Origin of the sequence: Candidatus Pantoea persica, from assembly GCF_013753875.1 — a bacterium.
In the GTDB taxonomy this organism is placed as follows: Bacteria; Pseudomonadota; Gammaproteobacteria; order Enterobacterales; family Enterobacteriaceae; genus Pantoea; species Pantoea persica.
The window spans coordinates 1-57,671 of sequence record NZ_SMDS01000022.1 but is presented as its reverse complement, the minus strand read 5'-3'; the positions used below and the strand labels follow the sequence as shown (position 1 = coordinate 57,671).

Below are 57,671 nucleotides of genomic sequence, written 5' to 3'. Positions count from 1 at the left end.
GCAAAGGTCACCATCACCGCGACAGCCAGTCCTACCATCAGTCTGGAAACACCTGAACCGCCTTTGCTTTTCTTTCCGCGGCTGGTGCTCCTTTTTTTGCGACGCGTCCCTGTTGAACGCCCGCGGCCTACGTAATCTCTCTGTGCCACTCTCGTTCTGATAACCTTCAAAAAAAAATCGTGCCAACTGGGCGAAAACGCCTTAAAAGACCGCCCGGCAAGGAGTCCGCCATGTTATTCAAGGGTCGGAACTTTGACCAGCAATGTTCACCTAAAGAATCTACTGAAAATACCCGAAAAGACGCCTTATTTCTCGCGCTTATTGAGCGGGGCCGTGGTGCCACGCACGGTCAACTCGGCATCCAGCAGGCGCGAGCCGCTGCTGACGCGTTTGCCCTGCAGCTCATCCAGCAGCAGCATCGCTTCGCGGCCAATCTGATAGCGCGGCTGTGTCACCGTCGTCAGCGGCGGCTCGCAGTAGCGCGCCAGTTCAATATCGTCGAAGCCGACGATGGAGAGATCCTGCGGCACGTGAAGGCCGAGACGCCTGGCCTGATTCATGGCACCGAGCGCCAGCATATCGCTGTGGCAGAACAGCGTGCGCGGCGGCGGCGACATCAGCTGCGTCAACGCCTGCGCGCCCGCCTCGAAGCTGAACGCGCCGCGCACGATATAGGTGGGATCGACCGGCAGATTGCTGCGGCGCAGCGCCTGAATATAGCCCTGCGTCCGGTACTGGTACAGCGGCATCTCTTCCGGCCCGGCGATGCAGGTGATGCGGTGATGGCCCAGCTGTAGCAGATGGTTCACTGCCTCAAAGGCGGTGGTCAGGTTGTCGATATTCACCGTCGGCAGCGACATCTCCGGCGCAAACTCATTCGCCATCGCCATCGCCATCGCCATCGCCATCGCCATCGGCGGCAGGCTGCGCTGATCGTCCCGAGCGGGATCTGCGAGCCAAGCAGCAGCAGATCGAGAAAGGTTTTTTCCTGCTGGTTCTGGTGCGCGCAGTCGCCAATCAGCACCAGATAGCCTTCCTCCGCCGCGGTAACCTCGACGCCGCGGATGATTTCGCTGAAAAAGGGATCGCAGATGTCGGGCACAATCACCAGAATCGTCTGCGTTTCACTGCGGCGGCCGTTGCGCGTCAGACCGTGGGGAGCATAGCCGACGGCATCACCGCCTGCTCGACCTTTTGCCGCGTTGCCACCGACACTTTGTCGGGATTCATCAGCGCGCGCGACACGGTGGCGGTTGAAACGCCCGCTTTCTCAGCCACATCTTTCATCGTGGCGGTGGGCTTTTGAGGATTCAGCTCCAACACTTTACTCCTGGCGCGTTCGAAAAAGTTATGGCCCGAAAAAGCCACGCCGAGCACATTGTTAACGATTGCGCGGCTGGGTTGTTACTTAATTTGCATAAAAATTGTGACTTGTGCGACTTTTTTCGATCTGGCTCGCAGGCTCAGCTTTCGGTGGGATCTATATCCAGCGTCCATTTGACTTTGCGCGCGGCGGGCAGGGTGGCGACCAGCGGCAGCGAGCTGCTGAGCAGCTGCTGCAGGCGCTTGCGCGAGGCGTACTGCACCAGCAGCTGCCAGCGCCAGCGCCCGCCGCGCTTCGGCTGCAGGGCCGGCACGGGACCCATCAGCCACATCGTGGCATCTTTTAAGGGGCTGGCGTCCAGCAGGTTGCGCAGCTGCTGCAGAAATTCGGCCGCCTGCTGATTGTCATGATCTTCCGCGCGGAACAGCGCATGGCTGGTCCAGGGCGGCAGCATCACCGAATGACGCTCAAACAGCGCCTGCTGAGCGAAGGCAAAATAGCCCTGATGCAGCAGCGTCTGCAGCAGCGGATGCTCGGGGTGGTAAGTTTGCAGCAGCACTTCGCCCTGTTTGCCCGCGCGGCCGGCGAGCTGGGTATAGAGCTGCGCGAAGCGCTCGGCGGCGCGGAAGTCGGCAGAGAAAAGCACGCCGTCCACGTCCAGTAGCGACACCAGCGTCACGTCAGGAAAGTGGTGCCCTTTCGCCAGCATCTGCGTGCCCACCAGAATGCGCGCGCCGCCGCGATGCACATCGGCCAGATGCTGCTCCAGCGCGCCTTTGCGGCTGGTGGTGTCGCGGTCGATGCGCGACACCGGCACGCCGGGAAACAGCGTGCTGAGCTGCTGCTCCAGCTGCTCCGTACCGACCCCGACCGGCAGCAGGTGCGTCGAGCCGCACTGCGGGCACTGGTTAGGCAGTGGGCGCTGGCTGTCGCAGTGGTGGCAGCGCAGCTGGCGCTGCTGCTGGTGCAGGGTGTAGTAGCGTTCGCAGCGCTGGCATTCAGCGATCCAGCCGCAGTCGTGGCAGAGCAGGGCGGGCGAATAGCCGCGGCGGTTAAGAAACAGCAGCACCTGGTTGGGCGCCTGCAGATGCTGGCGCATCTTGCCGATCAGCGCGGGCGCCAGCCCGCCGATCAGCTGCTGCCCTTTGAGATCCACCAGCTGATGCAGCGCGGGTTTGGCGTTGCCGTCGCGGCGGGTCAGATCGAGCTGACGATACTTGCCGCTGCGCACGTTATGCAGCGTCTCCAGCGCCGGCGTCGCCGAGCCCATTACAATCGGAATATCCTCTTCGCGCGCGCGGAACACCGCCAGGTCACGCGCCTGATAGCGCCAGCCCTCCTGCTGCTTATAGGAGCTGTCGTGCTCTTTGTCGATAATAATGACGCCCGGCCGCGCCAGCGGCGTGAACAGCGCCGAACGCGTGCCGATGATAATGGCGTTTTCCCCCTGGCGCGCGCGCAGCCAGACGGCGAGCCGTTCGCTGTCGTTAAGCGCCGAGTGTAGCACGTCGACCGGCGCGTTGAAGCGCTCGCGGAAGCGGGCAATGGTCTGCGGCGTCAGGCCGATCTCCGGCACCAGCACCAGCGCCTGCTTGCCGCGCGCCAGCACGTTCTCCAGCACGCTGAGATAGACTTCGGTTTTGCCCGAGCCGGTGATCCCGGCCAGCAGCCAGGCGGCATAGTGCTCATCCTCGCTGCGGATAGCACTGACCGCCATCGCCTGGTCAGTATTGAGGCGCAGGCGTTCGCCCTTCATCGCGAAACTCTCCCGCCAGTCCAGCCGCTGCGGCTGATGCTGGCGCAATTCGCACAGCCCTTTGGCCCGCAGCGCCTGCAGTGCGGTCTCGGTGAGATCCTGTTCGGCGACCTGGTGGCGATAGAGCGGCTGCTGGCGCAGTGCCGCCAGCGCCTGCTGCTGCTTCGGCGCGCGCTTCAGGCTCTCCGGCGCGGTCGCCTGGCCCTGTTCGCTAATGATCCACTGCCACAGCGGGGTATCCTTTGCGGGTTTTCCCTGACGCAGCAACACCGGCAGCGCATGGCTCAGCACCTCACCAAGGGGAGAGTGGTAGTAGCCCGCAGCCCAGTTGAGCAGGCACCACAGCGAGGGCGGAAAAAGCGATTCGCTGTCCAGCACCTCGGCGACGCGTTTTAGCTGCGCCTCCGGCAGATCGCTCTGCTCGCGAAAGCCCACCACCACGCCGATCATTTTGCGGTTGCCGAACGGCACGCTGACGCGCCCGCCCGTCACCGGCTGCAGGCCGTGGGGCGGCAGATAGTCAAATAGACGCGGGAGCGGAACGGGCAGGGCGACCAGGACAACGGGCATGGCGATCAATTCCGGTTCGATAAGGGTGATGAGAAGCCGCCTAGTGTACACCATTTGCTGCGCAAGGCGGCTGGATTGCGCCGCAGCCCACAGCGGGCGTCACGGCAAACAGATTGCAGAAGATTTGCTAAAAGCGGTTATTTTCTGTATAATATGCCCCCTCTGGTGAGAAAGCTCTCGCTACAGCCTAAAAAAAATTAATGTTCAACCGCGTGTGGTGCTGCAGGTTTCAGCCTGGCACGGAGAGCGGTACTGCCTTTTATGAGGTTCCCCCATGAAACAAGGTATTCACCCGAAATACGAAGCTGTGACCATCACCTGCACCTGCGGCACCGTGATCCACACGCGCTCAACTATGGCTCACGACATGAACCTGGACGTGTGCGGCAAATGCCACCCGTTCTACACTGGTAAGCAGCGTGAAGTTGCCACCGGTGGCCGTGTTGACCGCTTCAACAAGCGTTTCGCCATCCCGGGCAGCAAAAAATAAGTTTTATGCAGACGAGTTTCTGATTCGGATGCAAGAAAAACCCAGCTTCGGCTGGGTTTTTTATGGCTGCGATTCAGTATTCCCAGGTGTAGGGATCGATGCCCTTATCGCGCATAATTTTCTTCGCTTCTTCCGGGATCTCATCGCTGCGCTCTTTGCGCAGATCGACGTCATCCGGCAGCGGCTGTCCGGTAAAGGCGTGTAAAAAGGCTTCGCACAGCAGTTCGCTGTTTGTAGCGTGACGCAGGTTGTTCACCTGACGACGGGTACGCTCATCCGTTAAAATCTTCAGCACACTCAGCGGGATAGAAACTGTGATCTTTTTAACCTGCTCACTCTTCTTACCGTGCTCAGCGTAAGGGCTGATATATTCGCCGTTCCATTCAGCCATAGGTTACCTTAATCAATATAAAAGTTAAAAGTGGGGAAATCAATGGATTATGCCCTATTTTACCGTGCCTGACCTCTTGAGCTGCGGGGTTTCTTCATCCTGGCCGATGAATACGGTCGCAAAACGCAGGCAGTGAGGGGTAATTTTAGCGGATTATAACATTCTGCTCAATCTATACGCAAAGACACTTAGATGTCCAGATGTATTGACGTCCAATTGTGGGATGTTATCCTGTTGCCTCTTTATTACTCTCTTCAGGAACAGTAAGCACCATGACGCGTAAACAGGCAACCATTGCAGTCCGCAGCGGTTTGAATGATGACGAGCAATATGGCTGCGTTGTCCCGCCGATTCACCTCTCCAGCACCTATAACTTCCTCGATTTCAACGAGCCGCGCGCGCATGACTATTCGCGCCGCGGCAACCCGACGCGCGATGTGGTGCAGCGCGCACTGGCGGAGCTGGAGGGCGGCGCGGACGCGGTACTGACCAATACCGGTATGTCGGCGATCCATCTGGTGACGACCGTGTTCCTGAAGCCGGGCGATCTGCTGGTCGCCCCGCACGACTGCTACGGCGGCAGCTATCGCCTGTTTGACAGCCTGAGCAAACGCGGTGCCTACCACGTAAAGTTCGTCGATCAAGGCGACCGCGCGGCGCTGGAGGCGGCGCTGGCGGAAAAACCGAAGCTAGTGCTGGTGGAAAGCCCGAGCAATCCGCTGCTGCGCGTGGTGGATATCGCCGCCATCTGCGAAGCGGCGCGTCACGCCGGCGCGGTCAGCGTGGTCGACAATACTTTCCTGAGCCCGGCGCTGCAAAATCCGCTGGCGCTGGGGGCGGATCTGGTGATCCACTCCTGTACTAAATATCTCAATGGCCATTCCGACGTGGTGGCGGGCGCGGTGATTGCCAAAGATCCGGCGCTGGTGACCGAACTGGCGTGGTGGGCGAACAATATCGGTGTCACCGGCGCAGCATTCGACAGCTATCTGCTGCTGCGCGGCCTGCGCACGCTGGCGCCGCGTATGGCGGCGGCGCAGCGCAACGCGCTGGCGATTGTGGAATATCTGCAACAGCAGCCGCTGGTGAAAAAGCTTTATCATCCCTCTCTGCCGGAAAACGCCGGACACCAGTTCGCGGCGCGTCAGCAGTGCGGCTTTGGTGCCATGCTGAGCTTTGAGCTGGACGGTGACGAAGTGCTGCTGCGCCGCTTCCTGAAGGCGCTGCAGCTGTTTACACTGGCGGAATCGCTGGGGGGCGTAGAGAGCCTGATTTCCCACACCGCGACCATGACGCATGCCGGCATGTCGGCAGAGGCGCGCGCGGCGGCGGGCATTTCCGACACCCTGCTGCGCGTATCCGTAGGCATTGAGGATCATGAAGATTTAATCTCTGACCTGGACGATGCATTCCGGACGGCAATCGACGGTTGAAAATGACGAGACAGCCGGCGCCACAACGCCGGATATCAAGCAGCTGCATAAATTTGGCGGCAGCAGTCTGGCGGATGCGCGCTGTTACCAGCGCTTCGCCGGCATTATGGCGGACTACAGCAAGCCGGGCGACCTGATGGTTGTGTCGGCGGCCGGTTCGACCACCAACCAGCTTATCAGCTGGCTGAAGCTCAGCAAGAGCAATCGCCTTGGCGCGCATCAGGTGCAACAGACGCTGCGGCGCTACCACAACGAGCTTATCGCCGCGCTGCTGCCGGCTGAATTCGCCGAGCCGCTCACGGCGGCCTTTATCCGCGACCTAGAAAAACTCGCCGCGCTGCTGGAAGTCGCCATTACCGACGCGGTCTACGCAGAAGTGGTGGGCCACGGCGAAGTCTGGTCTGCGCGGCTGATGGCGGCCGTGCTGAGCCAGCTCGACATCGCCGCCTGCTGGCTCGACGCGCACGATTTCCTGCGCGCCGAGCGCGCCGCGCAGCCGCAGGTGGACGAAGGGAAATCCTGGCCGCTGCTGCAGACCCTGCTGGCGCAGCATTCGCACCAGCGTATCATGGTGACCGGCTTTATCTGCCGCAACGGTACAGGCGAAACCGTGCTGCTGGGGCGCAACGGCTCTGACTACTCCGCCACGCAGATCGGCGCGCTGGCGGGCGTCAATCGCGTCACCATCTGGAGCGACGTCGCCGGCGTCTACAGCGCCGACCCGCGCAAAGTCTCCGACGCTTGTCTGCTGCCGCTGCTGCGCCTCGACGAAGCCAGCGAGCTGGCGCGCCTCGCCGCGCCGGTGCTGCACACCCGAACGCTGCAGCCGGTTTCCGGCAGCGATATCGATCTTCAGCTGCGCTGCAGCTATCAGCCGGAGCAGGGCTCGACGCGTATGGAGCGCGTGCTGGCCTCCGGCACCGGCGCGCGTATCGTTACCAGCCATGACGACGTCTGCCGGATTGAAGTGCAGGTGCCGGATCAGCATGACTTCGCGGCGCTGTACAAAGAGGTGAAGCGGCATCTCAAGCGGGCGCAGCTGCGTCCGCTGGCGACCGGCGTGCATCCGGATCGCCAGCTGCTGCAGCTCTGCTACACCGCCGAAGTGGTCAACAGCGTATTCCAGCTGCTGCAGGACGCGGGCCTGCCGGCGCACCTGCAGCTGCGCGAAGGGCTGGCGCTGGTGGCGCCGGTCGGCGCGGGCGTCACGCGCAATCCGCTGCACAGCCATCGCTTCTGGCAGGAGATTCAGGATCAGCTGGTGGAGTTTGTCTGGCAGTCGGAATATCATATCAGCCTGGTTGCGGTGCTGCGCGTCGGCCCGACGCAGTCGCTGGTTCAGGGACTGCACCAGTCGCTGTTCCGCGGGGAAAAACGCATCGGCCTGATTGCTGTTCGGCAAAGGCAATATCGGCTCACGCTGGCTGGAGCTGTTCGCGCGCGAGCAGGAAGCGCTGTCGGCGCGCACCGGCTTTGATATATACTGGCGGGCGTGGCGGACAGCCACGCGCTCGCCTTCTTTGACGACGAGGCGGAAGCGCGCGACGAGGAGTCGCTGTTTCTGTGGATGCGCGCGCATCCGTTCGACGAATCTAGTGGTGCTCGACGTCACCGCCAGCGCGCCGCTGGCGCATCACTATCTCGACTTCGCCAGCCACGGCTTTCACGTCATCAGCGCCAACAAGGTGGCGGGTGCCTCTGACAGCCAGAGCTGGCGGCAGCTCCGCGATGCCTTCACGAAAACCAGCCGCCACTGGCTCTATAACGCCACGGTGGGCGCGGGCCTGCCGATTAACTACACGGTGCGCGATTTGCGCGACAGCGGCGACACCATTTTAGCTATCAGCGGCATCTTCTCCGGCACGCTCTCTTGAATATTTTGCAGTTTGACGGCACGGTACCCTTTACCGAGCTGGTGGATCAGGCGTGGCAGCAGGGGATGACCGAGCCGGACCTGCGCGTCGATCTTTCAGGCCAGGATGTGATGCGCAAGCTAGTGATCCTGGCGCGCGAGGCGGGCTACAACATTGAGCCGGACCAGGTGCGGGTAGAATCGCTGGTGCCGGCGGGCTGCGAAGCGGGCTCTATCGATCACTTTTTCAAAAATGGCGAGGTGCTCAACGACCAGATGCTGCAACGCTTTGAGGCGGCACAGGATGGGGCTGGTGCTGCGCTACGTGGCGCGTTTCGACGCCAACGGTAAAGCGCGCGTCGGCGTAGAAGCTGTGCTTGCGGAGCACCTGCTGGCGTCGCTGCTGCCCTGCGATAACGTTTTCGCCATCGAAAGCCGCTGGTACCGCGACAATCCGCTGGTGATCCGCGGTCCCGGCGCAGGACGCGACGTTACCGCCGGCGCCATCCAGTTTGACATTTACCGCCTTGCCCAGCTGCTTTAGGCGCGCATTATCGCAGGCTAACGCCGCCTGACCTGAAAGGGTGCAGCGGACAACGCAGTCCGCCCGCCTTTTTCCGGCGCGCGGCGCTGTTGTTGTCTGGCGCCCTTCCATGGCGCGCTACTCTCCCTGAATACGTTTGATTTCAATAACCTGCGCAGCAGCGCGCCTCTCCGCCCGCCGGGCTGGATGAATTTTCCGCATTTTGTTTGAAAAATTGTCACGCCGCTTGATGACTTTTCAGTTGACGCCCTGCTGAGATTGGTTCATTTTGTAAATCTGGACGTCTAAATGTATGGATGTTCACAGGCAAAAAATTAACCCGATGTGTGTGACGAGGTAAGCAGGATGAGTTTCTTTCATGCCAACCAGCGCGAAGCGCTGAACCAGAGCCTGGCGGAGCTGAACGGGCAGATTAACGTGTCATTTGAATTTTTCCCGCCCCGTACCAGCGACATGGAAGAGACCCTGTGGCACTCCATCGACCGGCTCAGCAGCCTGAAGCCGAAATTCGTTTCCGTCACCTACGGCGCTAACTCTGGCGAGCGCGACCGCACCCACACCATTATCAAAGGCATTAAGGAGCGGACCGGGCTGGAAGCGGCGCCGCATCTGACCTGCGTCGACGCGTCGCGCGACGAGTTATGCGCCATTGCGCAGGATTACTGGAATAACGGCATTCGTCATATTGTGGCGCTTCGCGGCGATCTGCCGGCGAACGGCGGCAAACCAGAGATATACGCCTGCGATCTGGTTTCGCTGCTGAAAGAGGTGGGCGACTTTGATGTTTCCGTTGCCGCCTATCCGGAAGTGCATCCAGAAGCGAAAAGCGCACAGGCCGATCTGATAAACCTGAAGCGCAAAATCGACGCGGGTGCGAACCGAGCCATCACGCAGTTCTTCTTTGATGTAGAGAGCTATCTGCGTTTCCGCGACCGCTGTGTGGCGACCGGCATCGACGTGGAGATTGTTCCGGGCATCCTGCCGGTATCAAACTTTAAGCAGCTGACGCGCTTCGCCGCTCTGACCAACGTGCGCGTGCCGGGCTGGATGAACACCATGTTCGCCGGACTGGATGACGATGCGGAGACGCGCAAAATGGTCGGCGCCAATATTGCGATGGACATGGTGAAAATCCTGTCGCGCGAAGGGGTGAAAGATTTCCACTTCTATACGCTGAACCGCGCGGAGATGAGCTACGCCATCTGCCACACGCTGGGCGTGCGTCCGGTTATCGCCGCATAATCCCTGTGGCCGGGCAGCGTGGCGTCGCCCGGCTTATCACTAGAACACCACCGCCTGGCCATCCTTTCTGCTCTCCGTCGCCGCGATATAAAACCCCTGCGGGATCGCGCACAATCGCCTGCGCGCCGCCGAAGTTATAACCCTGCAGCGGATCTTCCAGCGTAATTTGATGGCCCAGCTGCCGCAGCGCCGCCAGCGTATTGCGCTCCAGCGCCGCTCTGAACACCACGTGTCGGCCCCCTGCTCGACGCGCCAGCACGGCGCGTCGATCGCCGCCTGCGGATCCTGCTTGTGCAGCATAACGCGCAGCGCCAGCTGCAGGTGGCCTTGCGCCTGCATCGGCCCGCCCATGACGCCGAACGCCATCAGCGGCGCGCCCTGCGTGTCGAGCGCAAATGCGGGGATAATGGTGTGAAAAGGGCGCTTGCCGCCCGCTACCACGTTGGGATGCGCGGCGTCGAGCGAAAAAAACGCGCCATAATTCTGCAGGCTGATGCCGGTTTCCAGCACCACCAAGCCGGAGCCGAAGCCTATATAGTTTGACTGAACAAAGGAAACCATCATGCCGCTGGCGTCTGCGGTTCTGAGGTAGACGGTGGCCACTCTGCTGCGGCTCGCCGAAGGTGAAGTCGCCGGCGCGGTCGGGATCGATCAGCGCCGCGCGCTGGCGCAGGTAGCCCTCGCTCAGCAGCAGCCGCGCCGGAAACTCCAGACGATCCTCATCGCTGACGTAGCGCTCCAGATCCACCAGCGCCAGCTTCATCGCCTCGATGGAGAGGTGCAGCCAGGGCACGGAGTCGGGCGGATAGCGGCCAATGTCGAGCTGCTCCAGAATGCCCAGCACGATCAGCGTGGCGATGCCTTGCCCGTTGGGCGGCAGTTCCTGTACCGAGCCGCCGGCAAACGGCTGCGACAGCAAGTCTACCCAGTCGGCGCGGTGGTTGTGTAAATCGTCGAGCGTCAGTGCGGCGTTATGCTGGCGGGCGAAGGCGACGATCTTTTCCGCCAGCTCGCCGCGGTAAAAGCTTTCGCCGTGGCTTTCGGCGATTTTTTGCAGCGTAACGGCCTGCGCCGGGTTGCGAAACAGCTCGCCGACGCGCGGCGGGCGGCCCTCGGGCGCAAAGCAGTCGCGGAAGCCGGGCTGATGCTGCAGCTTATCGAAGCCGCGCTGCCAGAGTTCGGCAATCAGCGGCGAAATCGGAAAGCCGTCGCGCGTGTAGTCGATGGCGGGCTGCGCTAGCGTGGTCAGCGGCAGCGTGCCAAAGCGCTCCGGATGCTAGGCGGCCGAAGCGCGGCCCGAGGCGTTGAGGCCGTGCAGCTGATGGCCGTCCCAGATAATGGCGAAGGCGTCGCTGCCGATGCCTTTGCCGGTCGGCTCCAGCACCGTCACGTGCCATGGCGCTGGCGATCGCCGCGTCCACCGCGTTGCCGCCCTGCTGCTGCATGCGCAGGCCCGCCTGCGCCGCTAGCGGCTGAGAGGTGGCGACGGCGTTGCGTCCCATCATCGGGACTCGATGGGAAGGTAGCTAGCATGAAAATCGAACGCTGAGTGCATAATGCCAATCCCTATCTCGGACGGCAGCTACTGGGCTAAAAAGAAGAAAAAAAGAGAACCTGCCGCCAGTGTGTTTTTTATTGCAGGCTGCTGTACTTGGCCGCCTGCCGGGCGAACCAGCTGTCCGGCACGTTGTAGGGTAGGGCGCCCAGCTGGGCGATGCCTTGCTCGATAATGGCGCTGGCCTGTCGCCACAGTTTGGCATCGCCCTATTAAAAAAATCGATCTGAATACGCTTTTCCACCAGATAGACTCTGGCGAAATAGGGATCGAAACGCACGATGGCGCGGGTATTGTCGATAATGTCGGCCAGCTTGATGGTTTTCGCTTCGGGTAACGCGGTGGCGGTGTGGCGAAAATAGGCTATCTTGCGCGCCACGCGGTTTTTGGCCTGCGGCTGCGCACTGTCGGTCAGCATCTCGACCAGCTCTGCCACGCGCGGGCCGAAGTGAGATTCGATATCGCCCAGCGTCGAGTCGGTATCTTCTACCGTATCGTGCAGCCAAGCCGCCGCCAGCAGCGCGTCGTCACTGCTGACGCTGCGCACCAGCTCCACGACGGCAGCGGGATGGACGATATAGGGCTCGTCAGTGTATTTTGACCGGCTTCAGAATGAGCGCGCGTCGCATAGCGTCGTGCCTGCTTTTCCAGAGATTCTAGCATGCAAAAACCCTCGTGATGAAAAGTTGCTTGCAATTATCTAGCGCGCTATTTATGTTCATTCCCATGAACAGTAACCAAAATGACGAAAAAGAGCAGACGACGCCACTGTTGGTCGACCAGCAGTTCTGCTTTGCGCTTTATTCCGCCAATCTGGCAATGAATAAGGTCTACCGGCAGTTGCTGTCGCAGCTTGAAATCACCTATCCGCAGTATCTGGTGATGTTGGTGCTCTGGGCGCAGGACGACCTCACCTTGTCCGAAATTGGCGAGCAGCTGTTTCTGGATTCCGCCACGCTGACTCCGCTGCTGAAGCGGCTGGAGAGTGCCGGGCTAATTAACCGGCAGCGTTCGCATCAGGATGAGCGCCAGGTGGTGGTGACGCTGACGGAGCAGGGCCACGCGCTGCAAAGCAAGGCGCGCGCTATCCCGGAGGCGATTCAATGCGCCACCGCCTGCGACGATGAGACGCTGCTGACGCTGAAGAATGAACTGGATGAACTGCGCGACAATCTGAACCGGTCGCGTTGAGGCAAGGCCGGACGCTCGCGCCCGCTGAAACATCGGCTATACTTATGATTGTCTTGCACGATTATCCTAATATTAGAGAGGAAGTTATGTCTTTAGAAAAAGTTGTTTATACCGCAAAAGCCAAAGCCACCGGCGGCCGTGACGGCCGTGTGACCTCTTCCGACAACGTGCTGGACGTGAAGCTGGGCGTGCCGAAAGAGATGGGCGGCGCAGGCGGCGAAGTGACCAACCCGGAGCAACTGTTTGCTGCGGGCTACTCCGCTTGCTTCCTAGGCGCGATTAAGTTCGTCGCGGACCGCGACAAAATCGCAATGCCGAAAGACGCATGGATTGAAGGCGAAGTCGGCATCGGTCCGATCCCGAACGGTTTCGGCATCGAAGCGAAGCTGAATATTCATCTGCCGGAGATGGACGAAGCGGAAGCGCAGAAGCTAGTTGACGCCGCACATATCGTTTGTCCGTACTCTAACTCGACGCGCAACAACATCGACGTGACGCTGAATATCATCCGCTAAGTCTGACGGCCCCCTGAGCGGGCCCGTTTTTTCCTCTCATTTAGCTGTCTGCGCGCAGATCGCACGTGCTTCGCTGGCCTGTCTGGTCAATTTATGTTCTACTGTCCGGCCTCGTGAAAGAGCCGTCCGATCTCGTACAGATTCTTCCTGTTCGTCAAGAAATTGTCATGTCTTTGCGCTGATAAAGCGAACTCTTCCGTGTTGCGATAGTCACAATAGCGTTCACCATTATGCTCCAGCCCCGGGAAAGCCCTTTAAGATGAATTACATAAAGACAATAACCCAGCAAAAGCTTTCACTGCTGCTGGCGTTACACATCGGTATACTGCTCAATTTGCCGATTTTTTTACCGTCTTTTTGACGGCTTTTTGGCGAAATCTACCGTGACGAACTGGTTAATGGCCGTCACGGAAATCATGGCGATTGTAGTGCTTACGTTCTTCCTGATTCGCCTGCTGTTGCTGGGTGGCAAACGTTTGTATCGCGTGCTCGCGACGCTGCTGGTACTAATCTCCGTCGCTGCCGCCTACTACAATGGCCTTTTTCAACGTGGTGATCGGCTACGGCATTGTGGCGTCGGTGATGACCATCGATGTGGATCTGTCGAAAGAGGTAGTCGGCCTGCACTTTGTGGCTTGGATGATCGCCGTGAGCGCGCTGCCGCTGCTGACGATCTGGCGCAACAATCTCAGCCAGACGCTGATCGAATAGCTGCGCACGCCGGGCCAGCGGCTGAAGCCAGCGTTGATGCTGCTGCTGTGCGTGGCACTGCTCTGGCTGCCTATCCGCTATTTCGACAAGCTGCAAAAGGACAACGAAGAGATCATCAAATCGATCTGCCGAGCTACGGCAGGTGTGGTGGCGCACTCTTATCTGCCGTCGAACTGGCTAGCGGCGGTAGGGCTTTTCGCCTGGACGCGCATTGATGAGACGCTGGACAGCCAGGAGCTGCTCGACCCGGCGAAGGCGAAGAAGTTTACCTATATCGCGCCGTCGGGCATCGACGATACCTATGTGGTGTTCGTGATCGGCGAAACGACGCGCTGGGACCATATGGGCATGCTGGGCTATAACCGCGATACTATGCCGAAGCTCTCGAAGAGAGGAATCTGGTGGCGTTCCGCGGCAAGTCGTGAGATTGAGATACTGCTACCAATCTGTAGCTACGTTGCATGTTAGTGTGCGAGAGCGGCACCGAGGATTCGCCGGGCCGCACGCTGAAAGAGAAGAATATTTTTGCCGTGATGAAGGAGCTGGGCTTCTCTTCCGAGCTGTTCGCGATGCAGAGCGAGGTCTGGTTTTAAGATAACGCGGAGGTGAATAACTTTAGCTTTCCGTGAGCAGATTGGTTCCGAGCCGCGCAACACAGGCAAGTCGGTCGACGATATGCTGCTGGTGCCGGAGCTGAAGGCGTCGCTGGATCGCTATCCGCACGGTAAGCACCTGGTGGTGCTGCACACCAAAGGCTCGCACTATCTCTATTCGCAGCGCTATCCGCGCAGCTTCGCCCGCTATCAGCCGGAGTGCATGGGCGCAGACGATACCTGCAGCAAGGCGCAGCTGATTAACGCCTATGACAACTCTATCCTCTACGTCGACACCATGCTGGACAGCGTGTTAGATCAGCTGCGCGACAAGAAGGCGCTGGTGTTTTACGCCGCCGACTACGGCGAATCGATTAGCGAGAATACCCATCTGCACGGTACGCCGCGCGAGCTGGCGCCGCCGGAGCAGTTCCGCGTGCCGATGATGGTGTGGGCATCCGATAAGTATCTGGCGGATGCGGACAACCGCGCCCGCTTTGAGCGTCTGCAGGCGCAGCAGCGCGTCGGCAAGACGCACCCGTCACATTGAGCTGTTCGACACCATTCTGGGCTGTCTAGGCTACAGCTCGCCGAACGGCGGCATCAAGGCGGCGAATAACTGGTGTCAGGCGCCGGTTTCGTCGTATAGCGACGCGCGGGATGTGACTGAGAAGCACCAGAATTTGGGCGAGCAGACTGCTTTCTAGGCGAACGCGACTAAACAAATAAAAAGCGGTTGACGCTGACAATTGGGCGCAGTAACATGCGCCCCCATCGGTGAGTGGCGCAGCCTGGTAGCGCGCTTCGTTCGGGACGAAGGGGTCGGAGGTTCGAATCCTCTCTCACCGACCAAATTAAGAAAACCTGCTTGTTAAAGCAGTTTTTTTCGTCTGTAGAAAAAGAGGGTGAAAACCTCCGCAATAGGTTTGAGGCAAGCGCTGACTGGCAACAACACCCTTGCTGCCTTGATTCCGAGCCAGCTTTATTTATCAGGCACCGCCTTTGCCAGAAACCGCGCGCAAATCCCGCAAGCCTGCAAGCCAAAACCCCTCACTGAAGCGCGCCGTTCGCATAAGTTTTTTATCAGGTGCACAAGGGCATCAAAAATAAAAAACAGCGCTCGATTTATCTCGCTCCCGCCATGCTGCCTGCTTAATAAAATTTAAAAACTGACAAAATTCGCGCTTGCCGACGCCAGCTTCCCGTAATACCAGGCAGGATTATCTGCTGCAGGCGAAACGCATTTAATTCCCCCTTTTGGGCTGCCAGCGCCCGCTCTCTCTGGCCCAAGCGCTTATTTTGCATCACGTTTTACTTATAACGATTTTTATCTTCACTCCGGTTTTTTATGCCTGATGCCTAGCATTTTCTACTGCCTGGACGCCATAACACACGGCGAATCGTTCAGTAATTCAACATTTACCGGGCTGGCGTCGCTGTTTTTTAGCTGTGAGAATCACTGTCACTTATTTAACCACTCAGTCAGATATATGGTCTTGCAGGCAAAAGCACTGTGTAATATATAGCTATTCTCGCTAGACGCTTTTTTTACCGTTGCTTGCTATTCCTCACACTCTGTGTAAATAACGTCTACCTGTATTGACGTTTATTGCAACTGTTGACAAATTGATGCGTCAATAAAGCTGCAGAAGTGGCATGATCCGACAGCTTCCACGGCGTCGGAAATCCATAACAAAAACGCTCCGCACTTTCGATCACGTCAGTGCGTCCGCCTGAACCGCATAAAAAAACAGAGGTCGGGCAATACACACAACATCACATCACAAAGATGGTTCAGGCTGACTGGGCGAAGATCGGCGTGAAAGCCAAAATTGTTACCTACGAGTGGGGCGAATACCTGAAGCGCGCCAAAGCAGGCGAGCACCAGTTGGTAATGATGGGCTGGACCGGCGACAACGGGGATCCGGATAACTTCTTCGCGACGCTGTTCAGCTGCACGGCGGCGAAAGATGGCTCCAACTACTCGCGCTGGTGCTAAAAGCCGTTTGAAGATCTGATCCAGCTAGCGCGTGCGGAAGCGGACCACAATAAACATATCGAGCTTTATAAGCAGGCGCAGGATCAGGAACCAGCGCTGATTATCGCGCACTCCACGGTCTTTGAGCCGGTGAGCAAGAAAGTCTCTGGCTACGTGGTCAATCCGTTAGGCAAACACCACTTCGAAAACGTCGATATTCAGGAATAACTCCTGCGGTTTGGACCGACCCGTTTGGCCCCCGGTCGGGTGCTGGCTCGCCTGGGATCCGCGCCTGTTCGGCTAACTTCTTTGAATCAAAACCAACATCTTCGCGCTGCAGGAAGGCGGCGATCCGACCAGTTTCCGGCGTTTACCTCGGTAAGCGGCGAGACCCGTCGACCGCGCCTGTAGCGTGAAAGATGACGGTGACACACTTTGCGTCGCGTCCGGCTGGCCTGGCGCGCATTGTGAGCAATAAATCCCGCACCCCGTCGCGGCGGGAAACGACTGAGAATCCGGCTTATGCTGCAGTTCATACTCCGACGTCTGGGACTCGTAATCCTGACATTTATCGGTATTACCCTGTTAACCTTTGCGTTCGTGCACATGATCCCGGGCGATCTCGTCCTGATCATGGCGAGCGAGCGAGGGATCTCCCCTGAACGACATGCCCAGCTGATGGCGGCCTTCGGCCTCGACCAGCCGCTGTGGATACAGTACGTTCACTACATTTACGGGTGCTGCACGGCGAGGGCATTTCGCTCAAAAGCCGCATCTCGGTATGGGAAGAGTTTGTGCCGCGCTTTCAGGCCACGCTTGAGCTGAGCATCTGCGCCATGATTTTTGCCGTTGCCGTTGGCATTCCGGTAGGCGTCCTCGCGGCGTTGAAGCGCGGCTCCATCTTCGACCATACGGCGGTTGGCATCTCCCTGACCGGCTATTCGATGCCGATTTTCTGGTGGGGCATCATGCTGGTTTCAGTGCAGCTTAACCTGATGCCGGTTTCCGGCCGTGTCAGCGACACCGTGTTCCTCGACGACAGCAACCCGCTCACCGGCTTTATACTGATTGACACCTTTATCTGGGGCGAGCCGGGCGACTTCAAAGATGCCGTGATGCATATGATCCTGCCCGCTATCGTGCTCGGCACCATTCCGCTGGCGGTGATCGTGCGCATGACTCGCTCGGCGATGCTGGAAGTGCTGGGCGAGGATTACATCCGCACCGCGCGCGCCAAAGGGCTGACGCGCATGCGCGTGATCCATGTGCTGCGCAACGCCATGCTGCCGGTGGTGACGGTTATCGGCCTACAGATCGGCACGCTGCTGGCGGGTGCCATTCTGACGGAAACCATCTTCTCCTGGCCGGGCCTCGGCCGCTGGCTGATCGAAGCGCTGTAGCGCCGTGACTATCCGGTGGTGCAGGGCGGCGTGCTGCTGACTGCGGTGCTGATTATCCTGGTCAACCTGCTGGTTGATCAGCTGTACGGCGTGGTCAATCCGCTCATACGACATAAGAAATAAAGGGGCATCATGTCTGTTGTCGATCCCGCAAGCGTTCCCGCTGCACCCAAGACGATGACCCCTTTTCAGGAGTTCTGGCACTACTTTAAACGTAACAAAGGCGCCGTGATTGGCCTGGTCTATGTGGTTCTGATGCTGCTGATCGCCATTTTCGCCGGCGCGCTGGCGCCCCATGCGCCCGCCGAGCAGTTCCGCGATGTGCTGCTGCATCCGCTGGTCTGGCAGGAAGGCGGTAGCTGGCGCTTTATCCTCGGCACCGACGACGTCGGCCGCGATATTCTATCGCGCCTGATGTACGGCACGCGCCTGTCGCTGCTGGTGGGCTGTATGGTGGTGGTGCTGTTGCTGATCCTCGGCGTCGTGTTCGGCCTGATGGCGGGCTATCTCTGCTGTGCGGTGGACGCCACCATTATGCGTCTGGTGGATATCATGCTAGCGCTACCGAACCTGCTGCTGGTGGCTATCTTCGGCCCGTCGATCGTCAACGCCCCAATCGCGCCGCGGTGCTGGTGGAGGTGAACCGCGACTACGTCACCGCCTCCAGCGTGGCGGGCGCGGGCACGCTGCGCCAGATGTTCGTCAATATTTTGCCTAACATCTGGCGCCGCTGATCGTGCAGGCGTCGCTGGGCTTCTCCAACACCATTCTCGACATGGCGGCGTTGGGCTTTCTCTGAATGGGCGCGCCGACGCCGGAGTGGGGCACCATGCTCTCCGACGTTCTGCAGTATGCGCAAAGCGCCTGGTGGGTGGTGACCTTCCCTGGACTGGTCATCCTGCTCACCGTTCTGGCCTTTAACCTGATGGGCGACGGTTTGCGCGACGCCCTCGACCCGAAACACAAGCAGTAAGAGGCACCGAGATGGCATTATTAAATGTAGATAAATTGTCGGTGCACTTCGTCGACGATAAGGCACCGTTCCGCAATTTTCCAGGATCCCATGACCAGCCTGAACCCGTGCTAGACCGTCGGCTACCAGATTATGGAAGCGATTAAGGTGCATCAGGACGGCAACCGCCGCACCCGACGCCAGCGCGCCATCGATCTGCTGACGCAGGTAGGCATCCCCGATCTGGCGTCGCGTCTCGATGTCTATCCGCACCAGCTGTCGGGCGGCATGAGCCAGCGCGTGATGATCGCCATGACGATCGCCTGTCGGCCAAAGCTTTTGATCGCCGACGAGCCGACCACCGCGCTAGACGTGACCATTCAGGCGCAGATTATCGAGCTGCTGCTGGAGCTGCAAAAGCAGGAGAACATGGCGCTGATCCTGATCACCCATGACTTGGCGCTGGTGGCGGAAGCCGCGTAGCGCATCATCGTGATGTATGCCGGTCAGGTGGTGGAGAGCGGCAAGGCGGGCGATATCTTCAAGGCGCCGCGCCATCCCTGTACGCAGGCGCTGCTGCGCGCGCTACCGGAGTTTGCGGCCGACAAGGCGCGACTGGTGGCGTCACTGCCGAGCGTGGTACCGGGCAAATATGACCGCCCGCTCGGCTGCCTGCTCAATCCGCGCTGTCCTTATGCCACCGAGCTCTGCCGTAAAGAAGAGCCTGCCCTACGCGACATACCGGGGCATCAGTCCAAACGTCACTACCCGCTGGATGATACCGGGAGACCGACCTATGAGTCTTGATAATACCAGGCAGGATTATCTGCTGCAGGCGATTGACCTGAAAAAAACTACCCGGTGAAGAAAGGCCTGTTCGGCCAGCAGCGCCTGGTGAAAGCGCTGGACGGCGTCTCTTTTAGTCTCGAGCGCGGCAAAACGCTGGTGGTGGGCGAGTCCGGCTGCGGCAAATCGACGCTGGGCTGCCTGCTGACCATGATTGAAACGCCGACCGAAGGCCAGCTTTTCTGGCACGGCCAGGATCTGATCAAGCACGACCAGCAGGCGCAGAAGCTGCGTCGCCAGAAGATTCAGATCGTTTTCCAGAACCCCTACGGTTCGCTCAATCCGCGCAAGAAAATCAGCCAGCTCCTCGAAGAGCCGCGGCTGATTAACACTGCGCTGAGCAAGGCGGAGCGCAAGGAGAAAACGCTGGAGATGATGGCGAAGGTCGGCCTGAAAAACGAGCACTACGACCGCTATCCGCATATGTTCTCCGGCGGCCAGCGCCAGCGTATCGCCATCGCGCGCGGGCTGATGCTGGAGTCTGACATGCTGATCGCCGACGAGCCGGTTTCCGCGCTCGACGTTTCGGTACGCGCGCAGGTGCTGAACCTGATGATGGATCTCAGCAGGATATGGGCCTCTCCTACGTCTTTATCTCGCACGATTTGTCGATGGTGGAGCATATCACCGACGAGGTTATGGTGATATACTTAGGACGCTGCGTCGAGAAGGGCAGCAAAGAGGAGATTTTCAACAATCCGCGCCATTCCTACACGCAGGCGCTGCTGTCGGCGATGCCGCACCTGAAGCCGCATCGCTGACGGGATCCCTGTCGTCTGCCGCCGCGCCGCTCGATTCTGGAAAGCCTGGCTGCCAGCTCGCCGCCTGTCAGTGCTGGCGCCGCTTCGCTGCCTGTGTCGCCGGCCTGCGCGCCGCAGCCGCAGAACGCCCTCGCGCAGCCTTCCGGGACGCTGATATCGCCAATCGCTCACCTGCCATCGCCGCAAAAGACAGCGCCTGCGCAGTAAGCGTCGGCGCAAACGCTGCCGTTTGCCGCGCCGGGCTGCTCTAGCGGCCTGTTCCATGCGCGCCACAGCGAGCCGGCCAGCCTGCCGAAAGAGAACCTACTGAAACCGTTACTGGAGAAGATTGCGCTATACCGTTAGTTTGTGTGTGCTCGCCGAAAGGGGAGGGGGGGAAGGTCGGGAAAACCACGCTGGCGGCCAATCTGGCCGGGACTGGCCGGGAGCCGGGCGGACAGCAAGGTGTTAGCGATCGACTTTGACGTGCAGAACGCGCTGCGTCTGCATTTGGGCGTGCCGCTGAACGACGGTCGCGGCTTTGTCGCACGCGCGGAGGAGCAGGCGGTGGAGCCAGTCGATCCTCACCACCGGCGGGAATATCTTCGTATTGCCCTATAGCGAGGTGACCGAAGCGCAGCGCGAGCGATTCGAAGAGAACCTGGCGAAAGATCCGCACTTTCTGCGTCGCGGGCTGTATACGCTGCTGAACTATCCCGGCCTAGTGATCGTCGCCGATTTCCCGCCCGGTCCCGGCCCGGCGTTGCAGGCGATGAGTGCGCTGGCGGAAATACATCTGGTGTTGATACTGGCCTATACCGCGTCGGTTTCGCTGCTGCTGCAAATCGAAAACAACCGCCTGATTGGCCAGCCGCTTAATAACAAGCTCGGGCAATACTTCGTGCTCAACCGGGCGATAACCGCCGTAATATCAGCCGCGACGTCACCGCCTTTATGCAGCAGCGCCTCGGCGAAGCTCTGCTGGGCGTCGTGCACCGCGATGAAAGCGTGGCGGAAGCCAACGCTTCACAGCAATCTGTTTACGATTTCAGCCCTGCGTCCGCCGCGGTGTTTGATATTGAACTGGTTAGCAAACGCGTGGCGAATATCCTGAATATTTCTGTCGGCAATGGTGAAGTTCAGGCGCCTATCCGCAGCGGTCACTATTAATTGCCTGGCATCGCCAGGCTTTAAAAAAAAACAGAGTTTCTCCAGGATGATTCATGAGTAAAATCGGGTTTTACCTGCTGCATGTCGGTGTCGGCTACATAACGCGCGACGACAACAGCCACGCCAAGGCGGGCAACCTCAACCACACCATGACGATCACCAAAGGCGACCTGATCTACGTATTCGACTGCGACCACGTCGCCACGCGCGCCTTTCTGTAGGCAACCGTCGGCCCGTTCCTCAACGATCCAAAGCTGGCGCTGCTGCTGGGCGTCGGCATCGTCGCTGGCGTGGTGCATGCAGTGATGGGCTTTGTTGAATAATAGATCTTATGCTGGCAGCCCAGTGAAACGACGGATACTCCCAACGCAAAATCATGTAGTTAGTCTTTATGAGAAAACTATATACCTGAGGGGACAATCATTTTCTACCAAAACTGGCTTGGCAAAACAGCATGATTCACTATTATTCAACAATAGCCGCGGTGATGCACAACTATTTCGGCGTCGATCCTTACGTTATCGCCCTGAACGTTGGCTGGGCCATCTTCAGCCTGATCATCCTGATGGCGGCGATTGCCGTGGCGCGCGAAACGCGTCAGGTGCGCAAGACCATCCGCATCGAGGTCGAAATCCCGGCGATTATTCACTACGCCAGCGGCATCTAGTCGCGCACCAAAACCAGCGACCTGTCGATGGGCGGTGCGCAGCTGGATGCGCCAGACAATCGCCACGAGACGGATGAGATCGAAGAGATTGACCTGCTGCTGCCGTCCGGCGCGATCACCATTCCGGTCAGCACCGTCTCCCACGACGAAGGTAGCATCTGCCTGCGCTTCGCTGCCATGCCGCTGGCGCGCCGTCGCGAACTGGTGCGCGTTGTGAGATGCGCCACACCGTCCAGCTGGCGAAAATAACGCTGAAGATTATTACTCAGGTTAATTATCGTTGAGCCAGCGGTAACGATTAAAAGCGTAATCTGCTTTTTAGACAGCACGCATCGCATGTGTTTTACCCCGGAGGATAACTCCGCTTCGCTAATGCTTGTCCCACTGCGTCGCGCTGCTGTTGAAAATAACCAGCCCGTTTCGGCTGCTGAGCTTGATGCGCTTCAGGGATACGCGGCGGCGTAGGCGCCACCTCGCTCAGCGCGGCGCTCGGCTGGTGGCCTCGCTGTGGGAAGAGACGCTGCTGATAGACGGCTCGCTGGACGGCCAGCTCGGCGCGCACTTCAATACGCCCGTGCTGTCGCAGCAGGGCTGGATGCAGGCACAGTGCGGCGACGGCGACTGGCGGGCGGCCGCGCTGCGCTATCATCATGTCCCGGATCTGCTGCCGCATGGCGCGCTTTCCCATCAGCAGCGCTTGACTGTTGTGCAGCGAAGCCGTGTCGCGCCGCTACCGCTGGATTATTTTCGACCTCGGCGTTGAGGCGCTGCCTTGGCACGAGCCGCTGCACGCGCAGCTGGACGGTGTGCTATGTGTAATTACGCCGGACGCCAACACGCATCTGCGTTTGCAGCAGCAGCGCTTTTCGTCGCGCACGCGCTTTCTTATCAACCAGTTCAACGCCAACAGCCGCCTGAAGCAGGATCTGCACCAGCTCTGGGTCGCCTCGCTGAATAATCTGATCCCGCTGTTGATCCACCCCGACGAAGCGCTAGCGGAGGCGCTGATGACGAAGCAGCCGGTAGGCGAATATCGGCCGCACGCGCTGGTTAGCGAAGAGGTCACCACGCTGGCGAACTGGCTGCTGCTGCATTTGTGAAAGAGGCACGCCCGTGAACCCGCTGCGCTGGCTGCTGACCGCGTCGGTCTGGCAGGCGCTGCGCCTGTGCTATAACACAGCGCGCGACCACGGCGGTCGCCTCTCGCCAGCGGCCTGAACCTGCTCTGGTGCGTGCTGGGCTGGACGCTGCTGCGGTTTGAAACTCTAGGCTGGCAGCGCATTATCCAGCAGCGCCGCCGTCTCTATCCCCATATCTCGCCAGAGCGTCCGCGACCGCTCGACATTCTGCGCTACCTGATCCAGACGCTATGGCTCGTGGTGTTTCTGCCGCTGGACAACAGCGGCCGCAGCGAGCGGTAGCGCTTCAAAGGATTTAGCGCCCTGTTCCGCTGGCGTCAGCAGCTCTACCGCGGCTTCGACAGCCTGACGGCGCGCATTCAGGCCGGGCACGTCGACGAATGCATCGAGCGGCGTCTGCAGCGGCGCGTAACCTTTATCGGCGTGACGCTCTTCGCCTCGCTGCTGGCGCTGCTCTGCTTCAGCCAGCCGTTTGGGCTGATGACCCAGTTGATCTTTGTGGCGCTGCTCTGGAGCTTGGCGATGCTGGTGCGGCGAGTGCCGGGCCGCCTCCCGACGATGATGCTGATCGTGCTGTCGCTGACGGTATCGTGCCGCTATCTGTGATGGCGCTATACCTAGACGCTGAACTGGAACGATCCCCTTAGCCTGGTGTTCGGCCTGCTGCTGGTCGCCGCGGAAACCTACGCCTGGGTGGTGCTGGTGCTTGACTACTTCCAGACGCTGTGGCCGCTTAACCGCCAGCCGGTTTCGATGCCCATTCCGTTGGATCAGTGCCCGAGCGTCGACCTGCTGGTGCCGACCTACAACGAGCCGCTCAGCGTGGTGAAACCGACCATCTATGCCGCGCTGGGCATCGACTGGCCGAAAGAGAAGCTCAATGTCTATCTGCTCGACGACGGCAGCCGCGAGGAGTTTCGCGAGTTCGCCGCCAGCGTTGGCGTCAACTACGTGGTGCGTCCGACCCACGAACACGCCAGGGCAGGCAATATCAACCATGCGCTGCGAACCCGCTGCCGCAGCGATTTCGTCTCGATTTTCGACTGCGACCACGTGCCGACGCGCGCCTTCCTGCAGATGACTATAGGCTGGTTTATCAAGGATACGAAGCTGGAGATGATGCAGACGCCGCACCACTTTTTCTCGCTCGATCCCTTTGAGCGCAACCTGGGATGCTTCCGCCGCACGCCGAATGAGAGCTCGTTGTTTTACGGCTTGGTGCAGGATGGTAACGATACCTGGGACGCCGCCTTTTTCTGCGGCTCCTGTGCCGTGCTGCACCGCACTGCTCTGGATGAGATCGGCGGCATCTCGGTGGAAACCGTGACCGAAGATGCGCACACATCGCTGCGTCTGCACCGGCGCGGCTGTACCTCGGCCTATATTCTCATTCCGCAGGTGGCGGGGCTGGCGACGGAGAGCCTGTCGGCGCATATCGGCCAGCGTATTCTCTGGGCGCGCGGCATGGTGCAGATTTTCCGCCTCGATAACCCGCTTTTCGGCGAAGGGCTGAAGTGGGCGCAGCGCCTCTGCTACGCCAACGCCATGCTGCACTTTCTGTCGGGCATCCCGCGGCTGATCTTCCTGCTGGCGCCGCTGGCATTTCTGCTCTGTCACGCCTACATTATCTACGCGTCCGCACTGGCCGATCGTCATCTACATGCTGCCGCATATGCTGTATACCAGCCTGACCAACTCGCGCATTCAGGGTCGCTGGCGCCACTCCTTCTGGAGAGAGGTGTATGAAACCGTGCTGGCATGGTATATCGCCCGGCCGACCACCGTGGCGCTGTTCAACCCGCACAAAGGGAAATTCAACGTCACGGCGAAAGGCGGCCTGGTGGAAGAGCACCATCTCGACTGGGTGATCACTAAGCCCTATATGTTCCTGGTACTGCTTAACCTGGCGGGCGTGGCAATGGCAGTCTGGCGCATGAACTACTGTCCCGTCAACGAGGTGCTGACGGTGTGGGTGAGCCTGATCTGGGGGATCTACAACATGGTGATCCTCGGCAATGCGGCGGTGGTTTCCGTCGAGGCGCGGCAGATCCGCGAGGTGCACCGCGTGGAGATCGCCATGCCAGCCGCCATTGCGCGCGAAGAAGATGGGCATATGCTGCCCTGCACGCTGTGCGACTACTCCGACGGCGGCATCGAGCTGCGTGAGCCGGATGCGCTGAAAGAGGATGAGAAAATCTGGCTGCTGCTGCGCCGCGGCCAGCAGGAGTTCAGCTTTCCGTGCCGCGTGCAGTGCGTCTTCGGCCATCGCGCCGGTATTCGCCTGCACCAGCTGACCACCCAGCAGCATATCGAATTCATCCAGTGCACCCTTGCCCGCGCCGATACCTGGGCGCTGTGGCAGGACGGCTTCCCGGAGGATAAACTGGTGCAGAGCCTCGCCGACATTATGATCCTCGGTTTCAAAAGCTATCTGCGCCTGGCGGAATATAGTCCGCTGCAGTTACGTTGGCTGTTTCACCTGCTCACCGCTGGGGTTAGCTGGCTGGCCTCGCTGCTGCCGCAGGTCACCGGTCGGGCGCCCGCTTCAAAAAACGTATTGAGTTGATTAGATGACGATGACGAGAGTAAACGGTTGGTTTACCGCCCTGCTGCTGGGCACCGCCACGCTAAGCTGCGCCGCAGGTTCCCGGCGCGCCGCTGCGCGACAGCCAGCTCCGCTTTACCCAGCTGGCGCTGCCGCCGGGCAGCATGACGCTGCGCGGCAACCAGCCGACCGGCCAGATTGAGTTCGGCTTACGCAGCGACGAAGTGGTGACGCGCGCGCTGCTTAATCTCAGCTTCCGACCCTCTCCCGCGCTGCTGCCGACGCTGTCGCAGCTGAAAGTCTATCTCAACGACGAGCTGGTCGGCCTGATCACAGTGACGCCGAAGCAGCTCGGCAAAGAGAATCAGACGCAGCTGGCGATCGACCCGCGCTTTATCTCCGACTTCAATCGCGTGTGTTTTGAGCTGGTGGGCCACTACGCCAACGTCTGCGAAAACTCGGCCAACAGCACCATCTGGCTCGATATCGGCAAAGAGAGCGGCATCGATCTGACGCTACAAAAGCTGCCGCTCAAAAACGATCTGTCGCACTTCCTAGAGCCGTTCTTCGACACGCGCGACACGCGCCCGCTGACGCTGCCGGTGGTGCTCGCCGCGCAGCCGGATGGCGCAGCAGCGTGCCGCCGCGATGCTCGCCTCTTGGTTCGGCAGCAAAACCGGCTGGCGCGGGCAGCAGTTCCCGATGCTCTATAACTAGCTGCCACAGCAACAGCATGCGGTGGTGTTCGCCACCAACGACGCGCGCCCCGACTTCCTCAAGGATCTGCCGCCGGTCAACAAACCCACGATGGAGATGGTCAGCCAGCCTGACAACCCCTACGAAAAAATGCTGCTGATCCTCGGGCGCAACGATGAGGATCTGATGACGGCGGTTCAGGGCATCGCGCAGGGCGACCTCTTGCTGCGCGGAGACATCTCGACCATCGACAGTGTGAAGCTGCTGGCGTCGCGCAAAGCCTATGACGCGCCGAACTGGGTGCGGACCGACCGCCGCACCACTTTCGCCGAGCTGACGCAGTATGAAAGCCAGCTACAGTCGGAGGGTTTGCAGCTGAATCCCATCGGCCTGACGCTGAATCTGCCGCCCGATCTCTTCCTCGTGCGCGCGCGGCATCAACATGGATCTGAGCTACCGCTATACCGCGCCGCTCCTGCAGGACGACTCGCGGCTGGCGGTGAATCTGAACGACCAGTTCGTCCAGGATTACCCGCTGCCGCCGAAAAATACCGGCGGCCAGCAGCTGCTGCACATTCCGCTGCTCCAGGGGCTACAGGACAACGGCCGCCAGCTGACGATTCCGGCGCTGCGCCTCGGCGTGGTCAACCAGCTGCGCTTCGACTTTGACTATGTCAATACTTATCTCGGCGGCACGGCGGACGGCCGCTGCGAAACCGTCACGCCGGTCAGCCATCGCGTGGTAGTGGACGACAGCTCCAGCATCGACTTCTCCGGCTACCGTCACTATATTAAGATGCCTTTGCTGCGCGCCTGGGCAGGCGCGGGCTTCCCGTTCAGCCGCTACGCCGATCTGGCGTAGACGCTGGTGCTGGTGTAGCCGAAACCTGACGCGCAGCAGGTCAGCACGCTGCTGAACGCGCTGGGCAACATCGGCGCGCAGACCGGCTATCCGGCGCTGCGTGTGCAGTTCACCGACGACTGGAGTAAGGCGAAGGATCAAGACGCCGATCTGCTGATGATCGGCAATATCCGGAAAGATCTGCATGGTGACCGGCGGAGCGGCGCTCTGGTCGACGCCGCCGCCAGCTGGATCAACACGCCGGTGCGCCAGCTAGCCCTCGATACCGGCCGCCTCAGCAGTAGCGATCGCGCGGTGGAGAGCACCACTGCCATCGGCTCGCGCGGGCCGCTGGCCACGGTGATCGGCTTCCAGTCGCCGTTCCACGATCAGCGCAGCGTGGTGACGTTGCTGGCGGACGGCAGCCCGCGCGCCTGGCAGCTGCTTAACGACGCGCTGATCGACAATGGCAAGCGCGGCACCATATACGGCTCCGCCGCCATTATTCGTGAGTCGGGGATGAACAGCCTGCGCGTTGGCGACAACTACTACGTCGGCCATCTGCCGTGTTGGGAACGCCTTAGGGCGATGCTGGCGATGCATCCGTTCTGGCTGGCGCTCTGCGTCGTGGTGGTCGTGGTGCTGTTCGCACTGATGACCTGGCGTCTGATGCGCATTATTACGCGCCGCTGGATCGGAAGTGCTGCCGGTAGAGGGGCTACTGTCGCAGATCTGCACCGGCGAATCTACCAACAAATATGACTTGGTACAACAGTCGCTCTACCGGCTGGATAAGATCGACCCTGACAATCCGCAGATGCTGACGACGCGGCTGCGGCTGGCGCTGCACTAGGGCGACGTCGCCGCCGCGCAGACGCTGCTGGATCGGCTGAAGAAAACGGCGCCCGATGCGGCGGCGACGTGCGAATCTGCCGTCGGCCTGGCGCTGATGAAGCCTGAAGGCCGACAGAAACTGCAGCAGGTGCGCCTGCTCGCCACCTCCGGCCACCTCGCCGAGGCGAAAAGCGCCTATAACGCCCTGTTCAACGGCGTCTTTCCCGACGCTAACACCGCGCTGGAATACTGGCGGCTGCTGGAGCGTCTGCCGGGTCAGGAGGAGGTCGCCTATCAACAGCTTCAGGCGCTGGAGCAGCGCTATCCCGGCAATATCGGCGTCGAGCTGCAAATCGCGCGCATGGCCTTTGACCGTCATCAGCCCGCCCTGGCGGTGGAACCGCTGAAACGGCTGGCGAATAACAACGCCGGGCGCGACGCCGCGGCGGAACTCTGGCTACAGCAAATTACCAGCCAGCCGGTCAGCGATGCCAGCGTGACGCAGCTGAAGGCGTATCTCGCCGTCTTTAATGAGGGCGACGCGCAGAAGAAGGGGCAGGAGGCGCTGGCCAGTCAGCAGGCGCTGCTGGCCGATCCCGCCTACCGCGCGCGCATGCGCGGGCTGGCGCTGGTGGACGCCGGCGCCAACGCCAACGCCATAGAGGCGCTTAACGTCGCGCTAAAGGCCAACCCCAACGATGCCGAGCTGATGGGCGCGATGGGGCAGGCACAGGCGCGCGCTGACAACCACGCCGCCGCAATTCTCTGGCTGGAGCGCGCCATTCAGGTGGGCCCGGAGAGCACGCGGGTCAGCAAATGGCAGTCGCTGCTGCAAACTAACCGCTACTGGCAGGCGATCGACCAGGACGATAAAGCGCTGGCGCAGCACGATATCGACGGCGCGGAGCGCTACTATCGCGCGGCGCAGGCGCAGGCGCTGGACGCGACGGACAGCTACGCGCTGATCGGCCTCGGCGACGTGGCGATGGCGCGCAACAATTCGCAGAGCGCTGAACAGCTCTGGCAGCGCGCGCTGCAGCTCGACAGCTCGACAGCAGCAATATCACCGCGGTTCGCCGCCTGGCGGGGCTTTATCAGGCGCAGTCGCCGGCGCACGCCATGCAGTTTATAAACAGCCTGCCCACCGCGCAGCAGCGCGCGCTGGCAGATACGCTGCCGCAGCGACAGCCTGCGCGCCGAGGCCGACGCGCTGGCGCAGCAGGCGCGCTGGGCGCAGGCGGCGGAAAAATATCGCGAGGTGCAGGCGCTGTCGCCGAATGACGTCTGGCTCAGCTACCGGCTGGCGGGCGCGCTGCACAATGACGGCGCGGCGGCGCAGGCCGATGCGGTTATCGCGGCGCTGCTGCGGCAGCATGCGCAGGAGCCCGCCGCGCTCTACGCCGCGGCGCTCTATCTCTCCGGCTAGGATGACGACGAGGCGGCGCTGGCAACGCTGCATCGCCTGCCGCAGGCGCAGTGGAACAGCAATATGCACGAGCTGGCCGCGCGCCTGGAGCAGAACAAGGCGTTTGCGCGCGCCAGGCGCTCGCAGATTACCAGCAGGTGCTGACGCGCGATGCTGACAACAGCGACGCGGTGCTTAGCCGCGTTGAGGCGCTAGTGGCGCTGCAGCGGCACAAGGAGGTGCGCCAGGCGTCGCAGGCACTGCCCGCCGCACAGGCTGGCGACAGTGTGAACCTCGGCCGCCGCGTGGCGCTGGCGTGGCAGGCGGTCGGCGACGCCTCGCAGGCCGCGGCGCTGTTCGCCGGTCTGAAACAGCGCGCCGCGTCGCTGCCGCCTTCGAAGGACAAAGCGCTGGTATTTCGCAACGCGGCGCGTCTTGAACGCGCGCAGCAGCAGCCCGAGGTGGCGCTGGCGGACTACCGCCAGGCGATGGCCGCCAGCGGCATCGGCGACGGCGAGAATGTCAGCCGTCTGACGCGTAATAACGCGCAGGATGACTGGCTGAAGAGCAGCATCCGCAGCGACACCGCCGATCTCTACCGCCAGCAGGACACCACCCTGATGCTGGAGCAGGACTATTCGCGCAATAAGGGCACCGGCGGCGTCTCCGATTTCACTGCTCATACCACCCATGCTGCAGGCGGAGACGCCGCTGGCCGACGGGCGCGGCTTCTTGCGGCTCGATCGTGTGCAGGTCTCGGCAGGCACCTTCGCGACCAGCAACGGCAGCTTCGATGAAACCTTCGGTAGCTGCGACGACGCCAACTCAGGCGGCTGCAGCCGTGACGCCACCCAGCGCGATGAAGGCACCGCGCTGGGCGTCGGCTGGCGCAACGACGTCTGGTCGGCCGCTCTCGGTACCACGCCGCTCGGCTTCGAGGTTACCAACTGGGTGGGCGGCCTGAGCTGGGAAACCAGCGTGAAGGATCTCGGCGTGACGCTGACCGCCTCGCGGCGGCCCATCTCCAGCTCGCTGCTCGCCTATGCCGGCGCGCGCGATCCCGCCGCCAACGGTGGAAAAACCTGGGGCGGCGTGGTCGCCACCGGCGGCAGCATCGGGCTAAGCTACGACCAGGGCGGCGCGCACGGCGTCTGGGCCGATCTCAGCGCCCATCAAATCACCGGCAAGAACGTGGCGGACAACAGCCGCGAGCGCCTGATGGCGGGCTACTACTACAAGCTAATCAACGACGATAACCGTCGCGCCACCGTGGGGCTGAACACCATGCTGTGGCACTACCAGAAGGATCTCAGCGACTACAGCTTCGGCCAGGGCGGCTATCTACAGCCCGCAGCAGTACCTGTCGTTTTCCGTGCCGGTCACTTGGCGGCAGCGTGCCGAAAACTTGTCGTTCGATTTAGGCGGCTCGGTCTCCTGGTCGCATTCGAAAACGGATGTGCAGCAGCGCTATCCGGTCAATCCCGGCTATACGCTGGCCAGCAATCCCACCTCGTCGAGCAGCAGCAGCGGCGGGGTGGGCTATACTCTGCAGGCGGTGGTGGAGCGCCGCATTACGCCGCACTGGTTTATCGGCGCAGGCGTGGATATTCAGCAGAAGAAGGACTATACCCCGAGTCACGGGCTGCTCTATGCGCGCTACTCTGCCGCCGGCTGGGATGGCGACCTCGACATGCCGCCGCAGCCGCTGACCCCCTATGCGGATTTCAAATAACGGACGGCGCGCAAAACTCAGACTCCGGCAGGCAGTAAAAAAGCGTTATCCAGGATATACTTGCTGCGCGTTTTCCTGTTTGATAGCTGAGCTTTTTAGCCTGGAGAAGATTTTGCGCGTCAGCTGCTCACTTACGATAAAGCAAATGGCGACCGTGTCCGCCGTGGCGCTGATTACCGTCTGCATCTTTATCATCATCCAACTGTTTCATTTTGTGCAGCAGCGCAGGATTGACGACGCCCAGCAGATGGAGAATATCGCGCATACTGTGCGTCAGCCGCTCTCCGAGGCGGTACTGAGGGCGGATATCGCCGGGGCCGAGCGCATTCTGGAAACCCTGAAGCCCGCCGGCGTCCTGTCGCGCGCTGACGTGGTGCAGCCTAACGCCTTCCAAGCGCTGCATGCCAGCTTTGAAAACGAAAAGCCGATTCCGCGCCTGATCGCCCGGCTGTTTGAGCTGCCGGTGCAGATTACGCTGCCGCTCTATTCGGTGGAGAGCAGCGGCTCGCCCAAGCCGTTTGCCTATCTGGTGCTGCAGGCCAATTCGACGCGCGTCTACCAGTTTATTCTCAGCACCGTCTCTACCATGATCGTCACCTATCTGCTGCTGACGCTGATCCTCTCCGTGGCGATTAGCTGGTGCATCAACCGGCTGGTGGTCCATCCGCTGCGCAATATCTCCCGCGAGCTGCAGGAGCTGCCACCGCAAGCGATCCTCACCCACAAGCTGGCGCTGCCTCCGCGCCATCGCGACGACGAAATCGGCATGCTGATCCGCAGCTACAACCGTAACCAGCAGGTACTGGAGTCGGTGCATAATGAGATGAGCCGCCTTACCACGCACTACGCCGTGACCGATCTGCCTAACCGCGCGCTGTTCCTGGCGCTGCTGGAGCAGCATATGCGCAGCCACCGGAAAGGGTTTGGGCTGATGGTGATCCGCATTGAAATCCTGCAGGAAGCCAACGGCGTTCTCAGCGATGAACAGCACGACACGCTGATGCTGACGCTGGCGGAAAAAATCCGCAGCACCATTGACGACCGCACGCTGCTGGCGCAAACTGGGCCGAGCGACTTCGCGCTGCTGATGAAGCGCGCCAGCACGCCGTTCCGCGCCATGCGCCTGGCTCGCAACCTGATGATCCGCCTTAATCAGCCGGTGACGCTGCATCAGCTTCAGCTGCGGCCCAACGCCAGTATTGGCCTCTCGCTGCGCGACGAAGAGCGGCTCTCCGCCAACGAACAGCTCGATCGCGCCACGTCGGCGATGATGTCGGCGCGCCACCTCGGCAAAAACCAGATCCTTTTCTTCGACGCGGCGCTGACCGAGCGCGGCCAGAAGCGGCTGACACAGGAGCATGACATTCTGCAGGGCCTGCAGGACGATCAGTTCCGGCTCTTCCTGCAGCCGCAAATCAATATGCAAACCGGCGAGCTAGCGGGTACCGAAGCGCTGCTGCGGATGCGGATGCCGGACGGCAGCTTCGGCCTGCCGGATGAGTTTATCGTCAGCGCCGAGGAGATAGGCGTGATCGCCGCCATTGGGCGCTGGGTATTTGAAGAGGCGTGCCGCATTCTGGCCAGCTGGCAGGCGCGCGGCGTGACTATTCCGCTCAGCGTCAATATTTCCGCCGTGCAGCTGCTCGACGCCGGCATGGTGAGCCATCTGCAGGATCTGCTGGCGCGCCACCATATTGCGCCCGGCAGCTTCGTGCTGGAGCTCACCGAAATCGCGCAAATCGGCGACGCAGAGGTGGCGATGGCGCTGCTGTGCTCGCTGCAAAGTGCGGGCGTCGCGGTGGCGCTAGACGATTTCAGCATGGGCTACTCCAGCCTGAACTACCTGCATCAGTTCAAGTCGCTGCCGGTCAACAAACTGAAGATGGATCGCAGCTTCGTCGCCGCGCTGCCCGACGACGACACCATGGTACGCATTGTGGCGGCCATCGCCGAGATTATCAATCTCGACGTGATCGCGGAGGGCGTGGAAACGCCCGAGCAGCGCGACTGGCTGCTGGCGCGCGGCATCCATATCGGGCAGGGCTATCTATACGCCGAGGCGCTGCCGCTAGCGCGCTTCACCCAGCGCTGGCTGCCAGCTGCTAATGCTGACCCGCAGGACGCCTGAAACCTTGATTTCCCACGTTTTTTAGTTACAAAAGTCGTTGATGAAACGTTTCAGTTCATAATTGCTCCTGTAGAAATCCCTCAGCCTTTGTGAGCCTGTATTAATCCCGTTAACAGGGTGTTATTTTCAGCCAACCGCCAGCGCCCTGGAGCGCTGGCTTGCGGGTACAATAAAACGACAACCTCATAACCCTGTAGTGGACACCTGTTATGAAAACTTCACTCTTTAAAAGCCTCTATTTTCAGGTGCTGTTAGCCATCGGCGTCAGCGTCCTGTTAGGCCATTTCTACCCTGAACTCGGCACGCAAATGAAGCCGTTAGGGGACGGCTTTGTCAAGCTGATCATTGCGCCCGTGATTTTTGTACAGAGTCGTGACCGGCATTGCCGGCATGGAGAGCATGAAAGCGATGGGACGCACCGGTGCGGTCGCGCTGCTCTATTTTGAAATCGTCAGCTCCATCGCGCTGATTATCGGCCTGGTGGTGGTCAACGTGCGGCAGCCGGGCGCAGGCATGAACGTCGATCCAGCTACGCTGGACGCCAAAGCGGTTGCGGTTTATGCGCAGCAGGCGGAACAGCAGGGTGTGATCGCCTTCCTGCTTGACGTTATTCCCGGCAGCGTCATCGGCGCCTTTGCCAGTGGCAATATCCTGCAGGTGCTGCTGTTCGCGATTCTGTTCGGCTTTGCGCTGCACCGCCTCGGCAATACCGGCACGCTGATTTTCAACGTAATTGAGAGCTTCTCGAAGGTCATCTTCGGCATCATCAATATGATCATGCGCCTTGCGCCGATCGGCGCCTTCGGCATCATGGCCTTTACCATCGGCAGATATGGCGTCGGGTCGCTGGTGCAGCTCGGTCAGCTGATCGCCTGCTTCTATATCACCTGCGTACTGTTTGTGGTGATTGTGTTGGGTCTGATTGCGCGCGTCGCCGGCTTCAATATCTTCCGCTTCGTCGCCTATATCAAAGAAGAGCTGCTGATCATGCTCGGCACCTCCTCTTCCGAGTCGGCGCTGCCGCGCATGCTCGACAAGATGGAGAAGCTGGGCTGTAAGAAATCGGTGGTGGGGCTGGTTATCCCAATGGGCTACTCCTTTAACCTCGACGGCACCTCGATCTACCTGACGATGGCGGCGGTCTTTATCGCGCAGGCTACCAACGCGCATATGGATGTCTTCCACCAGATTACCCTGCTGGTGGTGCTGCTGCTTTCCTCTAAAGGGGCGGCGGGCGTAACCGGCAGCGGCTTTATCGTGCTGGCGGCGACGCTGTCGGCGGTGGGCCATCTGCCGGTCGCGGGCTTGGCGCTGATCCTCGGCATCGACCGCTTTATGTCCGAAGCGCGCGCGCTGACCAACCTGATCGGCAACGGCGTCGCCACAGTGGTGGTGGCGAAGTGGGGCGGCCAGCTGGATGAGAATCAGCTGAAGGTGACGCTTTCGGGCGACGCGAAGGCGAAAAAACTGCCGGAAACCTCCGCATAAGCGTTGCTTTACAGCTAAATCCCCCTAAATGCCCGCTGTCGCTTGTCCTGACAGCGGGCATTTGCATAATAATGCACACCTGTTTTTTCATGGTTTTTCACCTCGTTGCGCGATATCCGGGCCTTTCTGTGGTCAAAGACCTTGTTGTCGAAAAACGACGCGGCTTAGAACGAAAAACTCACCGCGTATTACAACGGCGAAACGTGCCGGTGATAACGGCTTTTAGATTAGAGGTTCACACGCAGGGCACCAGAATTCAGCTTTTGGTTGGAGGTTTAGCGTGGGTGGCCGCCAGTTTCGGCGCGTATGCCGAAACGCTGCAGCCCGATCCCGCCAGGCAGGAAGGGAAACTGGATAACGGATTAAGCTGGCAGCTGACGACGCCGCAGCTGCCCCAGCGATCGCATTGAACTACGGATAGTGGTGAATACCGGCTCGCTGGTGGAGAATACCCAGCAGAGCGGCTTTAGCCATCTTCTGCCACGCCTGGCGATGGTGCATAACGCCGCGCTTGATACCAACCAGCAGCGCGCGCTGTGGCAGCAGGCGATGGATCCGCAGCGTCCGCTGCCGCCCGCCATCGTCTCCTACGACTTTACCCAGTACAACCCGAGCCTGCCGAACAACCGTCCTGAGCTGCTGAAAGAGGCGCTGAGCTGGCTGGCGGCGACGGCGGGCAAAATGTCTATCAATGAATAGGTGGTCAGCACCGCGCTGAACGCCTCCGATCCCACCGTCACTTAGCCCGCGAACACGCAGGACGTCTGGTGGCGCTACCGCCTGAAAGGTTCGGCGCTGCTGGCGCACGACCCCGCCGATCAGCCGTGCGCGCCGATCGACCTCGCCACGCTGAATGACTTTTATCAGCAGTGGTATACGCCGGACGCCATGACGCTCTACGTGGTGGGCAATGTCGACAGCCGCAGCCTGGCGGAGCAGATCAATAAAGCCTTCTCCGGTTTGCAAGGCAAGCGTAGCAACCCTGCGCCGCTGCCGCATCAGCCCGTAAATCTGGTTAACGGCACCATGAGTCAGGATCGGCTGGCGCTGGTGTGGATACGCCCTGGCAGCCGATCCGCGATTCACAAAATCTGCAGCGCTACTGGCAGAGCTATCTGGCGCGCGAAGCGCTGTTCTTGCATTTGCAGCGCACGATTGGCGACAGCAAAGCGCAGAATTTGCAGGTCGGCTTTGACTGCTGCGTGCTCTACCAGCGCGCCCAGAGCGCCGTTAACCTTGATACGCGCAACGAATACCTTGAGCCTGGCTTGAATATGGTGGCGCGCGAGCTGGCGCAGGTGCGTGAGAAAGGGCTGCCGCAGGAAGAGTTCGACGCGCTGATGGCGCAAAAGCTGCTGGAGCTGAACAAGCTGTTCGCGACCTATGCGCGCACCGATACCGACGTGCTGATGAGCCAGCGCCGGCGTTCGTAGCGGAACGCGGTGGTGGATATTGCTCCGGAACATTATCAGAAGCTGCGCCAGCTGCTGTAGCAGGAGGTGACGCTGGTGCTGACGTAGCCGGAAGGGGAAGCGGAAAGCAACGTGAAGGGGCTGCAGGCCATCTGGGATAAAGTGATAGCGCCGCCCGCGTCGGGCGAGGCGGCACCGCTGCGCGTGCACGCGCGTCTCCAGCGAATAGGCTTCAATGGTTTTCACATCAGGCCAGGCGCCGAGCAGGCGCATGCGCGTGCTTTCATGCGCGATGCCGTCGCGCATGCTGATCACCGGATAGACCAGCACCATCGCGTCGGGACGTGGCGAGAAATTCCCCACGCCATCCTGTACCGGGTAAATTTTCTCGGCAAAGCGCGTGCCCTGGCTGGCGTCGACATGGCCACCGGCGGAAAAGCCCATTCACGATATATTTGCCGTTCAGGCCACGCTGGGTGCGCTCGCGCAGCACGCGAACCGCCCGCTGCGTGTCGGCCAGCGGCGCGTCCGCGCCTTCATGATGGCCGTCGTAGGGTAAACGATAGGTCATAACCGCCAGCGTATAGCCCATAGCGGTAAAGAAGGTGGCCAGCGCGCTGCCTTCGCGGTCAATCAGCACTCGCTGATAGCCGCTACCCGGCGCTACCAGCAGCGTGATGCCGTTGGACTCTTCGGGATGCCAGAGGGCGATTTCCAGGCAGCGCACGCCGGTCGCTGCGCGATCGTAAGGCTCATACTCTTTCGCCAGATCGACGATCTGCGGCTGCGCGCGCGAGTCGCTGGCGCCGGGCGCGTCGCCATTCGGCCAGATAGTGATGATTTCTGTGTGCATAAATAGATCCTGATGCGAGAGGTGTTGTCGTTATTGTTCGCGGCCGGATAAACAGCGTCCTGCTGTTGTTGAGGAAAAGATGGTCTTTTTTGCGGCGGTCGTCCATCCGAAAACGGGGCGTAGAGCAGGATTCAGACTATGCCTGGAGTAAGCAACAAGAGGGAATTCAGGCCGGAAAAAGCAGCTTTTCGCACACGTAAAAATTAGCGCCATTCACCCTCGAATAGCGGGCGCTAACGCAAATGCCAGGCTGTTTTTGCTGGCCTGGCGGCGCTGAAAAACAACCGGCCCCGCCTGCGCGGGGCGAGTTTTATTGCGGCATCGCCGCCAGCGGAATAATCGCGCCGCGATGCTGGATCACCGTGCTGGCCGTCAGATGCCCTAGCTCGGAGGACGCCTGAGGCGAGCCGCCCGTCAGGCGCTGCGACAGGTAGCCAGCGCTAAAGGAGTCGCCTGCGGCGGTGGTATCGATAATGCGCGCCGGATCGATACGAACTGCCGGAATGTCGATCAGCGCGTCGTCACCGATCGCTACCAGGCAGGATTCTGCGCCGCGCTTAATCACGATTTCACTGGCGCCCGCGCTTCGCGCGTGCGCTCAATGACCGCGCTGAGCGGATGCTCGCCCTACAGCAGATGCTCATCATCCAGCGTTAAGAAGGCTATATCGGTGCGCTGCAGCATGGCGCGATAAGCCTGCTGCGCGCTCGCTTTGTCGGCCCACAGGCGCGGACGATAGTTATTGTCGAAGATCACCTGGCCGCCGTTGGCGCGGCAGCGGTCCAGCAGCGCTATCAGCTTCTCGCGGCTGTCGGCAGGCAGAATCGCTAGGGGGAAATACCGCTGAGGTAGAGATAATCGTAGCCCGCCAGCTCATCAACGATGGCGGCAGACTGCGGGCCGTCGAGCCAGTAGCGCGCGGCGGCGTCGCTGCGCCAGTACCAGAAGGTGCGCTCGCCGCGCGCGTCGGTTTCAATAACGTAAAGCCCCGGCATTTTGTTTTCCAGCCGCTGGATAAGGCGCGTATGCATTTTTTCCTGCTGCTAGGCGGCGATCATCTGGTCGCTAAAGGAGTCACCTGGCGCGCCAGGTAAACCGCGGTGTTCAGCGTGTCGCCGCCAAAGCCGCGTTTGATGTTCTCACCCTTCTCGGACAGCTCAATCATGCACTCGCCGATAATGGCTATTCTTTTATGCGTCATGGTATTTGGCCTGTAGTGAAATAAGGCTTCAGTCTCGCGTCTGGTATGGCAGACGCCAATGGTTTTTAAAACGGTGTTTTTATTCCACTTAAGGTCAAAAAAGCTCTGCTTAGCGGTGATTTAGTGGAAAAAGCCAGGCTTTTTTACACGATTGCGCCTCTTCCTGATTGGTACACTCTTGAGTCTTATGTGACCAGAGACTGGATAACGTTATCCCGGCAACCGCCGATACTTGCCGCTGAGTTGTCACATGGCACTCGCCACCAACTAGGAAAACACCATGGTGATGAAGAATATTAGTCATCGGCTACCTTCTTCAACTGACATCAACCAACGACAGGAAGCGCGTCTCTTCTGGCAGCAATGCCAACGATTCTACACTTTCCAGCCGATATATCAGGTATCGGGCCGGTTGCTGGCAATTGAAATCCTGACCGCGGTAATGCACGCGACCACGCCGGAGAAGCGATTATCGCCGGAGTCCTATTTTGAAGCGCTGGGGATCGAACAGCGTCTGCATGTTGTCCATGAGCAGCCCACCCTGTTAAAGGAGTGGCACGCTTTTTTTGCCTGAACCAGGTGGTGGTGTCGATCAATATCGATGGTCCGACGCTGATGGCGATTCAGCAGTACGCGCCGATTCGTCAGCTTATCGCCCAGCTGCCGTGGGTGCGTTTCGAACTCACCAAGCACCAAGCACCAAGCACCAAGCACCAAGCACCAAGCACCACGCGCTGCCGCAGGGATAGATGATCCGCAGATGCCGGAGCTGGGACCGCTGTGGCTGGACGACTTCGGCTCCGGTGATAGGACGTGAGATATTTAAAAGGGAAACGTGCGATAAATGTGGATCTACCTGGGACAAACTGGATCTATCTGGGACAAGTCAGGGTGATTAAGTTACACATAGTGAAACAGGAATCATCACTCAAATTAATCGATTATTGAAATCATCTTGCTGCTTGAAGTCGTATCCGGTTCAGTCGGTAGAAGAGCATGATGGCTTTGCTTCTCTTCTCCTGATGTCTATTCTGGTAATTTGATCTGCAGGGATGTAAGTGGCAAGAGCGCCGTAGTCCTGATGAATAACATCCCCATACTCTAGCCACTCATCGCTATTTGCCGGACTGCTATGCGTGACATAGAGAATGACATCGCCGTTATTACCCAGTGTAAAAGGCCCATTTGGAAGTTCCTCGAAGCGCCCCGGCAATCGTGATAGCAAGCCCGAGCCATCCTTCAGTACCACAAGTAATTCGGTCGCCCGATAATCCGTCAGACCAAACATTTGCTGCCAGGCAGAGTGGGTACTGTCAGACCACGAGATATTATGCTGCCGGAAAAACGCGTACAACCGTTTACGCCACAATGCACCCAGGGTAAATGCTAACAATACGGTCGGCAGCGCTGCTGCGTAAGCATTGACGCCACACCAGAGTGTCACGTGGTATATTGCTGTCGGCAACAGGCTAAAAATCAGTGTGGAGAAGAGAATATCAATGGGTTTATGGTGCTCTTTCAGACCAACATTGGCAATAAAGTAGCTCATGTAGCCAGAGGCCAGCGTTACGAGTGTTGCCCAGGGTAAATCGAGCAGGGTTGAATCAAGCATACTTATCGCCTTTTCGTAAGCACTATCGCAATGATAATTGTAACAAAAAAACGCTGACGTATTGACAGTGTGTTTAAATCGTCATCTCGCCTGATTATCTTCAAACAGACTACCCTGGATGCGGGCCAGTTCTTCTTTTTTAACCCGTTTGATCACGGAATAAATCCACTGTAGTGAGACTTCGTACTTGCGTGCCAGGGCGCGATGGTTATGCCCATTAAAATCGGCAAATATCTCCCGGTCACGCTGATTAATTTGCCACATCAACCCCATCGGGAAGTAAACATTCTGCCCGCCCCAGGCCCGCATCATTTGGCTGGCGACGGCATCGCCTATCTGACTGGCAACAGCGGGGTCAACATCGATAATCTGTCTGACGGTCTGCGCCGTGTGTTCGGCCAGCTCAACCAGTAACTCCGGCCCTTTATTGCGAAAGGTATTTTCTAGCATGAGGTTGCCCTCACCACGCGTTTTTGCCACTGCTTGAGTTTCTCGATAACCTGGCTGGCCTGCTGGCTATCTAGCCAGTAAGGCGAATCACAGCCGGTTTCCCGTTTAACAAAGTGGGCCAGGGCTTTTGCTAACGCATCCTGGACAATGCCCTCCTGGGCCATTGCCTGCCACAGGGCCTGCATTTTCTGGATTTGCGGACGGTCGGTCTGCTTTTTCGTCATGGGTTGAGTCGGTTGGATACGAAAGCCTTGTGTCTTTAGGGCGTTTAACACTTGCGCCAGCTGACCGATATTCAGGGCTTTTGCTGATGTTTTCCCCGTTAGCCTGTGCAGCATCTGGCGGTAAGTCGTGTCGTCCAGTTTGAGGTGCTGGGCGGCAATATGGATTAACTGCAGGTACTTTTGTCGGGTCATCGGAGGCGTCCTTTATCGTCGTGGTCGGGGTCAGGATTCCTTATGCCATTAATAAAAAAATAATCCTTCGAGTTTTGAAGCATTATAAAATGAATATCGTTATTATTCAATTGAATGCATCAAGCGCGGTTTTTCCGCTATGACTTCTTCACACAAATCGCTTTGGCGTCGATATCTTTGAAGGTTTCAAATTTTTCTGCGAACTGTTTGGCGGCCTGTTGACAGGCGGTTGCCGTATCAAACTCCTGTGTATGCAGCGTGGAAAAAGCATTACCGGCATAAGGACTGGCGTAGAGCGCTAAAATTAATATCCACATCGTGATTTCCCCTCTTTTACTGAATTAAGGTCGGGTGTTCAACAAAACAAAGACTGACCGCAATGAACACCAGGAAACCGGCAAACAGGCGGTTTTGTTGTTGACGGGTTTCTGGCGATTGAAAATAAGGCCGCAAGCGGGCGGCAATGAGCGCGTAAAGCGTCATCATCGGCGCATCGACCATTACCATCGTCAGAGTCATAAGGGTAATTTGTGGCCCTAACGATTGGGACGGATTAAGAAAGACCGGTAGTGTGGCAAGTAGGAAGGCGAGCGCTTTGGCATTGGTGATGTCGGTCAGAAAACCCCATCAGAACCGTTGCGCACAGCGGGTCAATGTCACGACATCGTAAGCATCCATGATGACTGGTGCGCGCCAGGTTCGGTAGGCGGCAAACAGTAGCCAGAGTACGCTGATGCCTTTCAGCAACAGCCAGGAGGCCGCTGAAGCGCGTAACGCTTCCGTGCTCAGTGCCACAATGGGCACCATCAAGGCTAATGCCGAGGCCTGACCGGCAATAAGCGGTAGCGTCTTGTGCCATCCCCGCTGGAAGGCATGGTTAAGGGTGAGGATAGCGCCAGCGCCGGGTAATACGGCACTGAGCAAGGCACCCCCTAAAAAAAACTAACCAAAGGTCAAGGTTCATGGTTTATTTACCTCGTGCGTTTGATGATGGGGTGGTATTGATGGCGAATTTGTCGTGATACCTTTTAGTGGCACGACATCCCAGTTAAGTACCCAGGCGCTAGCCAGACCCAGCTTTAGACCTGTCGCCTGCGCCAGTGGTTCGGCATCGGCGTGGATCTGCACGGCCAGCTCTCGCGTTGGCGCTATGATCAGCGCGCGCGGCTGATTGATCTGGCGGTCTTCCTGCGCCGGGTGAGAAAGAAGATGATGAAGCGTTGACCTCAGAAACGCCATCGTTTTGCCGGTACCGGTTTGCGCCTGACCTGCGACATCACGTCCAGATAGCGTGAAAGGCAACGCCAATGCCTGAATAGGCGTGCAGTTATGAAAGCCTTTTTTATCAAGGTCTTCAATGATCTGAGGGTGCAGGGCGAAGTCGGAAAACTTCTGTTCAGTTAAGTGTGTTTTGCTCATAGTATTGTAGAATATTAGCTTACTATCGCTTTACGAAAGCTTATCCGATGAAATAAAGTCAACCTTCGTAGGTAAACTTTACGCCGATTCGCCAGGCATAATCTTGTGGAGTAATAAATAATATGAGCAGCAATAAAATCGTTCACCTCACCGATGACAGTTTCGATGCAGACGTTCTGAAAGCAGAAGGTGTCACGCTGGTTGATTTCTGGGCTGAATGGTGTGGTCCTTGCAAAATGATCGCCCCGATTCTCGACGAGGTTGCCGAAGAGTACGACGGTAAACTCACCATCGCCAAGCTGAACATTGACGATAACCCGGGCACCGCGCCAAAGTACGGCATTCGCGGCATTCCGACGCTGCTGCTGTTTAAAAACGGTGAAGTGGCCGCCACCAAAGTTGGCGCGCTGTCTAAAAGCCAGCTGAAAGAGTTTCTCAACGCCAATCTGGCGTGATCAGAACCGAACGTTCGGCGGTGGTGAATTTTCTTCCACTGCTGGACGTTCGCATTTTAGCGTGCTAAGTTACTTTCACTTCACTGCATTACGCACTTACCTTGTAGTTTGCATCTAAAGATTTCCTTTGTTAAATCCTGAAGCGCGTTCCGTATACAGCGTTTAGCGATTCTGACGGTTAGCACCAGTTTTGGCATCGCATTTCAACCGTCTCTCGCTTCCAGTCGCCGTCCCTGACGATGATCGTCGAGAAGAGTTGAAAGCGCTATTAACAGGCATGGAATATTAAGCCATATCATTCACGACCAACATTTCGAGAATTACCCCGAGTTTAAGAATCCATCACTATGAATCTTACCGAATTAAAGAATACGCTAGTTTCAGAGCTGATTACCCTCGGCGAAAATATGGGGCTGGAAAACCTGGCGCGCATGCGCAAACAGGACATTATTTTCGCCATCCTCAAACAGCACGCAAAAAGCGGCGAGGACATCTTCGGTGATGGTGTGCTGGAGATACTGCAGGATGGATTTGGTTTCCTCCGCTCCGCAGACAGCTCCTACCTTGCCGGTCCTGACGACATCTACGTTTCTCCCAGCCAAATTCGCCGCTTCAACCTTCGCACTGGTGACACCATCTCCGGCAAGATCCGTCCGCCGAAAGAGGGTGAGCGCTACTTCGCGCTGCTGAAGGTCAACGAGGTCAACTACGATAAGCCGGAAAACGCCCGTAGCAAGATCCTGTTTGAAAACCTGACGCCGCTGCACGCCAACAGCCGTCTGCGCATGGAGCGCGGCAACGGGTCGACCGAAGACCTTACCGCACGTGTGCTGGATCTGGCTTCGCCGATCGGCCGCGGCCAGCGTGGTCTGATCGTCGCGCCGCCGAAAGCGGGTAAAACTATGCTGCTGCAGAACATCGCGCAGAGCATCGCCTACAACCATCCAGACTGTGTGCTGATCGTGCTGCTGATCGACGAGCGTCCGGAAGAAGTGACCGAGATGCAGCGTCTGGTCAAGGGCGAAGTCATCGCCTCAACCTTCGACGAGCCAGCTTCACGCCACGTTCAGGTCGCCGAGATGGTGATCGAGAAGGCGAAGCGTCTGGTCGAGCACAAGAAAGACGTTATTATCCTTCTGGACTCCATTACCCGTCTGGCACGCGCCTACAACACCGTCGTGCCGGCTTCCGGCAAAGTGCTGACCGGTGGTGTGGACGCCAACGCCCTGCACCGTCCGAAACGCTTCTTCGGCGCTGCGCGTAACGTGGAAGAGGGCGGCAGCCTGACCATCATCGCCACTGCGCTGGTTGATACTGGTTCGAAGATGGATGAAGTGATTTACGAAGAGTTTAAAGGCACCGGTAACATGGAGCTACATCTCGCACGTAAAATCGCGGAAAAACGCGTCTTCCCGGCGATAGACTACAACCGCTCCGGTACCCGTAAAGAAGAGCTGCTCACCTCTCAGGAAGAGCTGCAAAAGATGTGGATCCTGCGCAAAATTATTCACCCGATGGGTGAAATCGACGCGATGGAATTCCTTATCAACAAGCTGGCGATGACCAAAACCAACGATGAATTCTTCGACATGATGAAGCGTTCGTAATCTTGTCCAGACTAATCGAGGCGGCTAAACGAACTTTTTTATCCTGAATAGGCAGGACATCGCACTAACGCCACGTCTTAACGTGGCGTTTTTTATTTGTGCGCATTAGGATTACCGCTGGCAGGAGCATTTATAATGACTGTGGCGTCGGCGCGCAAAATATCTCCTGTCGTGCGTCGTCATAAGCAGAATTCGGACTCGGGATGAAAAGCACAAACACGCTGATTGTTTATCCTGTCCCTGATTTTAGCTGAGAGCGTTTACCGTGAATTTACTCACTATGAGTACTGAGCTGGGCCTTACTTTCCTGTTTTCTTTGGTTTTCCTCTTTTTCGCGCGCAAAGCAGCTAAAAAAATTGGTCTAGTTGATACGCCCAACTCTCGTAAACGCCATCATGGCGCCATTCCGCTGGTCGGCGGGATCTCCGTTTATGCCGGTATCTGCTTTACCTTTCTGATCACCAAATTTTATCTGCCGCACGCCATGCTCTACCTCAGCTGCGCCGGTTTGCTGGTGCTGGTCGGCGCGCTGGACGATCGCTTCGATATCAGCGTGAAAATCCGCGCCGTGGTGCAGGCCGCCGTCGCGGTGGCGATGATGGTGGGCGCCAAGCTCTATCTGCTCAGCTTGGGTTTCATTATTGGTCCGGTAGAGCTGGTGGTCGGGCCCTTTGGCTATGTGCTGACGCTGTTCGCCGTCTGGGCCGCGATTAACGCCTTCAATATGGTGGACGGCATCGACGGTCTGCTGGGCGGCCTCTCGTCCGTGACCTTTGCGGCGATGGGCATTATTCTCTGCTTCGACGGGCAGTTCAGCCTCGCCATGTGGTGCTTCGCCATGATCGCCGCCACGCTGCCTTATATCCTGTTGAATATCGGTTTTCTCGGTCGCCGTTATAAAGTCTTTATGGGCGACGCCGGCAGCACCATGATTGGCTTCACCATTATCTGGATCCTGCTGGAGACCACGCAGGGGCTGAGCCATCCCATTACGCCAGTGACCGCGCTCTGGCTGATTGCCATTCCGCTGATGGATATGGTGGCGATTATGTACCGCCGCCTGCGCAAAGGCATGAGCCCCTTTTCCGCCGATCGCCAGCATATTCACCACCTGATTATGCGCGCCGGGTTTACCTCGCGGCGGGCGTTCGTACTGATCACCGTGGCGGCCGCTATTCTGGCGGGCATCGGCGTGCTCGGCGAATACCTCGCCTTTATCTCCGAATGGGTGATGCTGGTGTTGTTCCTGGTGGCGTTTATGTTCTACGGCTATTGCCTGAAACACGCCTGGCGCGTGGCGCGCCTGATTCGTCGTATAAAGCGTCGTCTGAACGCTAACAGCGGCGCAAAGAAAAAATTACCCTGATAAGGATCGCCTTGTTATGACCTCTGAGGTTGTAGAAAACGAACTGGACATTCGCGGCCTGGGCTGTGCCCTGTGGCGCGGCAAGCGCTGGATAATCGGTTTTGCGCTGCTTTTTGCGCTGGTTGCCTGGCTCGCTTCGCTGCTGATGAAACAGGCGTGGAGCACCACGGCCATCACCGCTCGTCCAACGGTCAACATGCTCGGCGCCTACTACGTGCAGGAGCAGTTTCTGAATAACCTCGACGTGCGTAACAACACGCTCAACCTCGCGGCGCCTTCGCCGACCATTATGGACGAGGTTTACCAGGAATTTATCATGCAGCTGGGTGCCTGGGATACGCGCCGCGACTTCTGGCAGCAGACGGACTATTACAAAAGCCGCCGCTCCGGTAACGCGCACAATGATGCGGCGCTGCTGGATGATATGGTCGCCAGCATTCAGTTTCTGCCTGCCGATGCAGCGCGCAACACGCGCGACAGCGTCAAGCTGATTGCGGAGACCGCCGGCGACGCCAATAACCTGCTGCGCCAGTATATCGCCTTTGCCAGCGAGCGGGCGGCGCGCCACCTGAACGCCGAACTGCAGGGCGCCTGGCAGGCACGCAGCGCGCAGCTGCAGGCGCAGGTTGCCCGTCAGGAAGCTGTAGCGACGGCGGTTTTCCAGCGCCAGCAGCAGACGCTGAAGGTCCCCAGCCAGCAGGGCATTCAGGAGAACCGGTCGGGCGACGCGCGCGAGCCGATTGCTGACAGCGATCTTTTTTTGCTGGGCGAACCGCAGCTGCACGCGCAGCTGGAGACCCTGCAGGCGACCGGGCCGAGTTACGATATCAGCTATGATCAAAACAGGGCGATGCTCGCTACCCTGAGCAAAGGGCCGACGTTAAACCGAACTTTCCAGACCTACCGTTACCTGCGTACGCCGGAAGAGCCGGTGTCGCGCGACAGCCCGCGTCGTCTGTTTATGATGATCATGTGGGGCGAGTTAGGCGCATTGACGGGCGCTGGCGTGGCGCTGGCGCGCCGTTCCTGCGTCGGCAAAGTGAGAGAAACCGCGTGAAAGTGCTTACGGTATTCGGAACTCGCCCGGAGGCGATAAAAATGGCGCAGTTGGTGCAGGCGCTGGCGCAGGACGCAACGTTTGAATCGCGCCTGTGTGTCACGGCGCAGCACCGAGAAATGCTCGATCAGGTGCTGCGGCTCTTTGCGCTGCGGCCTGACTACGATTTGAACGTGATGCGCCCGGAACAGGGGCTGACGGAAATTACCTGTCGCATTCTCGAGGGCATGAAGAGCGTACTGCTCGACTTCAACCCCGACGTCGTGCTGGTGCACGGCGATACCGCCACGACGCTGGCTGCAAGCTTGGCGGCGTTTTATCAGCAGGTTCCGGTCGCGCACGTCGAGGCGGGACTGCGCACCGGCGACCTGACGTCGCCCTGGCCGGAAGAGGGCAATCGCAAGCTGACGGGCCATCTGGCGCGCCTGCACTTCACGCCCACCGAGCGTTCGCGCCAGAACCTGCTGGCGGAAAACGTGCCCGATCGGCGCATTTTTGTCACAGGCAACACGGTGATCGACGCCCTGCTGTGGATACGCGATCGGGTAATGGCCGATCCTAGCCTCAACGCGCAGCTGGCCGCGTACTATCCGTTTCTTGACGAGAGCAAAAAGTTGGTGCTGGTCACCGGACACCGTCGCGAGAGCTTTGGCGAGGGCTTCGAGCGTGTCTGCCGCGCGCTGGCGCGTCTGGCGCGCCAGCATCCCGATGCGCAAATCGTCTATCCGGTTCACCTGAACCCCAACGTCAGTGAGCCGGTAAACCGCATTCTCAGCGGCATCGAAAATATCGTGCTTATTGAGCCGCAAGAGTATTTGCCCTTTGTCTGGCTGATGAATCGCGCTTGGCTGATCCTCACCGACTCCGGCGGCATTCAGGAAGAGGCGCCTTCGCTGGGCAAACCGGTGCTGGTGATGCGCGACGCCACTGAGCGTCCTGAGGCGGTTGATGCCGGCACGGTGAAGCTGGTAGGCACCGATACAGAAAAAATTGTCGCCGAAGCTAGCCTGCTGCTGACCAACGCCGCCGCCTGGCAGACCATGAGCCGCGCGCATAACCCTTACGGAGACGGCAAGGCCTGCCAGCGAATTCTGCAAGCTCTAAAAGATACCCGAGTTGACCTATGAGCTTTGACACCATTTCCGTAATCGGGCTGGGCTATATCGGGCTGCCTACCGCAGCCGTTTTAGCGTCACAACAGAAAAAAGTCGTGGGCGTAGATATCAACGCGCGTGCGGTAGAGACCATTAATCGCGGCGCCATCCATATCGTTGAGCCGGCGCTGGATAAAGTGGTGTATGAGGCCGTCACCCAGGGCTTTTTGCGTGCTACTATACAGCCGGAGGCGGCCGACGCCTTTCTTATTGCCGTGCCAACACCGTTTATGGCGGACCATCAGCCCGACCTGCGCTTCGTTAAGGCGGCTGCGGAATCGATCGCGCCGGTGCTGAAAAAGGGCGACCTGGTGATCCTCGAATCCACCTCGCCGGTTGGCACCACGGAGCTGATGGCCGAATGGCTAGCGGTCATGCGCTCCGATCTGCGCTTTCCGCAGCACGGCGGCACGCCGGATATCTTTATCGCCTACAGCCCGGAGCGCGTGCTGCCGGGCAAAATCATGCAGGAGCTGATCCACAACGACCGTGTGATCGGCGGCATGACGCCCGCCTGTTCGGCGCAGGCCAGCGCGCTTTACCGCCTCTTCCTGCAGGGCGAATGCGTAGAGACCAAAGCGCGCACGGCAGAGCTGTGCAAGCTGACTGAGAACAGCTTCCGAGACGTCAATATTGCCTTTGCCAATGAGCTGTCGCTGATCTGCGCCGATCAGGGCATCAACGTCTGGGAGCTGATCGCGCTGGCGAACCGTCATCCGCGCGTTAATATTTTGCAGCCCGGCCCAGGCGTCGGCGGCCACTGCATTGCGGTCGATCCCTGGTTTATCGTGGCGCAAAACCCGTCACTGGTGCGACTGATCCGCACCGCGCGCGAAGTGAACGACAGCAAGCCGCACTGGGTACTGCAACAGGTGAAAGCGGCGCTGGCCGACTGCCTGACCCACAGCTGCAAGCGCGCCGACGAAATCGTGATCGCCTGCTTCGGCCTGACGTTCAAGCCCGATATCGACGATCTGCGCGAAAGCCCGGCGATGCAGGTGGCACAAATGATCGCCAAGTGGCACTGCGGCCAGAGCTGGGTAGTGGAACCGCACATCGCCTCGCTGCCCGCTGCGCTCGATGGCAAAGCTGAACTGGTCGCGAGCGAGCAGGCGCTGGCGCAGGCCGATGTGCTGGTGATGCTGGTGGATCACAGCCTTTTCCGCGCTGTCGAGGCGTCTCAGGTGACGCAGTCCTGGATTGTTGATACGCGAGGGGTGTGGCGGTGAAACAGTTTTTAATCACCGGCGGAGCGGGCTTTATCGGTTCGGCGCTGGTGCGTTTCCTGATTGAAGAGACGGATCATCGCGTCGTCGTGATTGATAAGCTCAGCTATGCGGGGAATCCCGCCTCGCTGGCCGACCTGATGCAGAATGCGCGCTTTACCTTTGAACTGGTTGATATCTGCGATCGTCTGGCGCTCGACGCGGTGTTTGCGCGCGATCAGCCAGACTGCGTGATGCACCTTGCCGCCGAAAGCCACGTTGACCGTTCCATTGACGGGCCGATCGCCTTTGTCGAAACCAATATTGTCGGCACTTACCATCTACTGGAGGCGGCGCGCGGTTACTGGAGCGGGCTGGAGAGCGCGCGGCAGCAAACCTTTATTTTTCATCATATTTCGACCGATGAGGTCTTTGGCGATCTCCAGGATCCCAACGCCTTTTTCACCGAAACCACGCCTTATGCGCCCAGCAGCCCTTATTCTGCGACCAAAGCCAGCAGCGATCACCTGGTGCGCGCCTGGCTACGCACTTACGGCCTGCCGGTCATCGTCACCAACTGCTCGAATAACTACGGTCCGCGCCACTTTCCGGAAAAGTTGATTCCGCTAACTATCATCAATGCGCTGGCTGGCAAACCCTTGCCGGTTTACGGCAACGGCGAACAGGTCCGCGACTGGCTCTACGTCGAAGACCATGCCCGCGCGCTCTATCGCGTGGTGAGCAGCGGCAAAGTGGGCGAGACCTACAATATTGGCGGTCATAACGAGCGGCGGAATATTGACGTGGTGTACGCCATTTGCGATCTGCTGGAGGCGATGGCGCCGGAACGCAAAGCGCCAGCGCTTGCGCATTACCGCGATCTGATTACCTTTGTCGCGGACCGCCCGGGCCACGATCGGCGCTACGCCATCGACGCCAGCAAAATCGCGCGAGAGCTGGGCTGGACGCCCGCAGAGACGTTTGAAAGCGGTATGCAGAAAACCGTGCGCTGGTTCCTGGATAACCCGGGCTGGTGGCAGGCGATCCTGGATGGGTGCTACCGCGGCGAAAGGCTCGGCTTGGCCACATAGGCGTCCATGACGGCGTTGGAGGAGCAGAAGCGATGAAAGGTATTATTCTGGCTGGTGGCTCAGGCACGCGTCTTCATCCCATTACGCGCGCAATCTCTAAACAGCTGCTGCCCGTGTATGACAAGCCGATGATCTATTATCCCCTGTCGGTGCTGATGCTAGCGGGGATACGCGATATCCTGCTGATTATTACGCCTGAGGACCGCGATCACTTTGTGCACCTGCTGGGCGACGGCAGCGAATTCGGCGTCCGCCTCAACTATGCGGTGCAGCCCTCTCCGGATGGTCTGGCGCAGGCCTTTATTATCGGCGAAAGCTTTATCGGCGACGATAATTGCTGTCTGGTGCTGGGCGATAATCTCTATTTCGGCCAGGGCTTTAGTCCGAAGCTGAAAAAAGTCGCCGCGCGCGAGCAGGGGGCGACGGTATTCGGTTATCAGGTAATGGAGCCTGAACGGTTCGGCGTGGTGGAATTCGATGAGGCGTTTAATGCGCTCTCGATAGAGGAGAAACCGAGCGTGCCCAAATCGCGCTGGGCGGTAACCGGGCTTTACTTTTACGATAATCAGGTCGTTGAGTTTGCCAAACAGGTCAAGCCTTCTTCGCGCGGCGAGCTGGAAGTTACCTCGATTAATCAAATGTATCTGGCGCGTGGTCAGCTCTCCGTCGAGCTGCTGGGACGCGGCTTTGCCTGGCTTGATACCGGCACGCACGACAGCCTGATTGAGGCGAGCACCTTCGTACAGACGGTAGAAAAGCGCCAGGGTTTCAAGGTGGCCTGTCTGGAAGAGATTGCATGGCGCAACGGCTGGCTAAACGACGATCAGCTGCGCGCCGCTGGCCAAGCGTTGACCAAAACGGGCTACGGCCAGTATCTGCTGGATTTACTCTATGCCCGTCCTCGTCAGTATTAATCCGCTCTCATGGGAGAGCGCCTTTTTCGGCGTCGCCTCGGCGCGGCTCGATCTCGACGGCGAGCTGCCGCTGGGTGAGGCGCTGTGCCAGCCAGCGGAGCTGTGGCAGATAAAGGTGCCCGCCGACCGGCTAGATGTGATCGACGCCGTCAGCCAGTACGGCTTTCAGCTGGTGGAAGGAGAAGCCGATCTGGCGATGAATATCAAAAGCACCGAAAGGCAGAGCGGCATCCGTATTGCCCGCGAGTCGCAGACTGACGCGCTGCACGCGGCGGCGAGCCAGCTTTTTGTGCAAAGCCGCTTTCGCGCACCCTGGTTTGCGCCAGACGCCAGCGCGCGCTTTTACGCGCAGTGGATCGAAAATGCGGTGCGTGGCACCTTTGACCACCAGTGTCTGATCGCCAGCGATGAGGCCGGCGCGCTGCAGGGCTTTATTTCGCTGCGCGAGGTTGAGGACGACGTGCGCGTCGGGCTTTTGGGCGTGCTGCCGCAGGCGCAGGGCAACGGCGTCGGGCAGCGGCTGCTTCTGGCGAGCGCCGACTGGGGCCGGGTGCGGCAGCTCAACCGGCTGCGCGTCGCGACGCAGCTCAGTAATTTGACTGCGATGCGCCTCTATTTACGCAGCGGTGCGCGACTGGAAAGCACCGCTTACTGGTTTTACAGGAAAGGCCATGATCCCATTTAACGCCCCCCCCGTCGTGGGCAACGAACTCGAATATATGCAGTCGGCGATGGCCAGCGGCAAGCTGTGCGGCGACGGCGGCTTTACCCGCCTCTGCCAGCAGTGGATGGAGCAGCGCTTCGGCAGCAAAAAGGTGCTGCTGACGCCCTCCTGTACCGCCTCGCTGGAGATGGCGGCGCTGCTGATCGATATCCAGCCCGGGGATGAAGTGATTATGCCGAGCTACACCTTCGTCTCCACCGCCAACGCCTTCGTGCTGCGCGGCGCGACTATTGTTTTCGTGGATGTCCGTTCCGATACGCTCAATCAGGATGAGAGCAAAATCGAGGCGGCGATTACCGAGAAAACCCGCGCCATCGTGCCGGTGCACTACGCCGGCGTGGCGTGTGAAATGGACGCCATCATGGCGCTGGCGAAGCAATATCAGCTCTGGGTCATTGAAGACGCCGCGCAGGGCATGATGTCGTGCTATAAAGGGCGCGCGCTGGGCACTATCGGCCATATCGGCTGCTTCAGCTTCCACGAAACCAAGAACTACACGGCGGGCGGCGAGGGCGGCGCGACCTTGATTAACGATGCCGCTCTGGTTGAGCGCGCCGAAATCATCCGCGAAAAGGGCACCAACCGCAGCCAGTTTTTCCGCGGCCAGGTGGATAAATATACCTGGCGCGATATCGGCTCCAGCTATTTGATGGCGGACCTGCAGGCGGCCTGTCTCTGGGCGCAGCTGGAGGCGGCCGAGCGTATCAATCAGCAGCGCCTGCGCCTGTGGCAGCGCTACTACGACGCACTGCAGCCGCTGGCGGCGCAGGGCCGTATCACGCTGCCGTCGCTGCCCGCCGCGTGCGAGCATAATGCGCACATGTTCTATATAAAGCTGCGCGACAGCGACGATCGTCAAGCGCTGATCGACTGGATGAAAGAGGCGGAGATCATGACGGCCTTCCACTACATCCCGCTGCACAGTTCGCCCGCCGGCGAGCAGTTCGGCCGCTTCCACGGCGAGGATCGCTATACCACCGTCGAGAGTGAGCGCCTGCTGCGCTTACCGCTGTTCTATAACCTAACGGACAATAACCAGAAAACGGTTATCAGTTCCCTGCTGAGCTTCTTCGCCTGATGTCGCTGGCTAAAGCGTCGGTGTGGACGGCCTCGTCCACGCTGGTGAAGATTGCTGCCGGGCTGCTGGTTGTTAAAATGCTGGCGGTGAGTTTCGGCCCGGAAGGGGTAGGGCAGGCGGGCAACTTTCGCCAGCTGGTGACCGTGCTCGGCGTGCTGGCGGGCGCCGGTATCTTCAACGGCGTTACCGCTTACGTGGCGCAGTATCAGCACCAGCCGGAGCCGCTGCGCGCGGTGACGGGCACCGCCTCCGCGATGGTGTTAGGCTTCTCCACGCTGCTGGCGCTGGTGTTCCTGCTGGCGGCCGCGCCGATCGCTCAGGCGCTGTTTGGCCATCACCGCTTTGAAAACGTGGTGCGCATTGTCGCCTTCCTGCAGTTCGGCATCGCCTGGGCCAACCTGGCGCTGGCGCTGTTGAAAGGCTATCGCAACGCGCGCGGCAATGCGCTGGCGCTGATTATTGGCAGCCTGCTGGGCGTGATGGGCTATCTGCTCTGCTGGTGGATCGGAGGCTATGCGGGCGCGCTGGTAGGATTTGCGCTGGTGCCCGCGCTGGCGGTGGTGCCGGCCTTCGTGCTGCTGAAGCGGCGCGTGCCGCTGCCGCTCGCCTGGCTGAAGCCGCAGTGGCATCCGACCTTTGTGCGCGGCCTGGCGAAGTTTACCCTGATGGCGCTGATGACCGCCGTCACCCTGCCGGTGGCTTGGGTGATGATGCGTAACCTGCTGGCGCAGCATGCGGGCTGGGCGCAGGTCGGCCTGTGGCAGGCGGTTACCAGCATCTCTGACGCCTGGCTGCAGTTTATTACCGCCACCTTCAGCGTCTGGCTGCTGCCGACGCTGGCGCGGCTGGAGCAGAAGCGCGATATCGCGCGCGAAATCGTGCGGGCGCTGCGCTTCGTGCTGCCCGCCGTGGCGGCGCTCGGCTTTTGCGTCTGGCTGCTGCGCGACGTGGCGATCTGGCTACTCTTCTCGCCCGCCTTTTACGCCATGCGCGGCCTGTTTGTCTGGCAGCTGTGCGGTGATGTGTTTAAAGTCGGCGCCTATGTGTTTGGTTATCTAGTGATTGCGAAAGCGTCGCTGCGCTTTTATATCCTGGCGGAAGTGAGCCAGTTTCTGCTGTTGACGCTCTTTTCGCGCTGGCTGATCGCGCTGTCGGGCGCTACCGGCGCGGCGCAAGCCTATATGGCGACCTACCTCTGTTACTTCGCGCTCTGTTGCGGCGCATTTATGATTTATTGCCGAAAAAAATGACGTTAATACATGTTCTGGGATCGGATATCCCTCATCACAATCAGACGGTGCTGCGCTTTTTCAATGACGTACTGAGCGCTGAGCTGCCGCTGGATCAGCCGCGCCGTTTTATGGTGGTGACGCAGCAGCCCGTCGCGCTCGCCGCCTTTGGCAATCTGGAGATTGAAAGCTTCGGCTCGAAAAAGGCGCTAGCGCAGGCGCTGGTACAGCGGGCAAAAAATCGCGAGCAGCGCTTTTTCTGCCACGGACAGTTCAATCCCGGTATCTGGCTAGCGCTGCTGAGCGGCAAAATCCGCGCCCGCCAGCTCTACTGGCACGTTTGGGGCGCCGATCTTTACGAAGAGTCGCACAGCCTGAAGTTTCGCCTGTTCTATCTGCTGCGGCGCATCGCCCAGGGGCGCGTGGCGCAGGTGTTCGCCACGCAGGGCGATCTGCACTATTACCAGCAGCGCCATCCTCAGATTCCCGCCACCACGCTCTATTTTCCGACAAAGATGCCGTCGGTCGCGCCGCACAGCGCGCCGGGTGAGCAATTTACCGTCCTGCTCGGCAACTCCGGCGACGCCAGCAACCGCCATATCGAAGGGCTAAAGGCGATTCGCGAACAGTTTGGCGAGGCGGCGCGCGTCGTGGTACCGCTGGGCTATCCGCCCAATAATGAGGGTTATATCCGCGAGGTCGCGGCGGCGGCGGACGCGTTGTTTCCGGCCGGGCAGGTAGAGCTGTTGCGCAGCAATCTTGCCTTCGACGACTATTTAACGCTGAGCGCCCGCTGCCATTTGGGGTATTTTATGTTCGAACGCCAGCAGGGTATCGGCACGCTCTGCCTGCTGATTCAGGCGAATATTCCCTTTGTGCTGACCCGCCGTAACCCGTTCTGGCGCGATATTTGCGAACAGGGGCTGCCGGTATTATTCAGCGACGACGCGCTGGATGAAGTGCGCGTGGCGGAAGCGCGTCGCCAGCTGGCGAGCTGCGACAAGCAGGCTATCGCCTTTTTTGCCCCAGGCTATGTGACATGCTGGCGCGACGTGCTGCGCCATTGTGAGAGGGAGTGCTCATGAACCTCATGCAGTTTAGCGGTCTGCTGGTGGTTTATCTGTTGTCGCTGGGCGGCATCCTGACCGTAATCTGGCGGGAGTTCAAGTGCGTGCGCTTTAACTTTCATCTGTTTTTTACCCTGCTGTTTTTGCTGACCTTTTATTTCGGCTTCCCGCTGACCAGCGTGCTGGTGTTTCGCTTTAACGTCGAGGTGATGCCGGCGGAGTATCTGCTGCAGGCGCTGCTGGCGGCCACCGCCTTCTACACCGTCTACTACGTCAGCTACAAGGTCCGGCTGCGTCCCGCGACGGTGGCGCGCGCCAGGCCCTGGCTACAGATGAACCGTGTCGAAACCCATCTGACTTGCGTCATGCTGTCGCTGGTCGCTATCGGCACGGTCACAGTGTTTTTCCTGCACAACGGGTTTCTGCTGTTCCGCCTGACCGCCTATAATCAGATTTTCTCCAGTGAAGTCTCGGGCGTGGCGCTAAAGCGCTTCTTCTATTTCTTTATCCCGGCGATGCTGATCCTCTATTTCCTGCGCCCTACGCAGCGTAACTGGCTGCTGTTTCTGGTGGTGACGGTGGCGTTCGGCCTGCTGACTTACGCGCTGGTGGGCGGCACGCGCGCCAATATCATCATCGCCTTTGCGCTGTTTTTGTTTATCGGCATTACGCGCGGCTGGATCAGCCTGTGGATGCTGGCGGCGGCGGGCGTACTGGCGATCGGCGGCATGTTCTGGCTGGCGCTGCGGCGCTATAACCTCAACGTGTTTGGCGAAGAGGCGATTTACACCTTTCTCTACCTAACGCGCGATACCTTTTCCCCCTGGCAGAACCTGGCGCTGCTGCTAGAGAACTACTCTAAAATCGAGTTTCAGGGGTTGGCGCCGATCTGGCGCGATTTCTACGTCTATATTCCTAGCTGGCTGTGGCCGGGCAGGCCATCGATGGTGCTGAACAGCGCCAACTATTTTACCTGGGACGTGCTGAACAACCACTCCGACCTGGCGATCTCGCCGACGCTGCTGGGTTCGCTGCTGGTGATGGGCGGCGTCTGGTTTATCCTGCCGGGCGCGGTGGTGGTCGGGTTGATTATCAAAGGGTTCGATACCCTTTACCTGCATGGACGCGATTCCGAAAACCGCTACAGCGGCGCGATTATGCAGAGTTTCTGCTTTGGCGCGGTGTTCAATATGATTGTACTGGCGCGTGAAGGGCTGGATGCGTTCGGCTCGCGCGTGGTCTTTTTTGCGCTGATATTTCTCGCCTGTCTCGGCGTGTCCCGGCTGCTTTACTGGCTGCTGGATCGCGCCGGGCTGATTCGGCGACGCGGCGGCCAGCCGCTACATAGCCCAACCTAACGCCTCTGGGCATAACAGGAAAATGACATTCAACCATGACAAGGTTACTTGAAGCGCCGCAATACGAAATCCGCGGCGTGTCGCTTTACGGCTTCGATGGCATGTCCGCATTTGTAGATTTTCTGCTGCCGGATGAGACGGTGCGCAGCGGGACGCTGGTGGCGATTAACGCTGAGAAGATGCTGACGGCGGAGCACGATGCGGGGCTGCGCGCGCTGTTGCAGCAGGCGGAGTATAAATATCCCGACGGCATCAGCATTGTGCGCTCTATCCGTAAAAAGTATCCACATGCGGCGGTGGAGCGTATCGCCGGCGCGGATTTATGGGAGGCGCTGATGGCGCGCACTGGCCAGCAGGGCACGCCGGTGTTTTTGATCGGCGGGCTTCAGGCTGTGCTGGACGATACCTGCGAGAAGCTGCGTCGCCAGTGGAACGTGAATATCGTCGGGGCGCAAGATGGTTACTTCGCCCCGGCCGACCGCGATGCGCTCTTTAGGCGCGTCGCCGCCAGCGGGGCGCGCATCGTAACCGTGGCGCTCGGCTCGCCGCGTCAGGAGCTGCTGATGCGCGACTGCCGTGCATGCTGGCCGGATGCGCTCTATATGGGCGTCGGCGGGACATACGATGTTTTTTCCGGGCATGTGAAGCGCGCGCCGAAGATTTGGCAGCAACTGGGGCTGGAAGGGCTTTATCGCTTGATTCGACAGCCCTCTCGGCTGCGTCGGCAGCTAAAACTGATAAAATATTTGCGCTATCACTGGCGCGGCGATCTCTGATATCATTGATTAATGCGGCGTTTTTTTAGGCAGGAATGGGGTAAAACGCTGCATTAGTCGACGAAACGCACAAAGCATAATCAAACGCGTTTTTTTATTAAAAAAGCACTGGACAGCATCACCCCAAGTCCGTAGGATGCCCATCCGCAAAGGCGCTACGCGCCCGTAGCTCAGCTGGATAGAGCGCTGCCCTCCGGAGGCAGAGGTCTCAGGTTCGAATCCTGTCGGGCGCGCCATTTAGTTTGTGCGCAAGAGCTACGGTGGTTACATTACCGCGTTAGTAAAGAGTTTCATGCTGCAGGTCAGTGATTTGCAACATAACGAATAGTGGTGGCTATAGCTCAGTTGGTAGAGCCCTGGATTGTGATTCCAGTTGTCGTGGGTTCGAGTCCCATTAGCCACCCCAGATTTTGCTGGGATACGCGAAGGTGGCGGAATTGGTAGACGCGCTAGCTTCAGGTGTTAGTGTCTTAACGGACGTGAGGGTTCAAGTCCCTCT

The 57,671-nt window shown here is 59.4% G+C and carries 39 protein-coding genes, 3 tRNA genes and 21 pseudogenes (1 of these 63 running past the window's edge); 47 read left to right on the top strand and 16 right to left on the bottom strand.

Going from position 1 to position 57,671, the window contains the following annotated elements; genetic code table 11:
- From ftsN to priA, 3 genes and pseudogenes are all read right to left on the bottom strand, one after another.
- Positions 1–149: the 5' portion of a cell division protein FtsN gene (gene ftsN / locus EIO60_RS14925; RefSeq protein WP_258577259.1), read on the bottom strand. 580 nt of this gene lie to the left of the window's left edge; only the first 149 of its 729 coding nucleotides appear in the window; its start codon is at positions 147–149; its stop codon lies off the left edge, out of view.
- Between the two features lie 156 nt (positions 150–305).
- A pseudogene (gene cytR / locus EIO60_RS14920) lies at positions 306–1,320 on the bottom strand (DNA-binding transcriptional regulator CytR).
- A gap of 143 nt (positions 1,321–1,463) precedes the next feature.
- The gene (priA, locus tag EIO60_RS14915; RefSeq protein ID WP_258577258.1) at positions 1,464–3,650 is read right to left on the bottom strand and encodes a primosomal protein N'; all 2,187 of its coding nucleotides are present in this window, start codon (positions 3,648–3,650) and stop codon (positions 1,464–1,466) included.
- Positions 3,651–3,924: 274 nt separating this feature from the next.
- Between priA and rpmE the strand changes: the two genes are divergently transcribed.
- Positions 3,925–4,140: a 50S ribosomal protein L31 gene (gene rpmE, locus EIO60_RS14910; RefSeq protein WP_258577257.1), complete on the top strand. Its 216-nt coding sequence runs from the start codon at positions 3,925–3,927 to the stop codon at positions 4,138–4,140.
- Positions 4,141–4,213: 73 nt separating this feature from the next.
- Here rpmE and metJ read toward each other — a convergent pair whose 3' ends face one another.
- Positions 4,214–4,531 carry a met regulon transcriptional regulator MetJ gene (gene metJ / locus EIO60_RS14905; RefSeq protein ID WP_258577256.1) on the bottom strand — a complete coding sequence of 106 codons (318 nt, stop codon included), beginning with the start codon at positions 4,529–4,531 and terminating at the stop codon, positions 4,214–4,216.
- Between the two features lie 272 nt (positions 4,532–4,803).
- Here metJ and metB point away from each other — a divergent pair, with 272 nt between their 5' ends.
- The 6 genes from metB to metF all read left to right on the top strand — a co-directional run bounded on the left by metB (position 4,804) and on the right by metF (position 9,602).
- The gene (gene metB / locus EIO60_RS14900; protein ID WP_258577255.1) at positions 4,804–5,964 is read left to right on the top strand and encodes a cystathionine gamma-synthase; all 1,161 of its coding nucleotides are present in this window, start codon (positions 4,804–4,806) and stop codon (positions 5,962–5,964) included.
- Complete coding sequence (gene metL, locus EIO60_RS14895; protein WP_258577254.1) at positions 5,936–7,441, top strand: bifunctional aspartate kinase/homoserine dehydrogenase II; 1,506 nt, start codon at positions 5,936–5,938, stop codon at positions 7,439–7,441. Before metB ends, metL begins: the two co-directional genes overlap by 29 nt.
- On the top strand, positions 7,353–7,838 hold the full coding sequence (locus EIO60_RS14890) for a hypothetical protein (RefSeq protein ID WP_258577253.1): 486 nt from the start codon (positions 7,353–7,355) through the stop codon (positions 7,836–7,838). The genes metL and EIO60_RS14890 overlap by 89 nt, the downstream gene beginning before the upstream one ends.
- On the top strand, positions 7,835–8,167 hold the full coding sequence (locus EIO60_RS14885) for a hypothetical protein (protein ID WP_258577252.1): 333 nt from the start codon (positions 7,835–7,837) through the stop codon (positions 8,165–8,167). The genes EIO60_RS14890 and EIO60_RS14885 overlap by 4 nt, the downstream gene beginning before the upstream one ends.
- Positions 8,130–8,360: a hypothetical protein gene (locus EIO60_RS14880; RefSeq protein WP_258577251.1), complete on the top strand. Its 231-nt coding sequence runs from the start codon at positions 8,130–8,132 to the stop codon at positions 8,358–8,360. Before EIO60_RS14885 ends, EIO60_RS14880 begins: the two co-directional genes overlap by 38 nt.
- A 345-nt stretch (positions 8,361–8,705) precedes the next feature.
- Positions 8,706–9,602 (top strand): methylenetetrahydrofolate reductase, encoded by an 897-nt coding sequence (gene metF, locus EIO60_RS14875; RefSeq protein WP_258577250.1) that lies wholly within the window; start codon positions 8,706–8,708, stop codon positions 9,600–9,602.
- Between the two features lie 39 nt (positions 9,603–9,641).
- On the opposite strand, the pseudogene EIO60_RS14870 reads toward metF, so the two are convergent.
- Positions 9,642–11,157: pseudogene (locus tag EIO60_RS14870) on the bottom strand (gamma-glutamyltransferase family protein).
- A 77-nt stretch (positions 11,158–11,234) separates the two neighbouring features.
- Positions 11,235–11,820 (bottom strand): annotated as a pseudogene (locus EIO60_RS14865) (HD domain-containing protein).
- A gap of 63 nt (positions 11,821–11,883) precedes the next feature.
- On the opposite strand from EIO60_RS14865, the gene EIO60_RS14860 reads away from it, so the two are divergent.
- From EIO60_RS14860 to EIO60_RS14805, 12 genes and pseudogenes are all read left to right on the top strand, one after another.
- On the top strand, positions 11,884–12,348 hold the full coding sequence (locus EIO60_RS14860) for a MarR family winged helix-turn-helix transcriptional regulator (protein ID WP_258577249.1): 465 nt from the start codon (positions 11,884–11,886) through the stop codon (positions 12,346–12,348).
- Positions 12,349–12,434: 86 nt separating this feature from the next.
- Positions 12,435–12,863, top strand: coding sequence for an organic hydroperoxide resistance protein (locus EIO60_RS14855; RefSeq protein WP_258577248.1), 429 nt, complete (start codon positions 12,435–12,437; stop codon positions 12,861–12,863).
- A 259-nt stretch (positions 12,864–13,122) separates the two neighbouring features.
- Positions 13,123–14,874, top strand: a pseudogene (gene eptB / locus EIO60_RS14850) (kdo(2)-lipid A phosphoethanolamine 7''-transferase).
- A gap of 68 nt (positions 14,875–14,942) precedes the next feature.
- Positions 14,943–15,019 (top strand) — tRNA-Pro (locus tag EIO60_RS14845).
- 862 nt (positions 15,020–15,881) lie between these two features.
- Positions 15,882–16,373, top strand: a pseudogene (locus EIO60_RS14840) (ABC transporter substrate-binding protein).
- A gap of 294 nt (positions 16,374–16,667) precedes the next feature.
- A pseudogene (gene dppB, locus EIO60_RS14835) lies at positions 16,668–17,668 on the top strand (dipeptide ABC transporter permease DppB).
- A 9-nt stretch (positions 17,669–17,677) separates the two neighbouring features.
- Positions 17,678–18,518: pseudogene (dppC, locus tag EIO60_RS14830) on the top strand (dipeptide ABC transporter permease DppC).
- 75 nt (positions 18,519–18,593) lie between these two features.
- Positions 18,594–19,304 (top strand): annotated as a pseudogene (locus tag EIO60_RS14825) (oligopeptide/dipeptide ABC transporter ATP-binding protein); the annotation flags it as partial.
- Positions 19,294–20,199 (top strand): annotated as a pseudogene (locus EIO60_RS14820) (dipeptide ABC transporter ATP-binding protein); the annotation flags it as partial. The pseudogenes EIO60_RS14825 and EIO60_RS14820, both read left to right, overlap by 11 nt.
- A 240-nt stretch (positions 20,200–20,439) precedes the next feature.
- A pseudogene (locus EIO60_RS14815) lies at positions 20,440–21,253 on the top strand (cellulose synthase operon protein YhjQ/BcsQ).
- Between the two features lie 53 nt (positions 21,254–21,306).
- Positions 21,307–21,474, top strand: a complete 168-nt coding sequence (locus EIO60_RS14810) for a hypothetical protein (RefSeq protein ID WP_374058209.1) — start codon at positions 21,307–21,309, stop codon at positions 21,472–21,474.
- Between the two features lie 254 nt (positions 21,475–21,728).
- Positions 21,729–22,160: pseudogene (locus EIO60_RS14805) on the top strand (PilZ domain-containing protein); the annotation flags it as partial.
- Between the two features lie 26 nt (positions 22,161–22,186).
- Here EIO60_RS14805 and EIO60_RS14800 read toward each other — a convergent pair.
- Positions 22,187–22,258, bottom strand: a pseudogene (locus EIO60_RS14800) (hypothetical protein); the annotation flags it as partial.
- A gap of 158 nt (positions 22,259–22,416) precedes the next feature.
- Here EIO60_RS14800 and EIO60_RS14795 point away from each other — a divergent pair.
- From EIO60_RS14795 to EIO60_RS14760, 11 genes and pseudogenes are all read left to right on the top strand, one after another.
- Positions 22,417–22,683: a cellulose synthase operon protein YhjQ/BcsQ gene (locus EIO60_RS14795; protein WP_258577247.1), complete on the top strand. Its 267-nt coding sequence runs from the start codon at positions 22,417–22,419 to the stop codon at positions 22,681–22,683.
- Complete coding sequence (locus EIO60_RS14790; RefSeq protein WP_258577246.1) at positions 22,625–23,020, top strand: cellulose synthase operon protein YhjQ/BcsQ; 396 nt, start codon at positions 22,625–22,627, stop codon at positions 23,018–23,020. The genes EIO60_RS14795 and EIO60_RS14790 overlap by 59 nt, the downstream gene beginning before the upstream one ends.
- Before the next feature lie 13 nt (positions 23,021–23,033).
- A pseudogene (bcsA, locus tag EIO60_RS14785) lies at positions 23,034–25,625 on the top strand (UDP-forming cellulose synthase catalytic subunit).
- Positions 25,626–25,629: 4 nt separating this feature from the next.
- Positions 25,630–27,903: pseudogene (gene bcsB / locus EIO60_RS14780) on the top strand (cellulose biosynthesis cyclic di-GMP-binding regulatory protein BcsB).
- Between the two features lie 187 nt (positions 27,904–28,090).
- Positions 28,091–29,107 (top strand): tetratricopeptide repeat protein, encoded by a 1,017-nt coding sequence (locus EIO60_RS17000; RefSeq protein ID WP_374058208.1) that lies wholly within the window; start codon positions 28,091–28,093, stop codon positions 29,105–29,107.
- A 126-nt stretch (positions 29,108–29,233) separates the two neighbouring features.
- Entirely contained in the window at positions 29,234–29,401 is a 168-nt protein-coding gene (locus EIO60_RS16995; RefSeq protein ID WP_374058207.1) for a hypothetical protein, read from the top strand.
- A 50-nt stretch (positions 29,402–29,451) separates the two neighbouring features.
- The gene (locus EIO60_RS16990) at positions 29,452–30,177 is read left to right on the top strand and encodes a hypothetical protein (RefSeq protein WP_374058206.1); all 726 of its coding nucleotides are present in this window, start codon (positions 29,452–29,454) and stop codon (positions 30,175–30,177) included.
- Positions 30,071–31,112 (top strand): annotated as a pseudogene (locus EIO60_RS16985) (cellulose synthase subunit BcsC-related outer membrane protein). Before EIO60_RS16990 ends, EIO60_RS16985 begins: the two are co-directional and overlap by 107 nt.
- Before the next feature lie 112 nt (positions 31,113–31,224).
- Positions 31,225–33,240, top strand: a complete 2,016-nt coding sequence (gene hmsP, locus EIO60_RS14770) for a biofilm formation regulator HmsP (RefSeq protein WP_258577245.1) — start codon at positions 31,225–31,227, stop codon at positions 33,238–33,240.
- Between the two features lie 209 nt (positions 33,241–33,449).
- Positions 33,450–34,728 (top strand): annotated as a pseudogene (locus EIO60_RS14765) (dicarboxylate/amino acid:cation symporter).
- A gap of 209 nt (positions 34,729–34,937) precedes the next feature.
- A pseudogene (locus EIO60_RS14760) lies at positions 34,938–36,332 on the top strand (M16 family metallopeptidase); the annotation flags it as partial.
- 6 nt (positions 36,333–36,338) lie between these two features.
- Here EIO60_RS14760 and EIO60_RS14755 read toward each other — a convergent pair.
- Positions 36,339–36,993 (bottom strand): annotated as a pseudogene (locus EIO60_RS14755) (alpha/beta hydrolase); the annotation flags it as partial.
- A gap of 310 nt (positions 36,994–37,303) precedes the next feature.
- Positions 37,304–38,194, bottom strand: a pseudogene (gene kdgK, locus EIO60_RS14750) (2-dehydro-3-deoxygluconokinase).
- A gap of 280 nt (positions 38,195–38,474) precedes the next feature.
- Between kdgK and pdeH the strand changes: the two are divergent.
- A pseudogene (pdeH, locus tag EIO60_RS16980) lies at positions 38,475–38,999 on the top strand (cyclic-guanylate-specific phosphodiesterase); the annotation flags it as partial.
- Positions 39,000–39,173: 174 nt separating this feature from the next.
- On the opposite strand, the gene EIO60_RS14740 reads toward pdeH, so the two are convergent.
- From EIO60_RS14740 to EIO60_RS14710, 7 genes and pseudogenes are all read right to left on the bottom strand, one after another.
- A complete protein-coding gene (locus EIO60_RS14740; RefSeq protein WP_258577244.1) occupies positions 39,174–39,806 on the bottom strand; it encodes a hypothetical protein in 633 nt (210 codons plus the stop codon).
- 81 nt (positions 39,807–39,887) lie between these two features.
- Complete coding sequence (locus EIO60_RS14735) at positions 39,888–40,256, bottom strand: Mor transcription activator family protein (protein ID WP_258577243.1); 369 nt, start codon at positions 40,254–40,256, stop codon at positions 39,888–39,890.
- On the bottom strand, positions 40,250–40,672 hold the full coding sequence (locus EIO60_RS14730; protein WP_258577242.1) for a gp16 family protein: 423 nt from the start codon (positions 40,670–40,672) through the stop codon (positions 40,250–40,252). The genes EIO60_RS14735 and EIO60_RS14730 overlap by 7 nt, the downstream gene beginning before the upstream one ends.
- Before the next feature lie 137 nt (positions 40,673–40,809).
- Positions 40,810–40,989 (bottom strand): hypothetical protein, encoded by a 180-nt coding sequence (locus EIO60_RS14725; RefSeq protein WP_258577241.1) that lies wholly within the window; start codon positions 40,987–40,989, stop codon positions 40,810–40,812.
- A 16-nt stretch (positions 40,990–41,005) separates the two neighbouring features.
- Entirely contained in the window at positions 41,006–41,290 is a 285-nt protein-coding gene (locus EIO60_RS14720; protein WP_258577315.1) for a LysE family translocator, read from the bottom strand.
- A 9-nt stretch (positions 41,291–41,299) separates the two neighbouring features.
- A complete protein-coding gene (locus EIO60_RS14715) occupies positions 41,300–41,596 on the bottom strand; it encodes a hypothetical protein (protein WP_258577240.1) in 297 nt (98 codons plus the stop codon).
- Between the two features lie 141 nt (positions 41,597–41,737).
- Positions 41,738–42,091 (bottom strand): annotated as a pseudogene (locus tag EIO60_RS14710) (DEAD/DEAH box helicase); the annotation flags it as partial.
- A 122-nt stretch (positions 42,092–42,213) separates the two neighbouring features.
- Between EIO60_RS14710 and trxA the strand changes: the two are divergent.
- From trxA to EIO60_RS14630, 16 genes are all read left to right on the top strand, one after another.
- Positions 42,214–42,546: a thioredoxin TrxA gene (gene trxA, locus EIO60_RS14705; RefSeq protein ID WP_258577239.1), complete on the top strand. Its 333-nt coding sequence runs from the start codon at positions 42,214–42,216 to the stop codon at positions 42,544–42,546.
- A gap of 347 nt (positions 42,547–42,893) precedes the next feature.
- Positions 42,894–44,153, top strand: a complete 1,260-nt coding sequence (gene rho / locus EIO60_RS14700; protein ID WP_258577238.1) for a transcription termination factor Rho — start codon at positions 42,894–42,896, stop codon at positions 44,151–44,153.
- A 280-nt stretch (positions 44,154–44,433) separates the two neighbouring features.
- Positions 44,434–45,519, top strand: coding sequence for a UDP-N-acetylglucosamine--undecaprenyl-phosphate N-acetylglucosaminephosphotransferase (gene wecA, locus EIO60_RS14695; protein WP_258577237.1), 1,086 nt, complete (start codon positions 44,434–44,436; stop codon positions 45,517–45,519).
- A gap of 16 nt (positions 45,520–45,535) precedes the next feature.
- Positions 45,536–46,576 (top strand): ECA polysaccharide chain length modulation protein, encoded by a 1,041-nt coding sequence (wzzE, locus tag EIO60_RS14690; protein WP_258577236.1) that lies wholly within the window; start codon positions 45,536–45,538, stop codon positions 46,574–46,576.
- Positions 46,573–47,703: a non-hydrolyzing UDP-N-acetylglucosamine 2-epimerase gene (gene wecB, locus EIO60_RS14685; RefSeq protein ID WP_258577235.1), complete on the top strand. Its 1,131-nt coding sequence runs from the start codon at positions 46,573–46,575 to the stop codon at positions 47,701–47,703. Before wzzE ends, wecB begins: the two co-directional genes overlap by 4 nt.
- Positions 47,700–48,959, top strand: coding sequence for a UDP-N-acetyl-D-mannosamine dehydrogenase (gene wecC, locus EIO60_RS14680; RefSeq protein WP_258577234.1), 1,260 nt, complete (start codon positions 47,700–47,702; stop codon positions 48,957–48,959). Before wecB ends, wecC begins: the two co-directional genes overlap by 4 nt.
- Positions 48,956–50,026 carry a dTDP-glucose 4,6-dehydratase gene (rfbB, locus tag EIO60_RS14675; protein ID WP_258577233.1) on the top strand — a complete coding sequence of 357 codons (1,071 nt, stop codon included), beginning with the start codon at positions 48,956–48,958 and terminating at the stop codon, positions 50,024–50,026. The genes wecC and rfbB overlap by 4 nt, the downstream gene beginning before the upstream one ends.
- Before the next feature lie 32 nt (positions 50,027–50,058).
- Positions 50,059–50,940, top strand: coding sequence for a glucose-1-phosphate thymidylyltransferase RfbA (rfbA, locus tag EIO60_RS14670; protein WP_258577232.1), 882 nt, complete (start codon positions 50,059–50,061; stop codon positions 50,938–50,940).
- The gene (rffC, locus tag EIO60_RS14665; protein WP_258577231.1) at positions 50,918–51,625 is read left to right on the top strand and encodes a dTDP-4-amino-4,6-dideoxy-D-galactose acyltransferase; all 708 of its coding nucleotides are present in this window, start codon (positions 50,918–50,920) and stop codon (positions 51,623–51,625) included. The genes rfbA and rffC overlap by 23 nt, the downstream gene beginning before the upstream one ends.
- Positions 51,612–52,742: a dTDP-4-amino-4,6-dideoxygalactose transaminase gene (gene rffA, locus EIO60_RS14660; RefSeq protein WP_258577230.1), complete on the top strand. Its 1,131-nt coding sequence runs from the start codon at positions 51,612–51,614 to the stop codon at positions 52,740–52,742. The genes rffC and rffA overlap by 14 nt, the downstream gene beginning before the upstream one ends.
- Positions 52,742–53,992 (top strand): lipid III flippase WzxE, encoded by a 1,251-nt coding sequence (gene wzxE / locus EIO60_RS14655; RefSeq protein WP_258577229.1) that lies wholly within the window; start codon positions 52,742–52,744, stop codon positions 53,990–53,992. The genes rffA and wzxE overlap by 1 nt, the downstream gene beginning before the upstream one ends.
- Complete coding sequence (gene wecF, locus EIO60_RS14650) at positions 53,989–55,056, top strand: TDP-N-acetylfucosamine:lipid II N-acetylfucosaminyltransferase (protein WP_258577228.1); 1,068 nt, start codon at positions 53,989–53,991, stop codon at positions 55,054–55,056. Before wzxE ends, wecF begins: the two co-directional genes overlap by 4 nt.
- The gene (gene wzyE, locus EIO60_RS14645; protein WP_258577227.1) at positions 55,053–56,396 is read left to right on the top strand and encodes an ECA oligosaccharide polymerase; all 1,344 of its coding nucleotides are present in this window, start codon (positions 55,053–55,055) and stop codon (positions 56,394–56,396) included. The genes wecF and wzyE overlap by 4 nt, the downstream gene beginning before the upstream one ends.
- A 35-nt stretch (positions 56,397–56,431) precedes the next feature.
- Complete coding sequence (wecG, locus tag EIO60_RS14640; protein WP_258577226.1) at positions 56,432–57,172, top strand: lipopolysaccharide N-acetylmannosaminouronosyltransferase; 741 nt, start codon at positions 56,432–56,434, stop codon at positions 57,170–57,172.
- Positions 57,173–57,331: 159 nt separating this feature from the next.
- Positions 57,332–57,408 (top strand) — tRNA-Arg (locus EIO60_RS14635).
- A 94-nt stretch (positions 57,409–57,502) separates the two neighbouring features.
- A tRNA-His gene (locus EIO60_RS14630) sits at positions 57,503–57,578 on the top strand.
- The last annotated feature ends 93 nt before the right edge of the window (positions 57,579–57,671 follow it).

What these genes read in the sequence shown, in the direction of transcription:
- priA (WP_258577258.1), bottom strand. Translation starts at nt 3,650, where the DNA reads ATGCCCGTTGTCCTGGTCGCCCTGCCCGTTCCGCTCCCGCGTCTATTT.
- rpmE (WP_258577257.1), top strand. Translation starts at nt 3,925, where the DNA reads ATGAAACAAGGTATTCACCCGAAATACGAAGCTGTGACCATCACCTGC.
- metJ (WP_258577256.1), bottom strand. Translation starts at nt 4,531, where the DNA reads ATGGCTGAATGGAACGGCGAATATATCAGCCCTTACGCTGAGCACGGT.
- metB (WP_258577255.1), top strand. Translation starts at nt 4,804, where the DNA reads ATGACGCGTAAACAGGCAACCATTGCAGTCCGCAGCGGTTTGAATGAT.
- metL (WP_258577254.1), top strand. Translation starts at nt 5,936, where the DNA reads ATGCATTCCGGACGGCAATCGACGGTTGAAAATGACGAGACAGCCGGC.
- metF (WP_258577250.1), top strand. Translation starts at nt 8,706, where the DNA reads ATGAGTTTCTTTCATGCCAACCAGCGCGAAGCGCTGAACCAGAGCCTG.
- EIO60_RS14860 (WP_258577249.1), top strand. Translation starts at nt 11,884, where the DNA reads ATGAACAGTAACCAAAATGACGAAAAAGAGCAGACGACGCCACTGTTG.
- EIO60_RS14855 (WP_258577248.1), top strand. Translation starts at nt 12,435, where the DNA reads ATGTCTTTAGAAAAAGTTGTTTATACCGCAAAAGCCAAAGCCACCGGC.
- EIO60_RS14810 (WP_374058209.1), top strand. Translation starts at nt 21,307, where the DNA reads ATGAGTAAAATCGGGTTTTACCTGCTGCATGTCGGTGTCGGCTACATA.
- EIO60_RS17000 (WP_374058208.1), top strand. Translation starts at nt 28,091, where the DNA reads ATGAAGCCTGAAGGCCGACAGAAACTGCAGCAGGTGCGCCTGCTCGCC.
- EIO60_RS14740 (WP_258577244.1), bottom strand. Translation starts at nt 39,806, where the DNA reads ATGCTTGATTCAACCCTGCTCGATTTACCCTGGGCAACACTCGTAACG.
- EIO60_RS14735 (WP_258577243.1), bottom strand. Translation starts at nt 40,256, where the DNA reads ATGCTAGAAAATACCTTTCGCAATAAAGGGCCGGAGTTACTGGTTGAG.
- EIO60_RS14730 (WP_258577242.1), bottom strand. Translation starts at nt 40,672, where the DNA reads ATGACCCGACAAAAGTACCTGCAGTTAATCCATATTGCCGCCCAGCAC.
- EIO60_RS14725 (WP_258577241.1), bottom strand. Translation starts at nt 40,989, where the DNA reads ATGTGGATATTAATTTTAGCGCTCTACGCCAGTCCTTATGCCGGTAAT.
- trxA (WP_258577239.1), top strand. Translation starts at nt 42,214, where the DNA reads ATGAGCAGCAATAAAATCGTTCACCTCACCGATGACAGTTTCGATGCA.
- rho (WP_258577238.1), top strand. Translation starts at nt 42,894, where the DNA reads ATGAATCTTACCGAATTAAAGAATACGCTAGTTTCAGAGCTGATTACC.
- wecA (WP_258577237.1), top strand. Translation starts at nt 44,434, where the DNA reads ATGAGTACTGAGCTGGGCCTTACTTTCCTGTTTTCTTTGGTTTTCCTC.
- wzzE (WP_258577236.1), top strand. Translation starts at nt 45,536, where the DNA reads ATGACCTCTGAGGTTGTAGAAAACGAACTGGACATTCGCGGCCTGGGC.
- wecC (WP_258577234.1), top strand. Translation starts at nt 47,700, where the DNA reads ATGAGCTTTGACACCATTTCCGTAATCGGGCTGGGCTATATCGGGCTG.
- rfbA (WP_258577232.1), top strand. Translation starts at nt 50,059, where the DNA reads ATGAAAGGTATTATTCTGGCTGGTGGCTCAGGCACGCGTCTTCATCCC.
- rffC (WP_258577231.1), top strand. Translation starts at nt 50,918, where the DNA reads ATGCCCGTCCTCGTCAGTATTAATCCGCTCTCATGGGAGAGCGCCTTT.
- rffA (WP_258577230.1), top strand. Translation starts at nt 51,612, where the DNA reads ATGATCCCATTTAACGCCCCCCCCGTCGTGGGCAACGAACTCGAATAT.
- wzxE (WP_258577229.1), top strand. Translation starts at nt 52,742, where the DNA reads ATGTCGCTGGCTAAAGCGTCGGTGTGGACGGCCTCGTCCACGCTGGTG.
- wecF (WP_258577228.1), top strand. Translation starts at nt 53,989, where the DNA reads ATGACGTTAATACATGTTCTGGGATCGGATATCCCTCATCACAATCAG.
- wzyE (WP_258577227.1), top strand. Translation starts at nt 55,053, where the DNA reads ATGAACCTCATGCAGTTTAGCGGTCTGCTGGTGGTTTATCTGTTGTCG.
- wecG (WP_258577226.1), top strand. Translation starts at nt 56,432, where the DNA reads ATGACAAGGTTACTTGAAGCGCCGCAATACGAAATCCGCGGCGTGTCG.